This window comes from Hyphomicrobium sp. DY-1 (assembly GCF_047497105.1).
Lineage (GTDB): Bacteria > Pseudomonadota > Alphaproteobacteria > Rhizobiales > Hyphomicrobiaceae > Hyphomicrobium_B.
This window is the reverse complement of record NZ_CP134870.1, coordinates 112971-170007: the sequence shown is the minus strand read 5'-3', so window position 1 is coordinate 170007 and position 57037 is coordinate 112971. Positions and strand designations below refer to the sequence as shown.

Sequence of the window (57037 nt, the reverse complement as noted above, 5' to 3'; positions counted from 1 at the left end):
TCGATCACGGATCGCGCGAGAGGCAGTGTTGTGAACCCTCCCACGGATGTCGCCGAGGAAGACCTGCGGAATAAGGGCCATGCCATCGGTCCAACGCACGATAGTCCGGCCGCACAGATATTCCATATGATCGCTCATCGGTCGGGGTCGTGGGAAATTCGCAACGACGAAGGCAGCAAGGCAGGTCTATTTCGCTCGCGCCAAGCCGCAATCAAGTTTGCCCGCGACGAGAGCCCTGACGGACAGTTTATCATCATCGACGACACGACGTGGGCGTAGCCGCACCTTCCACAGGGCCACGCGGGAGGTAGCGCTGCCCCGCATCGTTATGCCGTGCTGACTTTAACCGCCGACGACGCGGTTTCTGCTGCCTAGGGCTATAAGCGGTCTACGGCGGCGACGTCGATCAACTCCCAAGCTTCGCACTCGGCTTCGGAGGGATGCTCCCAAGCGTCGGACGCGGCTTCAAACAGGGCCGGCGGGACAATCTGGGTGAAGGGCTGAGGATATTGATTGCGTCGCGCTACCCGCTCCCGCCGCTCGTTGCGCGGCGCATCCAACATGTGAACGCGAAGAGGCAAATCCTGTGCGCGCGCTTTATCATAAAAGGCGTAGCGCTCTTTCGCGCTTACCAAGCCGATCTCAAGGAGCACATCGATACCCACGGCCAGTATGCTGAGGGAAACATCCCAAAGTAGGCCACGACAACGCTCCCGGTGCTCAATGTACCAGTCGATAACTTCATTCGTCGGACGCGTGTCGGCGCCATACAACCGAACCATGGAGCTATCGAGATCCAAGAATACGCCGCCTGATCTTGCGACGCACTGGCAGGCGTAGGTGGTTTTGCCGGCTCCGACCGGGCCGATGAGCAGATGAAGCGTTCCGCGCGGGTTCATTTGAATCCTCCCACCTGAAACTTGGCGGTAGTGCGACGTTCGATGTCATCCGACCTAGTCCGACGAGGTCACAACGAGACCTCGTTCCCGTAGGCGCGCCTCTATCCGCCCCCATTCGAAGACCGCCTCTCTCAACGAGAGCCACGATGTGACTTCGCGGGAGGCTCATACCTAGCCGATTGGATGTTTTTACCGTTAGGCCAGCCAACCAAAACTCGGCTGAACATACTTCCGGCTTGACATCGGTGCTCAGCGCCAGAGAGGCGTGATCCTGGATTCAGATAAGACGTTGAAAAATGTGATTTTTTGGCTCCGCGGGTAGGGCTCGAACCTACGACCATCCGATTAACAGTCGGACGCTCTACCACTGAGCTACCGCGGAATACCGGGGCTGTGCCCGGAAAGCGCCCCGCATAGCAGAACGAGTCTGCGCTGGCGAGAGGCTAGCTCGATTTTCTTTAGCGCATCCAACGACGCCGGACGGCGACAAGTCGAAGCACGCTTGGAGGCCACGGCCGGAATTGAACCGGCGTTCACGGATTTGCAATCCGCTGCGTCACCACTCCGCCACGTGGCCCCACTCGTATTCGTCCAACCGCCTCTCCGGATCGCAATGTGGTCGTGCAAATCCGGGCGCCAATCGATCGAACGGGCCGTCTAACACAGACGCCGCGCTTCTTACAAGCCGTTACGAAGATCGATTGAAATTGTTTCGGATGAGGCTGCCTCGCCAGGGTTCGAGACGCAACCGGAGCAAGGCCCACGAGGCCGGCACGCGGATGTTTCCTCCCCCAGGGGCAAATTAGTCAGTGAGTACCGTAGATAAGCGTTGCAAACCGCCCACATGCGACCGCTTTCCAGTCGCGCTAGGCTCATGGACTGCGTATAGAAAGACTTAACACAGGCAAGAACTCGGGCGCGGAGACAAGCGTGACGAACACTGCTTTGCAACGCAAGAATATGGTCGAAAGCCAAATCCGCCCGAGTGACGTGACGGACAGGCGCATCACGGCGGCCATGACGGTCATTCCGCGCGAAGCCTTTCTGCCCGCGAAGCTCGCAGACTTGGCCTATAGCGACGAAAGTTTGATGATCGCGCCCGGACGCGAGGTGCTGGCGCCGCGCGTTCTCGCCAAGCTCATTCAATTGGCCGAGATCGAAGAGGCCGACAATATCCTCGTCATCGGTGAAGCCGGTTATGGCGCGGCACTCGTCTCGCAGTTCGCGGCCAAGGTCGTCGCACTGTTGCCTGATGAGGAAAGCGCCAAGACCGCTCGGGCGGCGTTTGCGGCGAACGGCATCACGAACGCTATCGCCGTATCTGGCCCGGCAGCCGCTGGCTGGTCGGCCAAGGCACCATATGATGTCGTCCTTGTCGAAGGCGGGATCGAGCAAGTGCCTGAGACGCTGAAACCGCAGGTTCGCGAGAACGGCCGTTTAGTCGCCATCGCAACGAATGACCGGATCGGCAAGGCCGTCGAGTTTCATAAGCGGGGAGGAATCTTCGCTCTGCGTGAAGGGTTCCAGGCGTCGGCTTTGCCGCTCGCTGGCTTCTCGGTCGAGCGGCCTGCTTTTGTATTCTAAATGGGGATTTCTGGTGCAAAGGGGGCACAGTCGGAGGTCTTTTGACCGAGCTGATGCAGAGTTGCGCTGGAAAACGGATCGCCGAAGCTTTTGAAGAAAGACAGGGAAGTGCATTTCCTGCAACGCTTACAAACAAAAGCGCAGGCGAACACTGGCGTGACGTAAATACCGCCATAGATTACGCAGTGCGTTTATGAAGGGGAAACCCTTTAGTCGGTCGGGATCGAATCGGCTAGACGGGTTACAAACGGGGGTCCGCTCGCTTGTTCGGGGCAGCGAGTGGAATGCAGGTGCACACAATTGGCTAAGACAAAATCAAATCAATTGTCCCGTCGCGACGTGACTTCGGTCCAACGTCGCGCGTTGACTACAATCATCGCTTTAGCGGCCTATGCCGCTTTTTCGACTGACGTCAGCGCCGAGACGCTGATCGATACGCTCTCAGCGACGTACCAGTACAGCCCGACGCTCGATGCGGCCCGCGCCCAGCAGCGTGCGCGAGACGAAGACATTGCTCGTGCGAACTCCGGCTATCGGCCCGACATCAACGCCTCGGCGAATGTCGGCCGTGAGCGCACGAGAACGGTCTCTCCGGTGCCAGGAGCGACGGGGACGAACGTCGGCTCGCCGCGTGGATATGCAATTGATCTCGTGCAGCCGCTGTTCACTGGGTTTCAGGTCACCAACGCCGTCAACGCGGCCGAAGCGAATGACCGCGCCGGCCGTGAAACGTTGCGGAGCACCGAACAGCAAGTTCTGCTCGATGCGGTGACAGCCTACGGCGACGTCACCCGTGATCAGGCGATCGTCAAGCTGAATGAAAACAACCTCAAGTTTCTCGACGCCGAACTGAAAGCTCAAAGAGATCGTTTCGCCGTCGGTGAAGTGACGAAGACGGACGTTGCGCAGTCGGAAGCTCGCCGCGCTCTCGGTCAGTCGGACCTCGATCAGGCGCGCGCCAATTTGAAGTCGAGCCGTGCGATCTTTGAGCAGGTCGTTGGCCATCCGCCTTACAACTTGATTGAGGCCAATCCGAACACCAAGCTTGTGCCGCGAACGCTGCAGGACGCTATCGCGATCGGTACGAAAGAAAATCCGATCGTCGTGCAGGCGCTCTATTCGGAACAGGCCGCCCGCTACACAGTCGATCAGGTTCGTGGCCAGTTGCTGCCCCAGGCGCAACTCGAAGCCAACTACACCGATCAGTACGACGGGTCGGAAGGCATTGATCAAGGAACGTCCGCATCCGTTGTCGCCAGCGTTACTGTTCCGCTTTATGCGCAGGGCGGCGAAGTCTTCGCTCAGGTTCGCCAAGCCAAGCACAACCATATTGCTGCGCTTCAGCAGATTGAGGTGCAGCGTGCTTCGGCCCAATCGCAGGTGGTTCAGGCTTGGTCGCAGCTCGTCGGCTTCAAGGCCCAGGCTGAATCGGACAAGGCGTCGATTGTTGCCAACACCACCGCTTTGAACGGCGTCCGCGAAGAAGAGCGGGTCGGTCAGCGTACGGTTCTCGACGTCTTGAACGCACAGCAGGAATTGCTGCAGTCCCAGGTCAACCTCGAGACTACGAAGCGCAACATTCTCGTCGCGTCGTATACGCTGGTTTCGGCAATCGGACGCCTCAGCGTCTCGGAAGTCGGCGCCGCAACGGCCGTCTACAATCCCGAAGTCCACTACCAGCAGGTTCGTAGCAAGTGGTGGGGTATCGATATCACCCACGGCGACGGCCGCCGGGAACACGTGGATGTCGCACCGGCCAAGTAGCCGGATAGAGTTCTCAAGGGTTTATCGAGGCCGGATTTTTCCGGCCTTGATGCTTTTTTGCATTTCAGCGTCCCCACGCCGCCTTGAGAGTGCCGCTCTCCGGGGATAACTTCGGCGGAGATTGTTGCGGTTTTTCCGCAACCTGCCACCATTATGGCAATCGTTGATGGCGCGATGATTCTAGGCGAAACACCGGGCCTTTATGGTGCAGTCATCGCGTACGCTCGCGCATGCGGGCGGCTCAGTTGCGAAAAAGGTAGGGTATGTCGAGACTTGAATCCAACTCTGAGCCGAGCATGGAGGAGATCCTCGCCTCGATCCGCAAGATCATTGCGGAGGATTCATCCGGCCTAAGAGCGCCATCGGCGGCACCCAAACCAGGCACGCCCTATTCGCCAGCGCCGAAATCAGCCTCGCCTCAGCCGACTCAGGCTCCAGCGCCGACACCGCAGCGCGGGTTCATGTCGCGGGAGGCTTTTTTGAAATCGCCGCCGTCCTCGGAGCCCGAGACGCGGAAAGACACGGATGCGCCGTTTGGAGGTCCACGTTCTGCTGCGGCGGAGCGCGCTGACCTTTCGCCATCGTCGCGGCTTCGTCCGCGTGATGAACCGTCGCCCTTCGACAGAGTTTCGCCCTCTCTTCGCGATCGTGACGCGGCGCCGACGCGAGAGCCCTTCCGGGCGCGCGGTGACGAACGGTCGACTGAATCTGCGCCGACGAACGAATTCAAGGCCGAGCCGCAGTCGTCCGCATCATCGCAGCCGTCCATCTCGCGCAGCGACACGCTTTCGATCGACGCTCAGATTGCGGCCGCTCGGTCCGTGACGATCGAAACGGTCGAGGTTGTGCCCGTCGAGGAGGCGCTTCCGATCGTCAAGGAAGACTCGCCTGCAATTCTCAAGGTCGAGCCTGAGCCCGCAGCCGCCAAGTCCGTCAGCAAGACCGATACCGCAAGCATTATTGAAGCGCAGTTGACGGAACTCCTGAGCGAGGACCTTAACGCGCTCCGCCAGGGCCGCGCGAAGGCGCAAGCAGACGAAACGGCCGCAAAGCCCGACGAGCCGAAAATCGAGGCAGAAGAAACAGCCTCGGCGGAAGCGGCGAAAGACACGGCGTCGAAACCAGAGACCAGCGATCCATTCGCGTTCGATCTTGGCCCATCGCCGTTTGCGCCGAAGCCCGCTCCGCCGCAGCAGAAAACCGAAACGCAGGAAGCGTCAGCGCCTACGCCGAAGACCACATCGGCTCCTGCTGCGGAGGCGGAGCCAGCTCCCGTCGCAAAGGTCACGCCGTCACCGCAAGCATCCGCTCCCGTAGAGCCCGCGCCGCTGCCGAAATTCGAACCCGTCGCTCCGGCGCCGCAGCAGCTCCGCACTTCGGAACCTGCCTCCGAAGAGCCGCCGCACCCTGCGCCGCGCGTCACATCTCCTGAACCGAAACCGGTTGAGGCAAACAATCCGTTTGGGAGCGCTCCGTATTTCGGCCCGTTCGGGCCGCAAAGCGCCAGCCCGGCTGAAAAAGCCGTCTCGCCAGCGGCGATGACGGCATCGCCAATCGCAGCGCCTCCGCCGAAGTCCGAGCCGGAAGCGCCTGCGCCGCGCGGACGGCCTACCTTCGCGGTTCCAAGCGTATCGGCGACGCTGGGTCCGTCCCGCAAGCTGGAGCCGCTTGCAAACGCCTTCCAGCCTGCGCCGCCACCGCCGCCGAGCGTGATGGAAACGTTCGCCCCGGCCGCCGAAAGCGCGCTCGAGCGGCGTTCGTCCGCGGCACAGCAGTCTGCGCCGGAGCCGCCCTGGGCCGCGATTGCTGCCCGCACGGCCTCGCCCGAGCCGCCGTCGTCATCTGCGACGCCGACTGCTGACGACAAGCGCGACGAAACGGTTCTGCATTCGACGCTTCCCGCGACGACATCGGAAACAGCGCTTGACCGCCAGATGGAAGATGCCGTCGCCGATCTTCTCAGGCCGCTGCTCAAAACGTGGCTCGCCGAAAATATGCCGAAGATCGTCGAGCGCGCGCTTCGCCGTGAAATGTCTGAGCGTCTCTTGCCTGGGCAAAAGAACCCACGCGACTAGCCCATTGACCGAAGTGGAGAACGTCGTCTCGGAGACTGTGCTCTCCAGGACGCGATAACGCGCGGTTTGTCAGATCACGGGCCCTACAACAATTTTATTCTTGCCCGTGACTTTCGCCACACGGTTGCCTCGACCCCGTCCTAGCGTTGCCTCCAGCGGGGGGCCGCATCGACCGACAAGTGCGAAGTTCGGCTGCCCGTGACGTCACTGGGTTGGGCACGCGCGCTGCGGCGAACATCTCCAATCCAGCTACGACGAACCGGAGGGGCAACAACGGGGCTGCCGACGCGGTTCTGCGATTTGAAGTTTGTACGCAGAAGAGGATGCGTCATGACACAGATGAACGGAGCGAAACACGACGTTGAGGACATTCTGGCCTCGATCCGCACGAGTATTGCCGATCGCGCGCCCATGTTCGAAAGCGAGAAGCGGGAGGCGCGCATGACGGCATTGCGCGGTCGAAACGCTCTCGCGGAAGAAGCTGCGGATTTCGAGCTGCCGGCGATCTTCAAGTCTTCGGCGCAACCGACCTCCGTGCGGCCCAACTTACTCGGGAGGCTAAGTGAAGCTTTGGCATCAGCACCACCAGAGCGCGAGAGATCGCGCACGGTTATTCCATTCGAGCCGATCCACGGCCGCATGATCGAACCGCCGCCGGTCCGGCGCGAGCAGGCGGAGAAAGAGATTTCGTCGGTCGCAGCCGAGAAGATTGCGGCTGAAAACGACAGCCAGAGACGCAATATGCCGTCGTTCTTCGATACCCGCATGAACCGCATGAGCGCGATGTCGCAGCCGGCTGCCGAACCGCCGCCGGAGCCGGAGCCCGCGCCGCGCGCTCCAATGACCGATATGGCGCAGCCGCCGCGCCTGCCGGATTTCCCGTTTGGTGCTGAATCCGGCGGCGATGTCGAAGACGCCGCGGCCCAGCTTCTGCGGCCGATTCTGCGCCAGTGGCTGTCGGAAAACATGCCTAAAATTGTCGAGAAGGCGCTTATGACGGAAACCGGCCGGCCGACCCACGTCGGCCCCGTGCGCCGCTGAGCATGTCGCAAACGCGCGATGACAGGGTAGAAGGGAGCGAAGGTTGACAGCTGCCGAAGGTCGGCCTTACGACCGTGGTCCGAAAATCACGGCCTGACAGCTGAAAAGCGACGCTCCCTCCAATGCTTGAAAAGACATTCCGACCGGCCGACATCGAGCCGCGTATCAATTCCGAATGGGAGAAGGCCAACGCCTTCAAGGCCGGGCGCGCCGCGTCCGGCGGAAAGAACGCGGCGTACTCGATCGTCATCCCGCCGCCGAACGTGACGGGCTCGCTCCACATGGGGCACGCCCTCAACAACACCTTGCAAGACATCCTCGTCCGTTTCGAGCGCATGCGCGGCCGCGACACGCTCTGGCAGCCGGGCACCGATCACGCGGGCATCGCAACGCAAATGGTCGTTGAGCGCCAGCTCTCCGCCAACAAAGAGCCGTCGCGCCGCGAGCTTGGCCGCGAGGAGTTCTTGAAGCGCGTCTGGACGTGGAAGGAAGAATCCGGCGGCACCATCATCACGCAGTTGAAGCGTCTCGGCGCCTCCTGCGATTGGAGCCGCGAGCGTTTCACAATGGACGAGGGCCTGTCGAAGGCCGTCGTGAAGGTCTTCGTGCAGCTCTACAACGAAGGGCTGATCTACAAGGATAAGCGCCTCGTCAACTGGGACCCGAAGTTCCAAACCGCGATTTCCGATCTCGAAGTCGTGCAGGTCGAAGCGCGCGGAAAATTCACGTGGTCGAAAGACAGCGGCGAGCCGTTTGATCCGGCGGCGCTCGCAAAGGTGCTCGCCAAAGACCCGAGCGGGCACATGTACCACTTCCGCTATCCGCTCACGAAGAAAGTGCCGGGCTACGACAAGGATTACATCGTCGTCGCCACCACGCGTCCCGAGACGATGCTGGGCGATACCGGCGTCGCGGTGCATCCGGATGATGAGCGCTACGCTGCGCTGATCAAGGCGGGCGCAAAGGTAAAGCTGCCGCTGGTCGGCCGTGAAATTCCGATCGTCGCCGACGAATACTCGGACCCTGAAAAGGGCACCGGCGCGGTGAAAATCACGCCCGCGCACGACTTCAACGACTTTGAGGTCGGCAAGCGTCACGACCTTGCGCAGATCAACATTCTCGACGCCTTCGGCAAGATCAACGACGAAGCGCCCGAAGCCTATCGCGGTCTCGATCGTTTCGATGCGCGCAAGAAAGTCGTCTCTGATATCGACGCGCTGGGCCTGCTCGAAAAGATTGAGCCGACCGGCCACACTGTTCCGCACGGCGATCGTTCCGGCGTCGTCATCGAGCCGTGGCTGACGGACCAGTGGTACGTCAACGCGGGCGAGCTTGCAAAAAATGCCGTCTCTGCCGTCGAAAACGGCAAGACCGTGTTCGTGCCGAAGAACTGGGAAAAGACCTACTTCGAGTGGATGCGCAACATCCAACCCTGGTGCATCTCGCGCCAGCTGTGGTGGGGGCATCAGATCCCGGCGTGGTATGGGCCTGACGGTAAGTTCTTCGTCGCCGCGACCGAAGAAGAAGCGCAAGCTCTTGCGAACAAGCACTACGGCAGCGACGTTGCGCTCACCCGCGACGAAGACGTGCTCGACACGTGGTTCTCGTCCGCACTCTGGCCGTTCTCGACGCTCGGCTGGCCCGACGACACGCCGGAGCTTGACCGTTATTACCCGACGTCCGTCCTCGTCACCGGCTTCGACATCATCTTCTTCTGGGTCGCCCGCATGATGATGATGGGCCTCCACTTCATGAAGGAGGTGCCCTTCAAAGACGTCTACATCCATGCCCTCGTCCGCGACGAGAAGGGGCAGAAGATGTCGAAGTCGAAGGGTAACGTCATGGACCCGCTCGTCCTGATCGACGAGTTCGGCGCCGACGCGCTGCGCTTCACGCTCGCCGCGATGGCAGCGCAAGGCCGCGACATCAAGCTCGCGAAATCGCGCGTCGAAGGCTACCGCAACTTCGCGACCAAGCTCTGGAATGCCTCGCGCTTCGCCGAAATGAACGAGTGCGTGCGCCAGCGCGACTTCGATCCGAAGACGGCTGTGCAGACGTTCAACAAATGGATCATCGGCGAAACCGAGCTGACGTCGAAGGCCGTCACCGCCGCGCTTGAAGCCTACAAGTTCAATGAAGCAGCTGGCGCGATCTACGATTTCGTCTGGGGCCAGTTCTGCGACTGGTATCTGGAACTCATCAAGCCGGTGCTCGCGGGCGATGAAGAAGACGCGAAGTCCGAGACGCGCGCCGTCACGGCCTGGACGCTCGACCAGATCTTAAAGATGCTGCACCCGTTCATGCCCTTCATCACCGAAGAGCTGTGGGCGCACATGGTCGAGCACGGCGTGAAGCGCGATGTGCTTCTCTGCCTCAGCCAATGGCCGAATCTCGATGGTCTCGTCGAAGTCGATGCCGTCAACGAGGTGAACTGGCTCGTCAACCTCATCTCGGAAATCCGCTCGGTCCGCACCGAGATGAGTGTGCCCGCTGGCGCAAAAATTCCGCTCGTCATCGTCGGCGCCGATGAGGTCACGCGTCAGCGCGTTCGCCGCAACGACGAGACGCTGCGGCGCATCGCACGCGTCGATGAAATCGACTTCGAAGACGCCGCGCCGAAAGGTGCAGCCCTCGTTGTCGCCGGCGAGACGACGGCGGCCCTGCCGCTCGCCGGCATCATCGACATGGATGCCGAAAAACGCCGCCTCGCGAAAGCGATCGAGGGCGCAGAAGGCGATCTGAAGAAGATGGACGCGAAACTCTCCAACCCGCAGTTCATCGAACGCGCGAAGGAAGAGGCGATCGAGGAAGCGAAAGAGCGCAAGGCCGAGCTTGAAGCCGAGATCAAGCGCTTCTCCGCTGCCCTCAAACGCTTGAGCGACGCGGCTTAGGTTTGCTCAATCGGTCATCCCGGCGAAGGCCGGGATCTCGAATGCGTCAGTTGGAATGCTGGCTGTTGCCGCAGGTGGCTCAGAGGTAGCCATCCGCGCAAATCTCAATTGAGATCGGTGAATTTCTGCGCCGCGCTCTTCTCTGGCGTCAGGAACTTCACGCGCAACGACGTCAGCTTCCAGCCGGTGAGGCGTAATTCCAGCTTCCCGAGATAGAGACGCGACGCATCGTGCTTGTCTTCCATGTCGATCTCGAAGCTTGTCAGGCTCGTGAACTCGGCGCGCTTTACACGCGCCCACGCTCGCGAAACGCGCTCAAAGATCGGCAGCTTGCTCGCGTCATCATCGCTCTCGACATAGCTGCGATAGGTCTGGCGAAGTTTGAAAAGTTTAGGCAGCCCTTCGGGCGTCACATACTTATCGACAAGACCATCGACGACGCCCTGGCCCCAATAAGCCTTGAAGCGTGTCCAGTACCCTTGCTTCTCTGACGCGTCTTTCTCGCTATCGGGAAGGCTCAAGGCGATCTGCGCAATGGCTGGCTTCAGCGTTTCGCGCACGCCTGGCCACTCGATGGCGTGCGCCAGATAATCGGAATCGCCATCGCGCACCGCCTCGCGAATGCTCCACGCAGTCACGAACGGCGAGCCGACGTATGCGACCGCGATGAAGGCGAGCAGAGCGGCAATGACGGCAAATGGCTTCATCGTAATTCAATACCAACCAACGCGCGGTTATCGCAAAAGTCGCAAGCAATTCCGGCCAACATCGGGCTGAAATCAGCTCTTGTCAGCATCCTCTTTTGGATCGCGCGTCACCCGGCATATGGATTTCAGGTCCTCCCATTGCGTGGCGTCGAGTGCGGGCGTCGCCGGATAGGCAGCCTGTGTCCGAACGAGCCGCGCGCGTTCTGCAGGGAGCGGATGCGTGCGCAGCCACGATACCGCGCCCGTCGGGCTGCCGCCCTCCGTTTCCTTCTTCGTGACGCGCGTGAAAAAATCTCCGAGCCCTCTCTGAGAGATGCCCGCCGCCTTCAGAAGCTCCAGCGCGTGAATGTCGGCTTTGTGCTCGGCGCCGCGTGAATAGCCAAGCTGAGCCAGCATCAGCCCGACATTAGCGAGGCCGCCGCCCGCCGTTCCGCCGAGCATGATCTGCAGCGCCGCGCCGAGGCCGACACCGCGAATGAGGGCTGCCTCTGGGTCCGTCTCGATGCCGTGTCCCATCTCGTGCGCCAGAACGCCCGCGACTTCGTCCGCGCTTCCCGCTTTGTCGATCAGGCCTTTCGTCAGAACGATTTGCTCGCCCGGCACCGCAAACGCATTCATCAGCGGCCAGTCGTAAACGTGAATGTCGAACGTCGTTCCCGCAGGCACGCCTTTGGAGAGGCGCTCACTGAGCGTCTTCAGCGCTGCGACGCCCGCCGGATCGACGCATTCCTTGTAGCCTTCAGTCATCGAGTCGCGTGCCGCATTGCCGAGCCGCTCGCGCCAGCTGAGCGGCAAGGTCTTTGCGATCCATTTGGCTGGGCTCCAGCTCAGCACGAAGCCGGCCGCTACGAGCCCGGTGAAAAGCGCAAGCAGCGTTATCCAGATCCGCCTCCGCCGCAGTTGCCGCGCACGTTGGGACAGATGCGGCGCGCGCTCGCGCAAACCCGCTGCGAACGCCGAGCCCTGCACGAACAGCGATGCATTCGGTTCATCGCGCGACGTCAACAAGACGTCGATGGCGTTGGGCCTGATCGGCTCGTCGACCTTCAGCCCGGCATAGTGCCAAATGCGCCGTGGATTTCGGTCGGCGAGATCGACCTCGACGCCCCTCAGTCCAAGATAGGCGGTGCCGTCCATCGGTGCCTGTCCACGTCCCGGCGTGAACCGGCAATAGCTTGAGGCGGGGAGGGGCACTGCGGAACGGCCAGATGACGACATAGGGCTTGGCGCTGTTTCTCGATGCGGTGATCCGCCATGTAAGCACGGTCATCGGTGAAGGAAATGTCTTGCCGGTGACAAAGTCGAGCCTTTGTGCGGACTCAGTCCTAGGCGAAATGCGCAGGAGCCCGACCAAAAATTCGCAGGCCGTCAGGCTGCCGGGCAACGCAACATTAAGCATGAAGTGCCGGTCCGATGACCGATGTTGCCGTTAAGCAACTTCCCGAAAGGGCTACGCCACTTTCGAGCCACAATGACCGCGCACGTGCTGGACGTTAGTCCCGGCGACGCGGCAGCGTTTTTTTTGTTCGCTGTGCCTGTACAGCGGCTCCGCGACTGGCATCCTGGCGTCGTTTCGATCGCCGGATGAGAAACGGACATCGGCAGATGTCCGAAGAGGAATGAATGGACGCAAAGACGTTCGACAAATCGAAACTGCCGAGCCGCCACGTGACGGAAGGGCCGTCGCGCGCGCCGCACCGTTCCTATTACTATGCGATGGGCCTCAAGGAAGAGGACATCCACCGACCGTTCGTCGGCGTTGCCTCGTGCTGGAACGAAGCCGCGCCCTGCAACATCTCGTTGATGCGCCAAGCCCAGTCGGTGAAAACCGGGGTGACAGAAGGCGGCGGCACGCCGCGTGAATTCTGCACCATCACCGTTACCGACGGCATCGCGATGGGCCACCAGGGTATGAAGTCGAGCCTCGTTTCGCGCGAGGTCATCGCCGATTCGATCGAACTCACGATGCGCGGCCATTGCTACGACGCACTCGTCGGCGTCGCAGGCTGCGACAAGAGCCTGCCGGGCATGATGATGGCGATGCTACGCCTCAATGTGCCGAGCGTTTTCATTTATGGCGGCTCGATTCTGCCGGGCCGCTTCAAGGGCCGCGACGTGACCGTTGTCGATGTTTTCGAAGGCGTCGGCATGCACTCCGCGGGCAAGATGTCGGATGCCGAGCTTCATGAGCTTGAGTGCGTCGCCTGCCCATCGGCAGGTTCGTGCGGCGGCCAGTTCACCGCGAATACGATGGCCTGCGTTTCAGAAGCGATCGGCTTGGCGCTTCCCGGTTCGGCCGGAGCGCCCGCGCCGTACGAAAGCCGCGACGCGCTTGCCATAGAAAGCGGCAAGGCTGTCATGCGCCTCGTCGCCGATGGCCTCCGGCCGCGCGATATCTGCACGCGCAAAGCTTTCGAGAATGCGGCAATTGTCGTAGCCGCGACCGGCGGCTCGACCAACGGCGCGCTGCATTTGCCCGCCATGGCGAACGAAGTCGGCATCGACTTCGATCTGTTTGACGTCGCCGAGATTTTCCGGAAAACGCCGTACATTGCCGACCTGAAGCCCGGTGGCAAATACGTCGCGAAAGACGTTTACGACATCGGCGGCGTGCCGCAGATTTTGAAGGCTTTACTCGAAGGCGGTGTATTGCACGGTGATTGCCTCACCGTGACCGGGAAGACACTCGCGCAAAATCTCGAAAGCGTGAAATTCAATCGCGACCAAAAAGTCGTTTTTCCGGTTTCAAATCCGATCTCGAAAACGGGCGGTGTCGTGGGCCTCAAAGGCTCGCTCGCGCCTGACGGCGCAATCGTGAAGGTCGCCGGCCTCAAGACGCTGAAGTTTCGCGGCACGGCGCTGTGCTTTGACTGCGAAGAAGATGCGTTCCAGGCCGTCGATGACCGCAAGTACAAGGACGGCGACGTGATCATCATCCGCTATGAAGGTCCCAAGGGCGGACCCGGCATGCGCGAGATGCTCTCGACAACCGCGGCGCTCTATGGCCAGGGCGCTGGCGACAAGGTTGCGCTCATCACTGACGGACGCTTCTCCGGCGCAACACGCGGACTTTGCATTGGCCATGTCGGTCCCGAAGCTGCTGTCGGCGGACCGATTGCACTCATTCGCAACGGCGACGTCATCGTGATCGATGCCGAAGCAGGAACGCTCGATCTTGAGGTGGGAGAGGAAGAGCTGAAGAAACGGCGCGAGGCATGGAAGGCGCCGTCGAACATGTATCAGTCAGGGGCACTGAGAAAATTTGCGGACCAAGTGGGACCGGCCAGATTCGGCGCCGTAACCCATGCGGGAGGAAAGGCGGAAGTTCACTGCTATGCGGATATTTAAGCTTGCAGTTGCAGGAAGCGTTGCGTCCATTCTGATGTTGGGCACGGCGATGGCGGGAACGGTGGTATTCCGCTCGTCCGACGACGCGATGAAGCAAGGCATTTCGGCGTTCAACGGCGGCTATTACGAATTGGCGCTCCCGGCGCTGGAAGCCTTGGAAGCGACCAAGCCCCAGATCGCCCACTTTTACGAGGCGCGCATCTACGCCGATAACGAAGGCGCGTACACGGATCATGGCAAGGCCTTTCATCTCTACAAGGAGCTGGCAGACGAGCTGCAAGACGTCGACCCAGACGACGATGATCTGGCGCCAATCGCCGCCAAGTCTCTGACCGCGGTTTCGATGTATTTGCGCGATGGCATTCCCTCGGCGGGCATTCAGCCGGATGTCGAGGAAGCCAACCGCGATCTTCAGCGCGCCGCGCTGACCTTCAACGACGAGGACGCGCAATTCGAACTCGCCAAGGTTTATCTGCGCGGCGAGGGGCCGGACATGACGGTCACCGGTTACGACGATCCGGCCAGCAAGATCGAGAACGGCCGCCATTGGCTGTCGCGACTTTCGCAGGCCGGCCATCCCGGTGCTCAGGCGTTTCTTGCCGACTTGATGTGGCGCGGAAAGTTCGTCCAGAAAAACCAGGCGGCGGCGTTGAACCTGATCGACGTTGCGGTGGCCAATGCACCGCCGAGCGAGCGCGTCTGGATCGAGGACATCTACCAGAACATTTTCTGTAATGCCGGTGAAGGCGTTCGCCAGCAGGCCACAGGCCGCGTCGCCGAGTGGCACAATCGCTATGGCCGCAGCCCGGATCTGCAGGAAAGCCGCGATGGTTTGGACGATCTGACGGTCGAGCCGGTGCGGACTTGCGCGAATGGCGAACTCGTCCGCCCAATGAGCGTCCTAGCGACCGATCCGAAAAAGCCTATTCCGCAACCGCAGATGATCAGCACGCCGACGGCGCCGCAGCCCCGGCGCAGCTCGCTCATTCCGGCAGGCGCGGCCAGCATCCAGCCTGCTTCGGAGGCTGCCGCCGTGACTGCTCCGGTACCGGCACCCGTCGTCGGCCTGACACCGAATGGAGAGACTGCGCGCTAGTAGCCGGAGACGCACTCGCCCTGCGATTTTCCGAATGTCATCCTTGGGCTTGTCCCGAGAAACATCGACCATGCTCAAGCGGCGAGCTTTACCCACACCGGCACATGATCGGACGGCTTTTCCTGCGCACGCGTTTCCCGGTCGATGCCGGAGGAGCGCAACAGGTCGGCGGCCTGGCTCGAAAGCAGCATGTGATCGATGCGAATGCCGTCGTCCTTCTGGAATGCGCCCGCTTGATAATCCCAGAATGTGTAGATGCCCGGCCCCGGATGGCACGCGCGCGTCGCGTCCGTAAAACCAAGATTGACGAGCGCCCGCCATGCCGCCCGGCTCTCGGGCTGGAATAGTGCGTCGTTCGCCCACGCTTGCGGCCGCTTGGCGTCTTCGGGCTCCGGAATGACGTTGAAATCACCCGCAAGGATCAGTGGCATTTCCTCGGCAAGCAGCGCTTTGGCGCGTGCCTGCATGCGTTTCATCCAGGCGAGCTTGTAGGCAAACTTCTCTGTCCCGATGGGATTGCCGTTCGGAAGGTAGAGCGACACCACGCGGACCATTTTCGGCCCGAGCGCCACCGATGCCTCGATCCAGCGCGAATGCTGGTCGCTATCATCTCCCGGCAGTCCGCGCACCACATCTTCAAGCGGGGTCTTCGACAGGATCGCGACGCCGTTAAAACCCTTTTGTCCGTTCGTCGCAACGTTGTAGCCGATGTCCTGAAAGGCTTGCGCTGGGAAGCCGTCATCGACGGACTTGATCTCCTGCAGGCAGACGACGTCGGGCGCGTGGTTGCGCAAATAGGTCAGCGCCGCTTCGAGCCGCGCCTTGACGCCGTTGATGTTCCACGTTGCGATGATCATGCTCGCGCTACGTCCATAGAATTTCAATACACCATGGCGAGGCTTGCCCCGGCCATCCAGGAAAATAGCGCTAAATGAGAAGGGTCAGATCGAAAAGCTGGTGCCGCAGCCGCAAGAGGCCGTCGCCACCGGATTGTTGATCTTGAACGACGCGCCGATCAGGTCGTCGACGAAGTCGATCTCGGCGCCCTCCATATATTGCTGGGAAACCGGATCAATCACCACGGTTGCGCCGTTGTGCTGGATCACAAGATCGTCGTCGGCTTTGTGACCGACAAGATCGAACTTATATTGGAAGCCCGAGCAGCCGCCACCTTCAACCGAAACGCGCAACACCGGCGCGGCGGCCTCGTTGGCAACGATTTCCGCGATGCGGTTTGCGGCACGGTCTGTGACGGTGATTGTCATCGTACGATCAAATCTTGAGCGGTTAAAAAGCCCCAATCGCCGGCCGAGAAAGCTGGCATCCGGAACCCTCAAAAGATAGGAAGGCGGCAGTCGAAGTCAAATGCTTAAAGCTCGTGGATAATGGCAACCCAGGCTAAATCGCTGCCGGACCCTTTGGATTATGGGCAGAACCTCCGGCCGGGAGAGCGTAGGCCCGCGCCTTATGCCGCGAATGCTGTGCCGTCGCGGGGGCGCTACTTTCCCGAATCGGATTGCCCGACCCGCAGCCCCTTCCAGCGCGACCGCGACCGCATTTTGCACGCGACCGCCTTCCGGCGTTTGACCTACAAGACGCAAGTCTTCCTGCCGCATGAAGGCGACCATTTCCGAACCCGGCTGACCCACTCGCTGGAGGTCGCGCAGATCGCCCGCACCGTTGCCCGCCAGCTTCGTCTCGATGAAGACCTGGCCGAGACGATCGCGCTGGCGCATGACCTCGGTCATTCTCCATTCGGGCATGCGGGTGAACGCGCACTCGACGATGCTATGAAAGCCTACGGTGGTTTCGACCACAACGCCCAATCGCTGCGTATCGTGACGACGCTTGAACGCAAGTATCTGGCCTTCGACGGCCTGAACCTCACCTGGGAAACGCTCGAAGGTCTCGCCAAGCATAACGGACCGCTGTCGAAGGCCGATAGCGCGGTTGCCAAGGTCGTGCGCCACATCGAGGCTTGGAAATCGTTGCACCTCGATGCATGGCCGTCCGCCGAAGCGCAGGTTGCAAGTCTCGCCGACGACGTCGCTTATCTCTCGCATGACGTCGATGACGGTCTGCGCGCCGGATTGATTACGTTCGACATGCTGTTCGACGTGCCGGTGGCCGGGCCGATCGCGCGAGATGTTCAGGCCATCGCCCACGGTGCCGAACCGAGCCGGGCCATCTACGAGGTGACGCGCCGCATGATCACCGTCATGGTCGCCGACATCGTCACTGAAAGCCGCTGCCGTCTCGCGGCCATTGCTCCCAACAGCCCGGACGACATTCGCGCCGCAGGCCGAGCTGCGGTCGCGTTCTCCGCCGGCATGGCCGCCGATCTTGGCCGTCTCAAGAGCTTCCTGTTCCAGGCTGTCTACCACCACGGGCGCGTTTTGGGCGTCATGAAGCAGGCGGAGAAGGTCGTCCGTGACCTCTTCGAGAAATATCACGCTGACGCCGAAACGCTTCCCACAGGCTGGCGCGAAGCGCTTCCCGGCCTCGATGAGCGGCAGCGCGCGCGCCTGGCATGCGACTTCCTGGCCGGACAGACGGACCGATACGCGCTTGCCGAACACCGCCGCCTATTTGACGTCACCCCGGAACTGGGCTAGGCGCGAAGCCCCATTTCCGCGCTGGCGGCCGGCTCCCCGCAGGGGCGTTGCCAGCGCGCATCAAAAAGGCCTTTCATGAACGTTTTTGCCGAAGTCGCCGCCCGCGTAACGACCGCGCTCGAAGCTCTGAAATCAGAGGGCGTTCTGCCTGCGGATCTTCCGCTTCCATCCTTCGACGCCGAACCGCCCCGCGATGCGAGCCATGGCGACGTCGCCGTTAACGCCGCGATGATGCTGGCGAAGCCCGCTAAGATGAAGCCGCGCGATATCGCCGAGGCATTAAAGGCAAAGCTCGAAACCGCGCCGGACGTCGAGAAGGTCGAAGTCGCCGGTCCGGGCTTCCTCAACATCACGTTCAAGCCGGAAGTCTGGCAGCAGCTCGTCCGCACGATTTTGAAGTCCGGCCAGCGCTACGGTTCGGGCAGCGCCAGCCAAGGCGGCAAGCTCAATGTCGAATACGTGTCCGCCAATCCGACCGGACCGATGCACGTCGGTCATTGCCGCGGCGCCGTGTTTGGCGACGCGTTGGCCAACCTTCTCGTCTTTGCTGGTTTCGACGTTACGCGTGAATATTACATCAACGATGCGGGCGGGCAGGTGAACGTGCTCGCACGCTCGGCTTTCCTGCGCTACCGCGAAGCGCTGGGCGAAGACATCGGCGCCATTCCGGAAGGTCTCTACCCCGGCGAATACCTGAAGCCGGTCGGAGCTGCGCTCGCCGCCGAGCATGGTCCGTCGCTTCTCAATATGCCCGAAGAACGCTGGCTTCCGCTCGTGCGCTCCTTCGCGATCTCCAAAATGATGGAGATGATTAAGGATGATCTCGCCGCGCTCAACATCCGCCATGGAGTCTTCTTCTCCGAAGCCTCGCTCACGTCGAACGGCCGCGACCAGGTCAAGGCCGCCATCGAGGTCCTGCGGGCCAAGGGCCTCATCTACGAAGGCACGCTCGAAAAGCCGAAGGGCCACGACGACGATGAGTGGGAAGACCGCGTCCAGACGCTGTTCAAATCGACCGCCTATGGCGACGACGAAGACCGGGCGCTGCAAAAGTCCGACGGCAGCTACACCTACTTCGCGGGCGACGTCGCCTATCATTACGACAAGCTGCAGCGTGGCTTCCGCCATCTGATCAATGTTTTCGGCGCCGATCACGTCGGCTACATCCCGAGGATGAAAGCCGCGGTCGCCGCACTATCTGACGGCGAAGCCGACCTCGATATCAAGGTCGTCAATCTCGTTCGCCTGTTCAAAGGCGGCGAGCCCTACAAGATGTCGAAGCGGGCAGGCACCTTCGTGACCCTTCGCGATGTGGTGGACGAAGTGGGCCGCGATCCGGTCCGCTACATGATGCTTTACCGCAAGAACCAGGAAACGCTCGACTTCGACTTCGCCAAGGTCACCGAGCAGTCAAAGGACAACCCCGTCTTCTACGTGCAGTATGCTCACGCCCGGGCCGCCAGCGTCTTGCGGAACGCAGCCGAGCAGGTCGCCGGCATAGACGTGTCGACCCAAGCGCTTCAGAACGCTGATCTCTCGATCCTGACGGATGCGGGCGAAATTGATCTCGTCAAACGCCTTGCCGGTTTCCCACGCCTGATCGAGGGTGCCGCGGCCGCGCACGAGCCGCATCGGATCGCGTTCTACCTCTATGATCTCGCGAGCGCTCTCCACACCCAATGGACGCGAGGCAACGATTCGCCACATTTACGATTTATTCAGGCAAATGACGGGGTTGCGACTTCAGCCAGACTCGCGCTGATTTCCGCGACAAAGACGGTGATAAAATCGGGGCTTGGGATCCTAGGCGTCGAGGCGCCCGACGCAATGCGTTAAAGTCTCGACTCGACGATTAGGCGCAACCACTGCTTGCGCCCCACTCTAAGGGGGTTTCCGCGATGTCCTCGCAGAACGCATTTCCCGGGCAGAATTCCGGCAGGCCGCTTGCCCGCCCCACAACGCAGACGAGCAATTCCCAGCCATCCTGGGTCAATCCGCAGGCGCAGCCGGTCGGCCGTCCTCAGCAGCAGCCACAGCAGGCGAATGCGTGGCCACCGCAGCAGCAGCCGGCACAGAATTACCCTGATTACGGTCAGCAGGGGTTCGGTGGCCGCCAGCCCGCGCCTCAGCAGCCGGATTACGGCCAGTGGAGCGAGCCGCAGCGTGGTGGCACACAGTCGGGGTCACAGACCGGATACGGCGGCTATCCACAGGATAACGGCGGTCAGCACGACCCTTATGCGCCGCAGTTCGAGCCTTACGTTCCGCCGTCACGGCCCAATTACACCCAGCCGCCGCAACAGCGTCAGCCGCAGTCGGCGCCAAGCTTCACCCAGCCGCAGCAAACGTCGGATTACGGCACGCAGCCGCCGCAGACCCGCGCCCCGCAGTGGCCCGCACGCGAGCCGGAGCCGCGCGGCTTCGATCCGGGCGGTTTCGGCACGCCGCAGCAGCCGTCCTATCCGGCGCAACAGCCCGCCCATTCCGCGCCGACGTTCGGCCAGCAGCAGTATCACGAGAACGAGCTGAGCGCCGCCGACTGGGCCGGGCCGCATGATTCGTTCGGTCACGATCCCTATCAGCAGCAACAGCATGGTGACCCGCAGCTCGGTTTCGCCCAGGCCGAGGGCGGCGAGCTGGAGCCCGTCTATAGCGACGAAGAGTACGAATACGAGGACGAGGAGGTCGCGCCGCGCAGTCGCCGCCCCATGTTGATTCTCGCGGCTTTGGTCGGCGCCATCGTGATCGGCGGCGGCGTCGCCTACGGCTACAAAAAATTGACCGGCGGGAGCCATCCCGAAGGCGAGCCGCCGGTGATCAAGAGCGATGATTATGCCGCAAAGACCAAACCGGCGGACGCCGGCGGCAAGCAGTTCCCGTATTCCGATACCAAGATCATGGGCCGCCTCGGCGACGGCACCTCGTCGGCATCAGCCGAGGCCGCAAACGGTTCGTCCGATGGTGGCACGTCGCAAGACCAGGATGGCCCGCGGAAGGTTTCGACGCTGGTTGTAGGCCGCGACGGCAGCATCATGGCGCCCGCGACACCCACTCAAGATCTGGCAACGCCGCCGCAGCAAGGCGGAGCTAGCGTGCCCGGTACCGCGCTCGTGGATGTCTTCGGCCAGCAACAGCAGCAGGCAGCGGCCGCTCCGCCTCCGCCGCCCGCCGCAAATGACACGCCATCCGAACCAGACGATGCCGCTCCGCCGCCGAAATCAAAGCCGGTGAAGATTACGACGATCAATTCGCCGACCAGCGACAGTGCGCCGACGCCACCAAAGAAGAAATACAAGAAGGTCGCTCGTGCTGAGCCGACGGTCGAAACGGATGCGAACAGCGACGCGCCCCCCGTGACAACGCATAGCGGTACCGGCTTCGTCGCCGTTCTCGCCTCGATCCCGCACTCGTCGTCGAGCCGTATCGATGCTTTGAAGCGATTTGCGGATATGCAGCAGAAATATTCCACGGCGCTCGCCGGTAAAACACCCGACATTGCTTCTGCAAATTTGTCGAAGGGCGTTTATGATCGTCTCGTAGTCGGGCCGCCGGGCTCGCGCGAGCAGGCCAGCAACGTTTGCGTGCAGCTGAAAGCTGAAGGCTATCAAGGCTGCTGGGTAACGTCGTACTGATCTTCTGCCGCATCGTTATCTGCCCGGCTGGTGCCATCGCGCCGGCCGGTTGCGTTTCGTCGGCTGGCTTTGTTACGAACGGCCTTGGAGGGCCAACTTGCAATGACGGCAAGTCTGATCGCCGGTCTTTCCGGTGTCACGCTCACCGATGACGAGCGGCGCTTCTATCGCGATGTCCGGCCGGCCGGTGTGATCCTGTTCCGCCGCAACGTCTTCGACCGGGCGCAGATCGCGCGCTTGATCGATGAGACGAAGAACGCGGTCGGCAGCGATGATTTCCTCGTTTTGATCGATCAGGAAGGTGGTCGCGTTCAACGCCTCAGGCCGCCGATCGCACGCGCACTGCCGCCCGCTGCGGCCTTCGCAGATTTTTTTGCAGAAGACCCAGAGGAGGGGAAAGAAGCCGCCTTCGCGGTTGCACGCTTGACCGCGGAAGAGCTTCGCGCCTTCGGCATCACGATGAACTGCGCACCGGTCGCCGACCTGCCCGTCGAAGGCGCCCACGAGATCATCAGCGACCGTGCGTATGGCCGAGGCGTCTCCCAGGTCGTGGCGCTGGCGCAGGCGGTTGCCGACGGTTATCTGGCGGGCGGTGTCGTGCCGGTCGTGAAACACATCCCAGGCCACGGCCGTGCGACTGCGGATAGCCATCTGGCGCTGCCCGTCGTCATGACCGCGCACAAGACGTTGTCGGCGACCGACTTTGCCCCCTTCAAGGCGCTGGCCGCGCTGCCGGCCGCGATGACCGCCCACGTCGTCTATGCCGATATCGACGCCGAAAATCCCGCCAGCACGTCGGCTATCGTCACGCGTGATGTCATCCGCGGCGAGATCGGGTTCGACAACCTGCTGATGAGTGACGATCTGAGCATGCAGGCGCTGAGCGGACCCATGCGCGCCCGGGCCGAAGCTGTGATCGCAGCGGGCTCAGATCTAGCCCTTCATTGCAATGGCGACATCGACGAAATGCGCGCCGCCGCCGAGGGCGTGCCGAAGCTTTCGGGCCGCGCCGCCGAAAGATTTACCGCAGCCTGCGCTTGCGTCACGCCTCCGGAGCCATACGATAAAGAGCGGGCTCTGCAACTCTTGGCCGCACTCCTGGACGAGCAGACTCCGACCGTTTGAATCAGTGTAGTGTCCGGCGATGCGCCAGCAATTGGGCGCAGGCGCTTTACTGCGACAACGAAACCGAGATCCGATGGACGAGATGGCAGCCGAGGGCGAAGGAGAGGCTCCCGAATGGGAGGCTTCCAGCCTGGATGACATGCCGGCTGCAGGCGAAGCCTTCGTCGTCGATATCGACGGTTTTGAAGGCCCGCTCGATCTGTTGCTCGCCCTGGCACGGACGCAAAAGGTCGACCTCGCGAAGGTTTCGATCCTGGCGCTGGTCGAGCAATATCTTGCCTTCATCGCCGAGGCGCAGCGCCTGAGGCTCGAAATTGCGGCCGATTATCTCGTCATGGCGGCATGGCTCGCCTACCTCAAATCGCGTCTGCTGCTGCCCAAGGAAAAAGACAGCGCCGATACGGCGACCGCTGAAGAGCTGGCGCAGAAGCTGTCTTTCCGTCTCATGCGCCTCAACGCTATGCGCGACAAGGCCGCCGTGCTGATGACGCGCCGCCGGCTCGATCGTGATGTCTTTGCGCGCGGGCTGCCTGAGCACATCAAGGTCACGCGCGATACGACCTACACGGCCGCCGTCTATGATTTACTGAAGGCGTATTCCGACCAGCGAAAGCGCACCATTCGCGTCGTTCACGTGGTGAAGGCGCGCCGCGTGTGGTCGATCAAGGAAGCGCGCCTAAGGCTCGAAAAGCTGGTCGGTGCAACCGAGGGCCACTGGGCGCAGCTCGATCTCTTCCTGGAGCAATACCTGCCGAAGAACGAGGAAGAGCGCTCCGCGCTTGCAAGTTCCTTCGGCGCGACGCTGGAAATGGCCCGAGAAGGGTTAATCGAGCTTCGCCAGGACGAGCCGTTCGCGCCGATTTACATGCGCAAGCGCGAGGAAGGCGCTCAGTGGGAAAAGATCGGCTAATTGCGCCGCAAAGATCGTTATAAGGGGGCTGATAAAGCCATGGTTCCGCCGAGACTGACATTGGTGTCGGACAATACCCGCGAGAAGAAAGAAACGCCCGCGAGCGGCGCATCGTCAGAGACGCGCGCTGACGCTCCGCCTACCGCTTTGAGCGATCCGGAGAAGGTGGACGCGCCGGAGGTGCAAAGCCGCAATCGCGAAAAGCTTCGCCGGCTCGAAGCCATGCTGTTTGCAGCTTCCGAACCTCTCGATGTCAAAGCACTCCTGCGTGGCCTCGATGGTGATGACGACGTCAACGCGCTGCTGACCGAATTACAGGCCGAATACTGCGATCGCGGCGTCAATCTTGTGCGCGTCGCCGGGCGCTGGCAGTTCCGCACGGCGGATGACCTTTCCTTTCTGCTCGAACGCCAGCAGAAGGATGAGCGCAAGCTTTCCAGGGCCGCCCTCGAAACGCTGGCGATCGTCGCCTACCACCAGCCGGTAACGCGCGCCGAGATCGAGGAAATTCGCGGCGTCTCAACGTCGCCCGGAACGCTGGACGTCCTAATGGAGACGGGCTGGATTCGCCCGCGTGGCCGCCGTCGCGCTCCTGGGCGTCCGCTGACCTATGGAACGACCGAGGAATTCCTGGTCCACTTCGGCATGGACAGCATCAAGGATCTACCGGGTCTTGCCGATCTCAAGGCATCGGGCCTGCTCGATGCCAACCTGCCGCCCGGCTTCACGGTGCCGTCGCCGACCGACGTTGCCGCCCTGATGCCGGACGAACTTCCACTGACCGACGATGGCGACGAGGAGGAGCAGGAAGAACTCGCGCTCGACGAGGCGGATGAGCCTGAGACCGATGGCCAGACCGAAGCTCAGGCGCCTGACGACAGCGAAAAGTAATCCGGCGAAAATTACTTTTCATTAATTTGCGCCGAGCGGCGCCGCAAATGGCCAAATCCACAGCAATTCGAGCGAACCTTGGCATTTCGCCTGAGCTCCCTGAGCCGCGGTGAGGCGATGCGAACCTTGCCGCGCCTTGGAGGTTCTGCGATAAAGCCTTAAATACGTTGAGCAGCAGCCTTCCATCAACTCCAGGCTGCCGCCGAAAGGTCTTACGATGGGTTTCAGCGCGCAACACATTCTTTTGCTCTTGATCATTGCCCTGCTGCTGTTCGGCCGCGGCAAGATTTCCGAGTTGATGGGCGACGTTGCCAAGGGCATCAAGAGCTTCAAGAAGGGGATGGCCGAGGACGATGAGCCTAAGCCCATGCCGCGGACGATCGAAAACGAAGCAACCAATCCGGACCGTTCGAAGGTCGGGTGACCGCTTCAGGCTCGCAGCGTTGCGGCTGATCTCGACAGGGTTGCTCGATGTTTGACATCAGCTGGAGCGAGCTTCTGATCCTCGGGATCGTGACGCTGGTTTTCGTTGGTCCCAAGGAATTGCCGGTCTTCTTGCGCACCCTCGGCCGCTACGCCGGGATGGTGCGTCGGCACGCGAACGACTTCAAAGCTCAGTTCGACGCCGCGATGCGTGAAGCTGAGCTTGATTCGATGCGCAAGGAAGTCGAGCAAATGCAAAGCTCGATCAATTCCGAAGTCATGAAGGTCAAGAGCACGATCAACGATGCGGCGTCCGCCGCGAAGATCGAAGCGCCAGCCGCGCCGATATCTGCCAGCGCCGCAGCTCCTGCCATTCAGCCCGACACCACTGCTCCGCAGATGACTCCCCTTCCATCGCCGCCGATGCCCGCATCGCCCTCTGAGATGGCGGCCGCAGAAGCACGGCAAGCCGCCGTAAAAGCGGAGTCCTGACGTCATGCAGGAACGGCTGCCGACATCCGGCTTCGAGACCGAAGCGCTGCGCGACGGTCAGGATGAAATCGACGCCAGCAAAGCGCCGCTGCTCGATCATCTGATCGAACTGCGCCAGCGTCTGATCTACGCGCTCGGCGCCTTTGTCGTGATGTTCTTCATCTGCTTCTCGGTTGCGGGCCACATCTACAACGTGCTCGTCTGGCCCTACATGTGGGCGTCCGGCAACGATCACGTAAAGCTCATCGCGACGCACTTCCTCGAACAGATCATGACGCAGGTGAAGCTCGCCATGTTCGGCGCGGCGTTCCTGTCGTTTCCCGTCATCGCCACGCAGGTCTACAAGTTCGTCGCGCCCGGCCTCTACAAGAACGAGCGCCGCGCCTTCCTACCGTATCTCATCGCAACCCCGGTACTGTTTCTGCTTGGCGCGATGATGGTCTACTTCGTCGCGATGCCGGTCATCATCAAGTTCTCGATCGGCCTGACGCACACATCCGGGCCGGGCACGCCCGAGATCGAATTGCTTCCGAAAGTCTCCGAATATCTGTCGCTCATCATGACGCTGATTTTCGGCTTCGGGTTGGTGTTCCAGCTGCCGGTTGTCTTAACCCTGTTGGCGCGCACCGGCATCGTCACGTCTCAGGCTCTTGCTGCCGGACGGCGCTACGCAATCGTCGGGATATTCGCAGCGGCCGCGCTTCTGACACCGCCCGACGCACTCAGCATGTGCATCATGGCTTTCCCGACGATCGGGCTTTACGAAGCTTCAATCCTCGCCGTGCGCTTCGTCGAGAGGCAGCAGGCCAAGGCCAAATCCGACGCATAGCTCCTATTCGCTCATGACGGTTTATGCGCCGTCATGGCTGCGATGCGCGCTCGCTGCGCAATCTCGAAGCGTGCGCATCCCGCGATGAAACGGGGGATGCTGAGCGCCTTGTTCTGGATCAACAGAACAAGGCATATCTCCTATTCAAGTCAGCACCAAAACCTGTCGTGCGATCTCGAAATCCGAGCCTAACGGATCGAGATGACAATGCGTACATGTCTGCAAGAGCGGTCGCCAAGATGACGTCGCTAAGACAACGAACAGAATATCGAGGAGCAATCCGATGTCCGCATTTCTCAAGGTTTTTGTTGCAGTCGCTGGACTGACTGCAGCTTCGAGCAACCTCGCTTTCGCGAGCTATGAATCAAACCAGGTCTGTCAGGATCACGCCTACACGCACTGCCGTTAAGCTTTGCGTTTGATGGCGACCGCCGCCGTCACCGCGATACGAAACTCTCCGCCCGACAACAGAAACATTGCAGCAGCAGGAAACGAAATCCTGCTGCGGCACGAAGTTTGACTTGTCGCTGAGCGTGGCAAGTTACGAGGATCGGCCGCGAGATGTTCGGCGATTGAAGCTAATTCGAATGGCTAGAGCCAAAGGCCACTACTAAGGAACAATACCAATGACCAAAACATTCAAAGCAACATTTGCTGCGCTCGCGTTTCTCGTCAGCGCCACCCCGGCGACGATGGCGTTCGCCGCTACGGGCGGAAACGGTACGTATCAGGCGTGCGAGAACCACGAATATACGCCTCACGGCATCTGGGACTGCCGTTAATCGTCCCGCGGAATGATGGTGCGTGGACACCATAAGTTCGAAGACATTGCAGTGATCCAATCGCGCGACAAAGACGCGAGGGACGCTCCCAAAAAGTAAAAATGATGCTGTACGCCGATCTTTTGAGATTGGCCGTCGGCGGGGAGCGTGACTTGCGAGTGTGAAAGGACTGCGAGGCGTTCGAACGTTTGAGACTAACGTCAACTCAAAGGACCACGCACATGTCTAAAGCTTTGAAAATCGCCGTTGCAGTCTTTGCACTGTCCATCAGCGCCGCGCCAGCCACCGTCGCATTTGCGGCTTCGGCTGGCGATCAGGCCTCATGCACTTCGAGCCAGCCCACGCCGCACGGCGTCTGGGACTGCCGATAAATTGTTGAAATTGGATGGCGCCCGAAAAACGGACGCCATCCGATTGTCCCGGACTGGACCGGGTGCAGCGCATCGTATAGGACGGCCCCACAGTTACGACCGTGAAGGGGCCGCCCGTGTTCGACATCAAGTGGATCAGAGATAACGCCGAGACTTTCGATGAGGGTCTGCGTCGCCGTGGGCTCGAACCGCAAGCCGGGCGCATCATTGCGCTCGACGATAAGCGCCGCGCACTGCTGACATCGCTCCAGGAAGCCCAGTCGCAGCGCAACGCCGCCTCCAAGGAAATCGGTAAGGCGAAAGCCGCCAAGGACGATGCCACAGCCTCGCGGTTGATGGCAGAGGTCGCCGCACTCAAGGATACGATCGCCAGCGGTGAAGAAGAAGAACGCGTTCTCGATGCTGAGATCCGCGATGTCCTCTCCGTTATTCCCAATACACCGCGCGCTGACGTTCCCTACGGCACGGACGAAACGGGCAATGTCGAAGTTCGCAAGGTCGGCACGCCCGGCACATTCGATTTCGCGCCGAAGCAGCACTTCGAAATCGGCGAGGCGCTGGGCCTCATGGACTTCGAAGCCGCGCAGAAAATTTCCGGCGCGCGTTTCGTCGTACTGAAGGGCGCACTCGCGCGATTGGAGCGCGCCATCGCGAGCTTCATGCTCGATCTGCACACGGGCCAATTCGGCTACACTGAAGTCAACCCGCCGCTGCTCGTGAAAGATCAGGCCGCCTACGGTACCGGCAACCTGCCGAAGTTCGCAGACGACCTGTTTTTTGCCACGGGTGGCTCAAACGAACTCAAACAGCAGCTAGTCCAGCTTTCCAGAGAGGCAAAAGCCCAATCGGATGCGGGTCGTCAACCGCTGTCGTACCGCATCGAACTGATCGCGGACATGATTGAAAAGCAACGCTACTGGCTCATCCCGACAGCAGAAATTTCTCTGACGAACCTCGTCCGCGAGCAGATCCTCGACGAAGCCCAATTGCCGATGCGCATGACGGCATGGACGCCGTGCTTCCGCTCGGAAGCAGGCGCAGCCGGACGCGATACGCGCGGCATGATCCGCCAGCATCAGTTCTCCAAGGTCGAGCTTGTTTCCGTCGTCACGCCGGAGACGGCGCTCGAAGAACACGAGCGCATGACGTCCTGCGCTGAGGAAGTTTTGAAGCGCCTCGGCCTTCCGTTTCGCACCATGCTTCTGTGCACGGGCGACATGGGCTTTGCTTCGCAGAAGACGTACGATATCGAAGTATGGCTGCCGGGCCAGAACGCGTACCGCGAAATTTCATCGTGCTCTGTTTGCGGTGACTTCCAGGCCCGGCGCATGGACGCGCGCTATCGACCGAAAGACGGTGGCAAGCCGGTGTACCCCAACACGCTCAACGGCTCGGGTCTCGCGGTCGGGCGCACGCTGATCGCCGTGCTCGAAAACTACCAGCAGGCCGACGGCACCGTTGTCATTCCCGATGCACTTCTCCCCTATATGGGCGGATTGGCGCAGATCCAGAAAGCGTAGTTCTCTGAGGACCGACGAGTGCTTCGCCCTTACGACATTGTTGTCGTCAATCAGGATGTTGATGACGAAGACATTCGCGGCCTTGAGGGCTATGTCATCGGCGAAGTGTCGCCTGAGCAAATTGGCGTCTTCGTGTATGAACGAGAGCGGGTCTGGTGTCTCCATCCATCCAGCGTCCGTGCTACAGGCGCAAGCGAGGAAGGTGCACGGCATGAACGTGGAACTCCGCTTCGCGTGAATTCAAAGGGCGAGATCATCGGCTGAACAATGCGTATCCTCATCACCAACGACGACGGCATCAACGCTCACGGGCTTGAAATTCTAAAAGCGATCGCGCTGGGAATTTCGCCCGATGTTTGGACGGTTGCGCCGGAGACAAATCAATCCGGCACGGCGCACTCGATGACGCTGCACACGCCGCTGCGTCTGCGCAAACTCGACGAGCGCACGCACGCAATCACCGGTACGCCGACCGACTGCGTGATCATGGCCGTTCGTCATATCTTGCTCGATCAGCCGCCGGATCTCATTCTGTCCGGCGTCAATCACGGCTCGAATCTCGCCGAGGATGTGACCTATTCGGGCACTGTCGCTGCTGCGATGGAAGGTGCCATTCTTGGCATCCCCTCGATCGCGCTGTCGCTGATGATGGGCTTCGAAGAAGGCGCCCGCCGCGCGCTATGGGATACGCCGCTTGCTCACGCGCCGTCGCTGATCCGGAAGCTTCTTGATGAAAAGTGGGATCCAAAGACGCTCATCAACATCAACTTTCCGGACGCCGCCCCCGATGAAATCAAGGGCGTGGCCGTCACTTCGCAGGGCGTACGCGATCAGGGGCTGCTCGATATCGACAGCCGGATAGACCCCTGGGGCACACCGTACTTCTGGTTCGGTTTCGAGCGCCGCATGTCGACGCTCGTTCCCGGAACTGATATTGCCGCGATTGCCGAAGGCAAAATTTCCGTCACACCGCTGAGCATTGATCTCACCGAATATCGTGCGTTGGACGCGCTGAAGGGCAAGCTGGCCTAAGGCGCTCGTCGCCCGCGGCGATACCACTTCAAGCGCAAAAGCCGCGGGTTTGACGAAATCCTTCCGCGAAGTGAGCGCAATTGTCATCTAAGCAGAGAAAACTCGGAAGCGGTGTGCAACGCATCGGTTCCGACGTCTTCGACTTCTCCAAATGGACCGTTCACTCTGTGGGGCAGGGGCGGATGGTTCTCAGCACGACACGACAACTCGGGGCATCGATTTAAAATCGCGCGGCGGTGTTTACCGCCTGTTAACCGGTTAAAGGTTAATAGATGGTGCGAGTAGAGGTGCGTACCATGATGAGTTGTTTTGGCGTTGGCCAGTGCGGTCGCTTGTGCCTCAAGTCCGCGACGGCTTTTTCTCTAATATTCGCAAGCATTTCCATGGCCGGTTGCAGCGCGGATATCACGCGCTTCGACAGTACGTCATTTGCCCTTAACGATCCTCCGGAAACCGGCAGCAATCCGGCGCCGAGAGAATCCGTGTACAGTAATTCACTTAGCGATAACCAACCCGTCGAAGGTTCGACGCCGCGCGGCCCTTATGGCGCAGGCGCTTCGTCCGTGCAGGTTGCTGCTCTTCCTGATGCGAACAACGACCGCTCTTACGCGCCGCCGCCAGCGTATCGTCAACCGACGTATCAGCAGCCGGCATATCAACAGCCTGCCTATCGCCAGCCGACCTACAACGCGAAGCCGTCTATCCAGCCGCGCAGCGCCAACGTGCCGTCGCACGGCGCTCCGATTGCCAAGGGCGAAGCTATTGAGGTGCAACCCGGCGACACGCTTTACGGTCTGTCACGTCGCCATCACGTCTCTCTGGCGGAGCTGACGACACTCAACAATCTGAACAATCCGAACATTCATCCGGGCCAGAAGCTCTATCTTCCGGCTGCCGATGGCGGCGGTTACACACCGCGCTCGAGCGCTGCTGCCGCGAGCGCGGCGGTCGAAGCTGCGCGTCCGGCACCCGTTCCGCTTGCCCAGGCGACGCCCGACGTCGCCGTCCGCTACAATGCGAGCTACACGGTGCAGCCGGGTGACTCTCTCTATGGGATCTCCCGTGCGCACGGCGTGAAATTTTCCGAGCTGCAGCAGGTCAACGGCATCAGCGACCCGCGTCGCGTAAAGCCCGGCACTGTCTTGCGCATTCCGGGGCGCGGCGGCAACGAAGCACCGGCACGCATAGCCGCCAACACGCCGCCGGCGCCGCCTCTGCCGCCTGCCGCGCCGAGGCAACCTGAGGCGACTGCGCCACTTCCGCCGATTGCCGATGCGCAACCATCCGAACCGCAGCGCTATGGCGAGGCGACGACGACGCAGCCGACGATCATCAATGGCGAGAAGCGCGTCGCGTCGCTCTCGAACCAGACGAACGACGCATCTCCAGTCGTACCGCCCGTGCAGCCGTCGCCGCCTGAGCGCAAGCCCGAAGCAGCTGCGCAACCCGTTGCGCCCGAGCAGAAGGTCGCCATCGCAGCTCCGCCGCCGTCATCCGGCCCGGCGACCGTCGATAGCGTCAAACTGCGGTGGCCCGCGAGCGGCAAGATCATTGCTGGTTTCGGCAGCCGGCCGGACGGCACGCATAACGACGGCATCAATCTCCAAGTGCCGCTCGGAACGGATGTTCATGCTGCAGAGTCTGGCGTCGTCGCCTACGCCGGCAGCGAGCTCAAGGGCTACGGCAATCTCGTTCTGCTTCGTCACGACAACGGCTGGGTGACGGCCTATGCCCATAACGATGAGCTTCTCGTGAAGCGCGGCGACAAGGTCAGGCGCGGACAGGTCATCGCGAAAGCCGGCAAGACCGGTTCGGTTGATCGGCCGCAGCTGCATTTTGAATTGCGTCAAGGTTCGAGGCCGGTTGATCCGATACCGTATCTTGAAAAGCTTTGACGCCACGATCTAGCGCGGGGGCAACGCGCTGGCACAGAGGGAAGCATGGGGGCCGGGTCGCAAGATCCGGCTCTCTTTATTGATTGGCGCTGGCGACTCCGCTGCTGCATAGTCTGCGCTCGGCGGCCGGCGCGCGGAACGCGTGTCGCCGAGCGCCAACTAACGAGCGCCAACTAAATAGAAGTCTTATTCCGGCCTGCCAAATCCTGCACGTATTGCCAGGCGACACGGCCCGAGCGTGCACCGCGCGTCGTCGCCCATTCGAGCGCATCGCGTTCGAGTTCTGCGTCGCTCACTTTGATGCCGAAATGCTCGACATAGGCGCGCACCATCGCGAGGTAATCGTCCTGGCTCGCGTTGTGGAATCCGAGCCAAAGCCCGAAACGATCAGACAGCGAGACTTTCTCTTCCGTCGCCTCGCCTGGATTGATCGCCGTCGCCCGCTCGTTGTCGATCATATCGCGCGGCATCAGGTGCCGCCGGTTCGACGTCGCATAGAACAGCACGTTTTTCGGACGGCCCTCGATACCGCCATCGAGCACGGCCTTAAGCGACTTGTAGCTCGTGTCGTCGTGATCGAACGACAGGTCATCGCAGAACACGATGAACCGGAGAGGGGCCGCCGCCTTGAGCAGAGACAGGCACCTCGGCAGCGAGGCGATATCTTCGCGGTGAATCTCAACAAGCTTCAAACCGCCGCTGATGGCGAGAGCATCCGCATGGGCGGCCTTGACGAGGCTCGATTTGCCCATGCCACGCGCCCCCCAGAGCAGCGCGTTGTTGGCAGGAAATCCGGCCGCGAACCGACGGGTGTTGTCGAGCAGGATGCCTGCCGTCCGGTCGATGCCTTTCAACAGCTTAAGCGGCACGCCGCTAACCTCCGGCACCGGCTCGAAACTGTTGCTCTCGGCCTGCCAGATGAACGCGTCGGCGGCATCGAAGCTGACGGCGCGCAGCGGTGGCGGGCTCAATCGTTCCAGGGCATCTGCAATTCGCTCCAGAAGCGGGCGGTAGGCGTCGGCATCAGACATCAGGAAATCCAGAAAGGCGAAAACCCGGCTCGCTAGTGGCCGGAAAAACCGTGTTTAATCACTATGAAAGGCCGTGCCAACGCCATTTTGCCGGGGTTTGTGTGGTTGCAAATGGGCCTCGGACCACTATAGTCCGCCCGAATTTGAGGGGCTCTTTCCCCCGGCCCATTGGGTTTCGGGGCGGCAGTGCTTATTTCAATCGCATCAAGAGGACGTTCCTTCGCAATGTTTACGACTCCCGCGTTCGCACAAGCCGCAGGCGCTTCAAGTGCCATGGATCCGCTTGGCGGACTTCTGATCCCCATGCTCCTGATGCTGGCGATCTTCTACTTCCTGTTGATCCGCCCTCAGTCGCAGCGTGCCAAGCAGCTCCGCGAACGCCTGAATGCCGTCCGTCGCGGCGACACCGTCGTTACGTCCGGCGGTATGGTGGGCAAGGTGATCAAGGTCTCCGACACCAGCGACGAGATCGAAGTCGAGCTCGCAGACAACCTAAAAGTCCGCATCGTGAAGAGCACATTGATGGAAGTGCGCTCCAAAGGCGAACCCGTCAAAGAAGGCTAAATCTGTCAAAGTCGCAACGTGATCGCGATCGGTCCGTGTGCGAAAAGTAGGATGCGCCCGGTGTGCGGCTGTTGATCCGCACATCGCCTAATGCACGAGATCCGTTTCCGATGCTGCACTTTACCCGCACCAAAGTTTTTCTCATCCTGCTGACCTGTCTCGCCGGGATCTTGGTCGCGATGCCGAACCTCTTCTCGAAAGAGACGGTTGCGTCGTGGCCCTGGTATATCCCGCATAAGCAGATGCCTCTCGGCCTTGACCTGCAAGGCGGCGCGCACTTGCTGCTTGAGATGGATCAGAACGAAATTAAGAAAGATTGGCTGAACAATCTCCGGGATGAATCGCGCAAAGTGCTGCGTGACGCGCGTATCGGGTTCACCGGCATTGGCGCTCAGGGTTCACAGCTCGTCGTGAAGCTTGCAAAGCCTGACGAGCGCGACAAGGCGATCAAGGAACTCTACAAGGTCCGCCAGACGATCGGCAGCGCCGTGCTCGGAACCGGCGGCTACGATGTTGATGTCAGCGAAGGCAGCGATCCCGGCACGATCATTATCAAGCCGACCGAAGCCGGTTTGCGCGCCCGCCTTTCGAATGCTGCCGCTGCGTCGATCGAAACGATCAACCGTCGCGTCAACAATCTCGGCACCTCGGAATCGACCATCGTCCGCCAGGGTACCGATCGTATTTTGATCCAGTTCCCCGGTCTGAAAGACACCAAAGAACTGAAAGCGCTCATCGGTGAAACTGCGAAGCTGACGTTCCACGAAGTCAATCCGTCGATGTCCGCTGACGAAGCCCAGCAGACCAGCATTCCGACGGGCTACAAGATTTATCCCGCCGACAAGGACGACGGCGGTCCGCGTTCCTATTTGTTGCGCGAAACGCCGGTGGTGCAGGGTGAAGACCTCGCCGACGCCCAGCCGGGCTTCGACAGCCGCACCGGCGAACCCGTCATCAACTTCCGCTTCAATCAGGTTGGCGCGCGTAAGTTTGCGAACTTCACGAAAGACAATGTCGGCCGTCCGTTCGCCATCGTGCTCGACGACAAGGTTCTCTCTGCGCCTGTCATCCGCGAGCCGATTCTCGGTGGTTCCGGCCAGATTTCCGGTAACTTCACCGTCGAAAGTTCGACCCGTCTCGCCGTTCAGCTCCGCTCGGGTTCGCTGCCCACGAAGTTGACCATCGTCGAAGAACGTACGGTCGGCCCGTCGCTCGGCGCTGACTCCATCGCCGACGGTAAGCTGGCCGGCACGATTGGCGGCATCGCTGTCGTCGTCCTGACCATTCTTGCGTATGGGACGTTCGGCATTTTTGCCTGTGTCGGCCTCATCGTGCATTTGATCATGACGGTGGCTTTGATGACGCTCATCGGTTCGACGCTGACGTTGCCCGGCATCGCTGGTCTCGTTCTTGGCGTCGCGATGGCTGTCGACGCTAACGTTCTGATCTATGAGCGTATCCGCGAAGAACTGCGCACCGGCAAGACGCCGGTTGCAGGCATCGACGCCGGCTTCCAGCGCGCCTTCGTGACGATCGCCGATAGTCAGCTGACGACGCTGGCTTGCGCCATCATCATGTTCTGGCTCGGCTCCGGTCCGATCCGCGGCTTCGCCGTCACGCTCACAATCGGCATTCTGACTTCGATCTTCGCGTCTGTGACGGTCGTGCGAATGCTCATCTGGTTCTGGCTCAGGGCCCAGCCCAAGGGCCGCATTCAGACCGTTCCGGTCTAGGAGACGCCTTCCGTGTTGATGAAACTCATTCCCGTCTTCAAGGGCGTCGACTTCTTCCCGCACGACCTTCGCTTGCCCTTCATGAAGTTCAAGGGCCCGGCGCTCGCGGCGTCGATCATCGCCATGCTGATCTCCCTGGCGCTCTGCATGACGCTTGGCTTGAACTATGGCGTGGACTTCAAGGGCGGCTCTCTTGTCGAGCTCAAAACGAAGTCGGGTAAAGCCGATATCAGCGCACTGCGCGAAAAGCTTAATGGCCTCGGCCTCGGCAACGTGCAGATTCAGGAATTCGGTACACCTGACGACGTTCTCGTCCGCCTCGAAGAGCAGCCCGGCGGCGAAGCCGCTCAGCAGGAAGCCCTGAAAAAGGTGACTGCGGCGACGGATGCCGACTACGTGCAGAGGCGTGTCGAAGTCGTCGGTCCCGCCGTTTCGAGCGAACTGCGGATGACCGGCTTCATCGCCGTTGCGGCAGGCATTCTCGCTATCGTCGCTTATGTCTGGTTCCGGTTCGAATGGCAGTTCGCACTCGGCGCCGTGGTCGCGTTGACTCACGACGTGCTGGTCACGGCGGGCATATTTTCGCTGTTCCGGTTCGAATTCGATCTGTCGACGGTGGCCGCGCTTCTGACCATTCTCGGCTATTCGGTGAATGACACCGTCGTCGTCTCGGACCGCATCCGCGAAAACCTGCGCAAGTATAAGAAGATGGATCTCAACGAGCTTCTGAATCTCTCGATCAACGAGACGCTGTCGCGCACGATCCTGACGGGTGCCACTGCGGTCGCAGTGTTGCTTTCTCTCTATATTTTCGGCGGCGAGGTGATACGCAGCTTCAACCTTGCTATGCTCTTGGGCGTCGTGATTGGCACCTATTCGTCGATCTTCATCGCCGCGCCGCTATTGGGCTACCTTGGCGTCAAGCGTGACTGGAGCGATGCTGCCGCAAAGGCGATGGCTACGACGAAATCGAAGGCAAAGGCCTAAGCTCGAATGTAGGGCGGCGCCGTCATGACTCGCGACGTCGCCCGCTATCCCTACGAGACGCCGATAACCGCGTATGGCAACGGCGGCTTCCGGTTCGCCGACATGAGCCATCGCGGCTCAGTCCTGTGTCTGCCGTCGGGTGTCTGGGCATGGCCTGCGACAAGCGTCGATGCGCTGACCGACGGCGATATTGCATTCCTTCTGAATCTTGTCGAACCGCCGATCACCGTGCTGTTCGGCACGGGCGAAAAGCAGCTCTGGCCCAAACCGGAAATCTACGAAGCGTTCGCCAAAGCGGGCATCGGTCTGGAGCCGATGTCGACAGGGGCAGCGGCCCGCACCTACAACATTCTGATCGCCGAAAAACGCCCAATTGCAGCAGCCCTGATCGCCGTTCCCTGAGACGTCTCCATCATCCGGCCGCGCAGAGATTGAGTCAGGATGCTATTTACGCCCCGTAGTCTCCATCGAGCGGAAGCAACCGCGTGACCGACGCCGTAGCAACGACAGCATCCTTCGACACGGTGCGCACGAGCGCCCGCACCCACGCGCCCGACCGCTTCTATGCGGCGCTTTTTGCGCCTGCTGCCGCCCGCGATGACTTGATCGCGCTCGCAGCCTTCACCGGCGAAATCGAGCGCATCTCGCGTCAGGTGAGCGAAGCTATGCTCGGCGAAATCCGTGTTGCGTGGTGGCGCGACGCCTTTCTTAGCCGCGGCGAGAGCGGCCGTTCCGGCAATCCCGTTCTCGACGCCTTCGCCGAGGTCATCCGCCACCGCTCCCTGTCGCTAGGGCGGATTGAGAGCTATCTGGAGGCCCATGCAGATGCGCTCTACGCGGAGCAACCGGCGTCCGACCAGGATCTCATCGCCCGCCTACGCATCATCGACGGCACGCCGTTTTTACTCGCGGGCGCGATCCTTGGCGTTGACCTTGATGAGGCGCTCGTTGATGCCGCCGCCCGCGCGTCGGGCTTTGCCCGGCTCGGGATCGAACTGCCCTATGCACTGATGCACGGCCGCGCGCCCCTGCCGATGCCCAGATCGCCGAACCCTTATGATCAAAAAGAGGTGACCGACTGGCGTCCGCAAATCGCCTGGATGGCGGCAGAAGGCAGGCGCGGACTTGCCGACGTGCGGCGTCATCTCACGGGCAAACCAAGGCTATTTACGACCGCGCTTTTGCCGCTTGCCCTCGTCGAGCCCTATTTTCGCGCTTTGCAAAGGCCTCGGCATGAGCCGGCGCGCGAAATCGTGGACGTCGCGCCGATGGCTCGATTGTGGCGTATCGCACGCGCGCAGTGGTCCGGCGGCATTTGACGGCCGACGAAGAGGGCTGATGGCATCGATGTTGAAACGGGGGCTGCGAGCGATCGCAGCGGGGCTGTTCCTTCCGCTGGCTTGCTTCATTGCAGGACTTGCAATGCCGGGCCGCGCCGAGGCTGCACCTACGATTACGTGGCGTATCGAAAACCCGTTCCGCTTCTTCATCGACCCAAACGACACCAACGCCCATCGCGAGACCTACCGTTCATTGGGACCGCGCGAAAAAACGACGCCGATCCTCTCAGAAGAGCATTCCCTTCAGCGAGACGATCGCGACGGCTGGGCCGCGTCGATGTTCGACAAGACCTGCTGGAGCAACAACCGCTTCAAGTGCAAAGCCTACGACGATTACATCAATCCGACGCATCATGCCGTCATCGCCAAAATTTCCGGCATCGACAGCCCGTCGATGCTGTCGTGCACATGGCTGTCGGCGCCTCGCGGCGACACCAAGAATCCGCGCGGGGATGCCATCACGCAGCCGTGCAGCGAGCCCGCGCGCTTCGTTGTGCCGTATCCGGGCGGCGCAATGGTGACTGTCGAAATCGGTGGCCGTCAGATCGCGCAGATCGACATCAAGGTGCGCGACATTCTAATCGCCGGGATGGGCGACAGCTTTGCATCGGGCGAGGGCAATCCCGATATGCCGGTGCGTTTCTCACGCGAGCGAACTGCCGACTACAGCACGCTGGGTATGTACGCCAGCTTGACGGGCTATCCTGCTCGTATCGGGCCGTGGAAAGAGTTGGGCGACGCCGCCTTCATCAAGGAAAATGCCCGCTGGCTCGACCAGGCCTGTCACCGCTCGCTCTATTCCGAGCAGCTTCGCACGTCGCTTCAGCTCGCCATCGAAGACCCGCATCGCGCCGTCACCTTTGTCGGCGTCGCTTGTGCCGGCGCCGAGATCACGGACGGCCTTTTCTTGCGTTACAAGGGCAACGAATGGGTGCCCAACCCGCCACGCTATTCGCAGCTTTCAGCCGTCGCCGAAGCGCAATGCGGAAAGAGCAAAACCCAGTTGGTCAAGCTCACCGAAGCCTACGACCAGAACGGCGCGGTGCCGGAGCTACAGGATCTGATCATGCATCAGTGTCCACAGGATTCCGCGCGCAAGATCGACCTCGTATTGCTCTCCATAGGCGGCAACGACATCGGCTTCTCTCGCATTCTTGCGAACACGGTGCTCTCCAACGAGTCCCTGCTGCGCGAGCTTGGTGGCTGGCTCGGTGAAATTCATAGCGACGCCGAAATCTCGACCGCGCTTCAAAATCTCGGGCCACGCTATAAGGCGCTCAATCGAGCCATCCACGCGCTGCTCTACGTGCCGTGGGAGGAAAGCGATCGCATTTTGCTCGTCGCATATCCGGGCCTCGCGCTGCAAGGTGACGGCAGTCAGATCTGCGCCAGCGGCAATGCCGGCATGGACGTCGTGCCTGATTTTCAGCTCGATCGGACGAGGCTGAAGCTCGCGATGTGGTTCGCCGACAAGCTCAATCGTCAGATGCGGGATAGCGCACAAGAGTTCGGCTGGACCTACGTCGAAACGCATCGCCGCGACTTCATCGGCCGCAGCATCTGCGCGGGCCTTAGCGTCGAAGGCGTCAGCGAAGTCGACGATCTACGCCTTCCGCGCAAGCTAGATGGCATGTGGACGCCCTACAACCCGGCTGACTATCGGCCCTATGCCGCCCGCCAGCGCTGGTTCCGCACGCCGAACGATGCCTTCATGACCGGCAACTTCCACGCCGCCGCCGGCTTCCTGACGAACTATCTGAAGATCGAACCGTTCGCGCCCTTCCAGGCGATCCTCGCCTCGACCTATTCGGGCGCCTTCCATCCGACCGCGGAAGGACAGGCTGCCATCGCCGACGCTGTAGCGGACAAGGCGAGGGCCATTCTCGCGAAATACGGCGACGGTCCTGACGCTGCGACGGCAACGGGCTATACCGTGCCGCCGCCAGTTGTCGCCGCACCGCCCGTTGCCGAGCCGAACGTCGAGATCCCCGACGTGAAATCGGTCCTGTCGAAAAGCCCTGCGGGCAGCGGAGGCGCGGTCACCGGTGCAATTCCACCGGCCGCGACGGCACCCGCGCCGTTCGACGATAACGACATCGGCGCACCCGATCCCGAGGATACGCCGAAACCGATGGAAACGATTGGCGTGACATCCGGGCCGCCGGGCAGCGAGCCCCCTCCCGCGACCACTCCGAGCATCGGCACGCCAAGCATCACGGTACCGAGCACCGCCGCCGCGACGCCGGCCGAAGTGCCTGGCCAGACCATCGAACTGAGGCGCTCGGCCATTCCGGCCCCGGCGGCACCAACGGCGGCACCGCCGAATGCACCCGCTCCCGTCGCGACGACTGTGACGCCCGCAGAGAGCACGCTGCCACCTGTTGCCGCGCCCGCCGCGGGCCAAGCTCCCGCTGTCTCGCAATCGCCTCCGGCTGCTGTCGAAAGCAAGCCGCTTGCGCCGCCCACTCCGTCTGCGCCCGCCGCCGATGATGAGTTCGCGCCGAAGCCGTTCGCGCCGGCGGGCCAATAGTGGCTCTGCCAATTCCCCCTTGCGGGGAGGGGTCAGGGGCAGGTTCGCTTCGGTAAGGAAGACGATTTTACGCCGACTTCTTCACGGCCGCATCGTCGCTAAGCCACAGAGCGAGATCGGCAAGCGCTCGTCGCGACATGAGCCGCTTCTTCTCGCGTCCGCGCTCCGGTCCCTTGAGCTTCTGTCCGCTCTTATCGTGTGTCGGATTGGCGTCGAGATCCGGCAGCAGGCCGTAGTTGATGTTCATCGGCTGGAATGATCGCGCCGCGCCACGCTCGCCGTCATCAACGCTAAGATGGCCGCCCGTGATGTGATCGAGGAGCGCCCCAAGCGCCGTCGTCGGTGGTGGTGCAGCGGCGGCGACGCCGACTGCATCGGCTGCCGCGAACCGCCCCGCGAGCAAGCCGATGGCGGCGCTCTCTATGTATCCCTCGACGCCGGTCACCTGTCCCGCAAAGCGCAGCCTCGGCATCGCTTTGAGACGCAGCGAGCGGTCGAGAAGCTTCGGCGAATTGAGATACGTATTGCGATGCAGGCCGCCAAGTCGTGCAAACTCGGCATTCTCCAGGCCGGGGATCATCCGGAAGATGCGCACCTGTTCGGCGTGCTTCAGCTTGGTCTGGAAGCCAACCATGTTCCACAGCGTGCCGAGCGCATTGTCTTGCCGAAGCTGTACGACGGCATACGGCCAACGCCCCGTGCGCGGATCATCGAGCCCGACCGGCTTCATCGGCCCATAGCGCAGCGTATCGCGTCCGCGCTCGGCCATCACTTCGACGGGCAGGCAGCCGTCGAAGTAGGGGGTCGAAGCCTCCCACTCTTTAAAGACCGTTTTTTCGCCCGCCAGCAGGGCATCGACGAAGGCGTTGTATTCGTCCTTCGACATCGGACAGTTGAGATAGTCGGCGCCCGTGCCCGCCGGTCCCGCCTTGTCGTAGCGTGACTGGAACCACGCAATCGACGTGTCGATGGAATCGCGATGAATGACCGGCGCGATGGCATCGAAGAAGGCAAGCGAGTCTTCGCCGGTCAGCTTGCCGAGTGCTGCGCTGAGTGACGGCGACGTCAGCGGCCCCGTGGCGATGACGACGTTTTCCCAATCCTCCGGCGGCAACCCTTCGATCTCGCCGCGTTCGATGGTGACGAGCGGATTAGCCGAAAGCCTTGCCGTGACTTCCGCGGAAAATGCATCGCGATCGACAGCCAGCGCGCCACCAGCAGGCAGCTTGTGTATGTCCGCTGCCGCCATGATGAGCGAGCCTGCGCGGCGAAGCTCTTCATGTAAAAGTCCGACGGCATTGTTTTCCCAATCGTCCGACCGGAACGAGTTCGAGCAGACGAGTTCGGCGAAGCCGTCCGTCTTATGGGCTTCGGTCGAGCGCACGGGCCGCATCTCGTGCAGCACGACGGGCGTGCCCGTCGCTGCGATCTGATGGGCGGCTTCCGATCCGGCAAGTCCGGCGCCAATAACGTGAACAACAGATGAGCGAACGGTCTGCACGGCGGTCCTTCGGACGTGGAATGAGGATGGGTTCGTCGGCCGAAGGGGGGCAGGGGTAGCCCGGCATCGTCAGCCTGACGCGCCTTCTTACGCGTGGGCGCGGCGCAAGGCAAATCACGCGCAACTAGCCGATGAAATAGTCGTAAACCAGCTTCGCGTTGAGAATGACGATGGTGGCCGCAATCACGACGGCAACGGCCGTCAGCCAGCGCGGCGCAACGAGGTTGCCGAGCTTGCCGCGGCTCGCCGTGAATTGCACGAGCGGGATCACGGCAAACGGCAGCTGCAGGCTTAGGACGACCTGTGTCAGGATCAGAAGTTTACCCGTCTCCGCTTCCCCGTAGAGCAGCGTCACGCCTGCGGCCGGAAGCAGCGCGACGGATCGTGTAATCAACCGGCGCACCCAGGGCGCCAGCCTGATGTGCAGAAAACCTTCCATTACCGTCTGTCCGGCAAGCGTTGCCGTGACGGTCGAATTCAAACCGCAACAGAGCAGCGCGATGCCAAACAGCGTCGGCGCGATGGCCGAGCCGAGGAGGGGATGCAGCAGCGATTGCGCTTCGCTGAGTTCGACCACGTTTGTCTTGCCGGCCGTATAGAACGCCGCCGCCGCGAGGATCAAGATCGAAGCATTGATGAGCAGCGCGAGACACAGTGCCAGCGTCGAGTCGATCGTCGCAAACTTGAGGGCTTCATGCTTCTGCTCCGACGTCGTGCCGTAGTCGCGTGTCTGCACGATCGCGGAATGCAGATAGAGATTATGCGGCATTACTGTCGCGCCGATGATGCCGAGCGCGAGATAGAGCATCTCGGGGTTTTTCAAAATTTCCGTCGTCGGCGCAAAGCCGCGAATCACGGCGCCCCATTCCGGATCGGCCATGGCGATCTGTACCGCAAAGCAGATGGCGATGACGCCCAGCATCGTAATGATGAAAGCTTCGAGATAGCGAAAGCCGAGCCGCTGCAACAACAGTACGACGAAAACGTCGAGCGCCGTCAGCAGCACGCCGATTTCGAGCGGTATGCCGAACAGCAGGTTGAGGCCGATGGCCGTACCAATGACTTCCGCTACGTCGGTCGCGATGATGGCGATTTCTGCGAACAGCCATAGCGGATAAGCCGCCCACTGCGGATAGCCATCGCGGCAGGCCTGCGCGAGATCGCGCCCCGAGCCGATTGCAAGGCGCGCGCACAACGACTGCAAAACAATCGCCATGATGTTCGAAAGCAGCGCAACGAAAAGCAGGGCATAGCCGAATTTCGAGCCGCCTGCGATCGAAGTCGCCCAATTGCCCGGATCCATGTACCCGACGGCGACCATGTAGCCGGGGCCGAAAAACGCCGCGAGGCGCCGCCAGCTGGTGTTGTGGTCTGAGACACGGACAGTGCGAAAAACATCCGATAAGGATGGATCTTTAGCCGGACTGCGCCATGTTCCCTGATTGGGACGTTCAGATACTGTCGATGTCGGTTCTGCGCGGGCGTCCACGATCCATCCTGCTGCTGTCGCAAATGACAATCATTTGCAACTAGAGTGGTCGAGAAGCGTGGCCCCGTCAAGGCCTGCACAACTCTCTATCCTGTGACAAATTTGAAAATAAGAGCGAAATTGCGGATAATTGCAGCGAGCGCCACGCAACGACCGGCAACCACGAGACCGCTGCACTCTGGTCAACGGATTGTCGGCGTGCTCTTCAATCTCATAGCTAAAACGTATGTCGCTCCGGTGAAGAGACGAAATGTGGTCCCCTTACAAAAGACGCCTTCTCCGCGATCTTGATCGTTGGCAGTCGAACGGCTGGCTGAGCACCGAAGGGCGTGCGGCGATCGCTGCGGACGTTGAGAACGGTGCGTACGCCTTCAATTTGGCGTCGGCGCTTGGAATTCTGGCGAGCGTCCTGTTCGGCTTTGCGGCGCTGTCGTTCGTTGCGGCTCACTGGGAGGACGTTCCGCGCCTAGCGCGCCTCGCGCTGCTGCTGGCGTCGATCTGGGCAGGCTATGGCCTCGCCGGTTGGTTCGCCACGCGCGGACAACCCTACCTGGCAGACGCGGCCGTTCTGTTTTCCGGGGGTATGTTCGGCGCCAGCATCATGCTCGTCAGCCAGATGTACCACATCGCAGGCGACCCGTTAGATGGCCTTCTGCTGTGGTGGATCGGAACGCTCGTATCGGGCGTCGCGCTGCGCTCCAATCCGGCGCTGGCCCTGACGATGATCCTCGTCTGTGTCTGGTCGTCGATGCATGTCTCGGCAAGCGGCGACGTGCACTGGCCGTTTTTGATCGGCTGGGGCTTGGTGACGATGGCGTTCGTTTGGCAGCGCTGGTGGCCAGGGCTGCATCTGTCTGCTCTGACGCTGACGGTCTTCATCGTGTCGCTCGGCTACCTGATGGGACACGGGCATTCGCACGATCTCGTCGCCATCATCGGCGTACTGGCAGCGCTGGGTTTCGTCGGCCTTGAAAAAAGCAGGCCCGATCTCGGACACATCGTAGCGCCCTTATTCGTCTATGCAATTGCCATCACCTTCGCCGGGCTGTTCGCACTGCAATTTTTTGAAAGTCCATCGGTCGGGCGGCTCATCGTGCTCGCGATTATCACGCTCGTACTGCTGATCGCCGCCATTTCGCATGCGCTATCGACGGGCAATCGCGGCGCGCTTTGGCTCGGATACATCGCGTTCTCAATTGAAATTCTGGCGCTCTACGGCCAGACCGTGGGCTCGATTCTCGGCACCTCGCTCTTCTTCTTGATTGCCGCCCTGATCGTTGCGGCGCTCGCGTATGCAGCACTCCGCTTGGCCCGCAGAAGCACGACCGGAGGCCTGCCCGCATGATCGCCACCGGCAAATGGATGTGGCCGCTTCTTGGCGGCGTCGCGCTTCTTCAATCGGCGGCGCTCTTCAACATGATCCACGAGCGCGACCGGCTTTTGAAGTCGGGCCGCGAGGTGACCTTGGCGGTTCAGCCGCTCGACCCCCGCGATATCTTCCGCGGTGATTACGTGACGCTCGGCTACGACATCAGCCAGATCAAGACTTCGGCCACCGCAAGCGACCCTGTATTCACCGGCTTTGTGCCGGGCGGCGAAGTCTTCGTGACGCTGTCGGCAAAGCCTGAAGGTGGATGGCTGGTCAGCCACGTCAGCACCGTTTTTCCGCCGAAACTGGCGGCCGGAGATCTCGTGCTGAAGGGCAGGGTGCAATCGGCCTGGACAACCCAGAACCCGCCTGAAACCAACGCCAGCGTCCGTTACGGGATCGAGCAGTACTTCGTGCCCGAAGGTACGGGCATCGATCTGGAAAAGAAGGTCCGAGACCACAAAATCGAGGCGATCGTCGCAGTCGGCACCGACGGCACCGCGGCGCTCAAAGGTCTCGTCATCGACGGCGAGCGGCACGAAGACCCACCGCTGCTTTGAGGCTTCTGGCCGGAGCGGGCGCCTGCTATGAGGCGCCGGCAATCCATCCGCATACAGGAGACCTCAAGTGACCGTTACCCGCTACGAAACCTCCCCCGTCTATTCGAAGGTCACGGAGGCCAACGGCTTCGTCTTTACCGCCGGTGTCATCCCGACCGACCTGTCCAAGGATGTCGAAGGCCAGACCGCCGAAGTTCTGGCCGAAATTGACCGCCTGCTGGCGCTTGCCGGTACCGGCAAGGCGAAGATCGTGCAGGCGACTGTCTGGCTCAGCGACATCCGCAGCCGCGACGGCATGAACAAGGCCTGGAGCGCATGGCTCGGCGGCGAAGGCGCTCCGGCGCGCGCTTGCGTCGAGGCCAAGGTCATCGACCCGCGCATGCTCGTTGAAATCTCGGTCGTCGCCGTGAAGTAAAAGACAGCCAAACTCGGGCGCAGAAATAGAGCTTGTCCAAATTGCGAAACGCGTTGGCGACGTAGGACAAGAAAGCTGTGCCCGGATTGCCTCTCTCCTCCAATTTCTTTTCTCTCCCTTCGACAAAGCTTTCTGAACGGCTGTTGAATCTGCGAAATAGCCGGAATGGGGACTAGCCCCCATTAGTCTTCGGAGACGGGAACAGATGAATCGGTTCGGATGGGTGAAGCCGGCGCTCGCCGCCGCTGTAGTTGTGGCCTGCGCAGTTCCTGCGCTCGCGGATGAGACGGGATTAGCCGCAATTCACGCGCAGCAGCGCGAACGTGGCAACAAGACATGCTTCGTTGATCACTACCACTACGGTTCAAGCTCGGGCCGAGCCACGAAAAAGGCAGCAATCGCTTCCGCGATCAAGTCGTGGGCGGACTTCACCGACTTTGAATATGGTTCGACTTGGGCGCACTGGGGTCTGGCTTCGAGCAAGACTGTTACCTGCTCAGGCGGCGACGGCTCATGGGGCTGCGATATTAACGCTCGCCCGTGCCGCAAGGGCCGCTGACACTTCTGCATTTCGCCAATCTATCAAAGGGCCGGCCTTCGGGGCGGCCCTTTGCATGTAGGGGGGCTTTTCCCCGCGTTATCGCCGACTAAGTGCGCCCGCGAGAACCCGCCGGACCAGCGAGACGATCCAGCGGACGAGAAACAGCTTGATCATCGTCCCGACGACGCCGCTGTTCGACCCGAGTAGATTGCCCAGGATCGACCGGATGACGCTCTCCAGCGAGCCGCCGTCCGGGCCCGGCACGCGCTCGCCCCCGCGACGGACGATATCGGGCAATCGGCTATACGGATTATCGTCCTGACCCGGTTGGGGGTAGCGATTGCGACGTCCGACGCCCGGTATCGTGTCGCCAGGTACCGGCAGCGGATTGCCGGCATCGATCGGCCCGCGCGAGGCGCTGGATGCCGGTCCGCTTGGCAGATCGGACGAGGAATTGGAACTCGCCCCCCTGGGCGGGAAAACATCTCCAGGTAGCGGCAAGGGGCTACCGCCTGCACCGCCAAATCCCGGAAGACTTCCCGCGACCTTGGCGATCGCCGGACCCGATTGCCGCTGCAATTCGCCGACCAGCAAATTGGCGACCACCGGCAGCAACTTCTGGACCGTTATCGGATCGAGCCCTGTCATCCGCGCCGTGCGCAGGGCGATGCCCCGGCTCACATGTTTGCTGCCGATAAGCACTTGGAGGATGTCGTCGCCGTCCGCAGCGACCCCCGAGGTGGCAAGCGCATCAGGACGCGTAAGCGCTCGCTGCGCTGCCGGGGCTGTCACCAGCGACACGACATCGGCCACCCCCCCGCGGGACAGCATGGCGCGCTGGATCCGAGCGCTGAGCTCATCGGTAAGCAGCTGTACAGCCTCGGCCGCCTTTTGTTGGTCGACACCGAAAGCTGAGGCAACATTTGAGATGAGCTGCTGTCCCTCGGCACTTCGCAGACTGTTTTCGATCGTCACGCCCCGCCTCCGGTCGCTAAAGCGAATATCGAGCTTAACTATCACGCCTCGCGCTGGCTGACAGCAGGCGCGAAAAGACCGTGCGACGCACAACGAAAATGCGATCAGACATTCATCGGCTGTTCACAACAAACGGAACTTAATCCGCCTCAGGTCGAGACAATTTGCGATGTGTCTGTGAGGTTCGAGAAACGTGCGCGAACTCACGAGCGTTTGAAGTTCGCCGGCCCTGGGTCGATCCCATAGCCGTCCGAGGGCGACTGTCCCTTATGGAGAGACCAATGCGAAAACTTGTCATGAGTTTATCCGTTCTCGCCGGACTCTTTTTTGCGGGAACACTCCCGGCTTCTGCCAACGCTGCAGCCGGCTTGACGGCCATGCATGTCGACAAGGCCTCAAGCGTTGTCACCAAGACGGGTTGGCGTCGTGGCGGTTGGGGCCACCGAGGCTGGGGGTGGCATCGCGGCTGGCGCCGAGGCTGGGGCTGGCGTCGTCGCTGGTGGGGACCCGGCTACTACGGATACGGCTGGCCCTATTTTTACGGTGGCTACTACCCGAGCTATTATTACGGCGGCTACTACGGCGGCCCGTATTATGGCTATCGCCGTTGGTATGGGCCCGGCTGGCGCTATCGCCATTGGCGCGGTGGCTACTGGGGACACCGCGGCTACTGGCGCGGCGGGCGCTGGGGCCATCGCGGATGGCGCGGCGGCTGGGGCCACCGTGGTCATTGGCGCCGCTGATTCGCTAGCGTCTGCTGCTAGCTCCTGTCAGGCGAACGTTCGAATGCGGCTCGCGCGGGTCTCCCGTCCGGGCCGCTTCTTTTTGGGACGGGAGTACGTCTCGCACGAGTTGCAACCCTGCGACACTTTTGGCATGGTCCGCCGACCAAAACCGATACTGCAACAATCACAGAATAAAGAGTCGGGGCGGAAAAGCTGTTTCGGCAGCACCTGGAAGCACCGGCGATAGGGGTCCGATCAAAACGGGCCTCATAGGAAGCGTGCCAAAAGGGACCACTCATGACCAACATACTTTGGGCGATCATCGCCTGCGGGGCGTTGTCGATCCTCTACGCTGTCATCACTGCGAATGCGGTGTTAAGTGCCGACCAGGGCACCGCCCGCATGCAGGAGATCGCAGCCGCCGTTCGTGAAGGCGCGCAGGCCTATCTCAGCCGGCAATATCGCACGATCGCTATCGTCGGCGTCGTCATCTTCATTCTCGCTTGGCTGCTGCTCGGACCTCTGCAGGCCATCGGCTTTCTGATTGGTGCGGTTCTTTCCGGCGCCGCCGGATTCATCGGCATGAACGTTTCCGTTCGCGCCAATGTCCGCACGGCTCAGGCGGCGACGATCTCGCTGGGCAAGGGCCTCGACATCGCGTTCAAGGCCGGTGCCATCACCGGCCTTTTGGTTGCGGGCTTGGCGCTACTCGGCGTCGCCGTCTACTACACGGTGCTAACGGTCGGCCTCGGCAAGGAAGCGGGCAGCCGTGAGGTCGTCGATGCGCTGGTGTCGCTCGGCTTCGGTGCATCTCTCATCTCGATCTTCGCGCGTCTCGGCGGCGGTATTTTCACGAAGGGCGCTGACGTCGGTGGCGATCTTGTCGGCAAGGTCGAAGCCGGCATTCCCGAAGACGATCCCCGCAACCCTGCAACGATTGCCGATAACGTCGGCGACAACGTCGGCGACTGCGCCGGTATGGCGGCCGACCTGTTCGAAACCTACGCCGTGACGGTCGTCGCAACGATGGTGCTCGCCGCGATCTTTTTCGCAGGCCAGCCGAACCTTGCGGCGCTCATCACGTATCCGCTCGCGATCTGCGCCGCCTGCATCGTCACGTCGATCGTTGGCACGTATTTCGTAAAGCTCGGCAGCAACGGCTCGATCATGGGCGCACTCTATCGCGGCGTGATCGCTTCCGCTGTGCTGTCGATCCTCGGTCTGTACGTCGCGACGCAATACGTTCTCGGCGGTTTCGGGGAAGTCGGCACCGCAGCCGGCCAGACCATCACCGGCGGCAACTTGTTCCTGTGCGGTATCGTCGGACTGGTGCTGACGGGCCTGATCGTCTGGATCACCGAATACTATACCGGCATCGGCTATCGTCCGGTGCGCTCGATTAGCCAGGCGTCGGTGACAGGCCACGGCACGAACGTCATCCAGGGGCTGGCTGTTTCGCTTGAAGCCTGCGCCCTGCCTACGCTTGCGATCGTTGCCGCGATCATTGCCACCTACCAGCTCGGCGGCCTGTTCGGCACCGCCATCGCCACGACGACGATGCTCGGTCTCGCCGGCATGATCGTCGCGCTCGACGCCTTCGGCCCGGTGACGGACAACGCGGGCGGCATCGCTGAAATGGCCGGACTGCCGAAGGAAGTCCGCCGCTCCACCGATGCGCTCGACGCGGTCGGCAACACCACGAAAGCCGTGACCAAGGGTTATGCCATCGGTTCGGCTGGTCTCGGCGCTCTCGTGCTGTTCGCGGCCTATAACTACGATCTGCATCACTTCATTGATGAAGCGAACAAGGCAGGCGCCACGGGCTATCAGTTCTTCAAGGGTGTCGAAGTCAATTTCGGTCTTGAAAATCCCTACGTCGTTGCCGGTCTTCTGCTCGGTGGTCTCATTCCGTATCTCTTCGGCGGTCTCGCCATGACGGCCGTCGGCCGCGCCGCGGGATCGATCGTTGAAGAGGTGCGTCGCCAGTTCAAGTCCGATCCAGGCATCATGAAAGGTACGTCGAAGCCCGACTATGCGCGAGCGGTCGATCTACTGACGCGTGCCGCGATCAAGGAAATGATCGTGCCGTCGTTGCTGCCGGTGCTGTCGCCGATCGTGCTGTTCTTCGTCGTCAATGCCATCGCAGGCAAGGGTGCCGCCTTCTCCGCGGTCGGCGCGATGCTGCTCGGTGTGATCGTCACGGGCATCTTCGTCGCAATCTCGATGACATCGGGCGGCGGCGCATGGGACAACGCCAAGAAGAGCTTCGAAGACGGCTTTGTCGATAAGGACGGCGTCAAGCATATGAAGGGCTCGGAGGCCCATAAAGCGTCCGTTACCGGCGACACCGTCGGCGATCCTTACAAGGACACGGCAGGTCCCGCCGTGAACCCGGCGATCAAGATCACGAACATCGTTGCGCTGCTGCTGCTTGCCGTGCTCGCACACATGGCGTGACGATCACGAACCTACAGACAGAAAAGGCCCCGCGGTCGTTCGCGGGGCCTTTTTGCGTTCAGCACACTGTACAGATGTTTATCCGACGAGCTTGGGATCTTCGCTGTCGTGGACATGACCGATCGCGGCCAAAATGCGCTTGTCGAGAAGCTCAGGCTTCAAGAGCACCTTTTGCGAGTGCACGTCTTTCACCGCCGATAGCGGCACGACGAATTCACCTGCGTTCTCGACATAAAGCACGAGTGAGGTCGGCGTCACTTCGCGGATCGCGCCGATACCGTCTTTGCCGTCCACGAGAAAGGCCATGAAGCCCGCTTGGATTTTTTCGGTCATGGAATACCTGGATTTGTTGCGTTGGCCGACGTCTGGCCCTGCGCGCCGGCCATCCGTTTCATTTGCTGCCGACTCACGTTTTTTCAAGCGTGACCCGGCGGCACCCATCGCGATATAGCAGGTGCTGCCGCGCGAAACGAGCCCCCGGCACGGAGCGAAGTAAACGTCAGCCGCCGCCGAAGAGCTGTTGCTTGCCGAGATTGCGGAAGAGTCCTTTCAGAATGCCTTCGTCCTTGCCGCCCGGCGCCGGGGTCGTCCGGCTGATGAAGTCGAAGACCTTGCCGTCTTTCAAACCATAGTTCGCGATGTGGTCGACAGTCGCGCCCTGGTTGAAATAGACTGCAACTACCTGCCGGTTCTCTTCCGTCGGCAAGAAGAACGACTTTTCAGAGTCGGTACTGGAAATATAATAGAACGCGCTGCCATCACCCAGGACCGCCGTCGTGCTTGGCGTTCCGAGCGCGCTCCGCACTTGGTCCTTGCTCATGCCGGACTGGATGGCCTGCAGATCTGTCGGCCGAAATTCAATGCCGTGCTTGGTGATCGTCGGCGCGCCGCAGCCTGAAAGAACAGCAGCCGAAGCCAGCAGGCTCAGCAGAAGCGCTCCTGCACGGTACTGGCGCCTGGTCCCGTTCTGTTTCATTTGTACTTTCATTAGCGGGAATCACCTCGCCCTTTCGGCCACGCGTGTTTAGATTGAGTGCCGAAAAGCAGCAACTGCGCGCCCCCGTGGCCGCACGGCATGTTCCCCAGAATTCACTGGGTCACGCCGCAACCCTCTAGCTTATTAACAGTTGCCCCCAACATGTTGCGATGGCTGAACAAGCGGACGGAAACCGGGCGCAGAGCAAAAGAGCTTTATGGCAGCGTCGTGACCGCTGCGAGACAGCCGGACTTTTATGGTGCGATTGGCGTTCCGGACACACCTGAAGGCCGGTTCGAACTGGTCGCACTGCACCTTTATCTCGCCCTGGAGGGATTGCGCGGCACCGTGCCCGATGCCGCGGGCCTCAGCCAGCGCATGATCGAAATTTTCGTCGAGGACATGGACGATTGCATGCGCGAAATGGGTATCGGCGATCTTGCGGTGCCAAAGAAGGTTAAGCGCGCCGCCGCGGCATTTTATGAACGCGCCACGATTTACCAGAGCAGCGTCGCCGACATAGAAGATGGCCGCTTGGCTGCAAACCTTGAGCATTATGCATTGCCCGGCGCCGCAAAACGGCAGGATGCAGAGCGCGCGCTGGCAAACTATGTTCGCGCTGCGTCATCGGCGCTAGCTGTGGTGCCTTTTGACGTCTGGGTGCAAAGCGGTGCAGCTGCGCAACTCTTGGACGCGAGCACTTCAATGATCGGGCAGCACTCAATGATCGGAAAGACTGAGACTTGACGGACGCTTTGGATTGGACCGAAAAAACCACCGAAATTCCAGCGGGTGGTTTGAACCGCACGCGAGAGGCGACGGCTGAGGAATTGCAGGACGTTGCGAAGGGGCTAGATATCCTCAGTGTCGCGAGCCTGTCGTCGCGCTATCGCATCGTCTCGATTGCAGGCGGCGCGTACCGCCTTTCGGGGACACTCTCTGCGCGCGTAGAACAGGCGTGTGTCGTCTCGCTCGAACCCGTCGCTGGCAAGGTCGAAGCGGCGTTTGACGTCGAGTTCTGGCCCGACCTCAAGTCCGAGGAAAGTGATGAGGATTCCAGCGTTCTAAGCGGCAGCGATGTCGAATTGCTGGAGCATGGGTTGATTCCCGTCGGGCGCATCGTCTTCGAAACGCTGTCGGCATCCCTCGATCCCTATCCACGGCGCGAAGGCGCGGAATTCTCATGGGAAGATCCAAAATCGGGTCAGGAGAGCCCCAGCAACCCGTTCGCCGCTTTATCGAAGCTTAAGGATAAGCGCTAAACCGCGCGTTTGGTTGCCCCGGTCAGCACCCGGTCAGGCCAAGCTTACGAAGCCGTAAAACGGCTTCATGGCGCTATATGCGAATGAAAAGTCAAGGTAAAGTACTCAGATGTGAGTGGTTCTGTCACGAGGTGCGATTTCGCCTTGTGGGCGGGCTCCAAAAGGATATGGTCTCGCCGAATTTCGGGGACTGATAGGGCCGTAAAGCTGAGTCTGGTGCAGGTGCGCCGAACGCGGCGTTCGCGGCAATCGACAAAGAATGGCAAGCCCAAAGACGATCGCACTCGATGCCATGGGCGGTGATCACGGTCCTGAGGTCGTGGTCCCCGGCGCCGCGCTCTCACTTGAGCGCCAGCCCGCATTGAGCTTTATCCTTTACGGCCAGCAGCCGCGCATCGAAGCAGCGCTTGCGCAGCATCCGGCGTTGCGCGCAAAGAGCCGTGTCGTCCACACCGATCTTGTTATCTCGATGGATGAAAAGCCGAGCCAGGCCCTGAGGCGCGGCAAGGGTTCCAGCATGTGGCTGCCGCTCGAAGCGGTGAAAGCCGGCGAGGCAGACGCTGCCGTGTCGGCGGGCAACACCGGCGCGCTGATGGCGATTGCGAAGCTGGTGCTGCGCCCAATCGCAGGCATCGAGCGTCCGGCGATCGCGGCTCTGTGGCCAACAGTGAAATCCGAATGCATCGTGCTCGATGTCGGCGCCAACATCGGCGCGACGGCCAGTCAGCTCGCTGACTTTTCCTTGATGGGCGCTGCGATGGCGCGCGCCGTCTTCCACATCGAGCGGCCGTCCGTCGGCCTGCTGAACGTCGGCACCGAAGAGATGAAGGGCAACGAGGACGTCAAGTCCGCGAACGCGCTTTTGAAGTCGGTCGATGTTCTCCCGCTCGAATACAAGGGCTTTGTCGAAGGCGATCAGATCGGGCAGGGCGCCGTTGACGTTGTCGTTGTCGAGGGCTTCGCCGGCAATATTGCGCTGAAGACGGCGGAGGGAACAGCCAAGCAGATCAGCACCTATATTCGATCTGCAATGATGAGTTCTATCGTCAGCAAGATCGGCGCCTTCTTGGCGCAAGGCGGCTTCCGCGTTCTGAAAGAAAAAATGGACCCTCGCCGCGTCAATGGCGGCACGTTCCTGGGCTTGAACGGTATTGCGGTGAAGAGCCACGGCGGCACCGATGCCTTTGGATTTGCGAGCGCCGTCGATCTTGCGTACGAGATGGCCGATTCCGGCCTGATCGCGCGCCTCACGGCCGACATTGACGGTTTTCACCATAGGCTTTCGGCGGCGGCTGTCAGCAGCGCGGCACCTGTGCCACGCGACACGACCGGAAGTTTGCTTGGAAAGGCATAGATTTGGCAATTCTCCGCTCTGTCATTCGCGGCGTCGGCGCACACCTTCCTAAGCGCGTAGTGACGAATGATGATCTCGCGAAAATCGTCGATACAAGCGACGCGTGGATCCGCGAGCGCTCTGGAATTGTCGAACGCCACATCGCCGACGAAAAAGAGCTGACATCCGAACTCGGCGCAGCTGCTGCGAAGCAGGCGTTGATCCGTGCAGGGATCGACCCTGTCGAAATTGATCTCATCGTCTGCGCGACGTCGACGCCCGACCGCACGTTCCCCGCCACGGCGGTGAAAATCCAGACGATGCTCGGCGTCACGAAGGGCGCCGCATTCGACGTGCAGGCCGTCTGCTCCGGCTTTGTCTATGCGCTTACCATCGCCGACAATTTCCTGAAAGCCGGGCAATCCAAGCGCGCTCTCGTCATCGGCGCCGAGACGTTCTCGCGTATTCTCGATTGGTCCGATCGCTCCACCTGCGTTCTATTCGGCGATGGCGCCGGTGCGGTCGTGCTCGAAGCGCAGCCGCAGCGTGGCATGCGCGACGACCGCGGCATCATCTCGACGCTCATTCGCTCCGATGGCCGTTTTGAAGAACTGCTGTATGTCGACGGCGGCCCCGGCTCGACCAAGACCGTCGGTCATCTGCGCATGAACGGCCGCGAGGTCTTCCGCCACGCCGTTCAGAAGATCTCGGGCGTCATCGAGGAGACGCTCGTTCAAACCGGCTATACGCCCGATGAAATTGATCTCTTCATCCCACATCAGGCGAATAAGCGCATCCTGGATGGCATCGCCAAAAAGCTGAACGTCGCGCCCGAAAAAATCGTCATGACGCTCGATAAGCACGGCAACACATCGGCCGCCTCCATTCCGCTCGCTCTGAACGATGCTTTTGAGGCTCATCGCATCAAGGAAGGCAGCCTGATCCTGATGGAAGCGATGGGCGGAGGATTTACTTGGGGCGCCGTCCTGGCCCGCTGGTAGCGCCCGTTTTGGTGCGCTGCAGCGTAGAATATCGTTCTTTATCAGACGCTTGTTGCAGCGTACCCAGTTGACCCCGCGGCGAACCGCCGCTACCATCCCCGGCCGAAATGATGTTTCGAGATCATTTTCAAAGTGATGTTCGGCTGGGAGGAATTGGGATGGTGGGCAAGACATTGACGCGGGCTGATCTCGCGGAAGCCGTCGTGGAAAAAGTCGGTTTGCCGCGCAACGAGAGCCAGGATCTCGTCGAGCGGGTGCTCGAGGAAATTTCCGGCAGCTTGGCGGGTGGCGACGCAGTAAAACTGTCGTCGTTCGGCTCGTTCGGCATTCGTCAGAAAGGCGAGCGTGTCGGCCGCAATCCCAAGACGGGCGAGGAAGTACCGATTACGCCGCGCCGTGTGCTCGTGTTCCGTCCGTCCAATATTATGAAGGATAGGATCAACAAAGGCCACGCGAGTCGCTAACACCGCTGTTGCAAGTGCGCGAAACTAAGCGTTCAATTGCAAGGGGTTGTTGGGAACGCGAGGGGGCGAGCCATGAACAAGTCGGCGGAAGCATTTCGCACGATCGGAGAAGTGGCCGACGAGCTCCAGATACCAAAGCACGTGCTGCGCTTCTGGGAAGGACGCTTTCCGCAGATTCGCCCGATGAAGCGTGGCGGCGGTCGTCGTTATTACCGGCCGGAGGATATGGAGCTGCTGCGCGGCATCCGTGCGCTCCTCCATGCGGAAGGTTATACAATTCGCGGCGTGCAGAAAATTCTGCGCGAGCATGGCGTCGATCAGGTAAAGGCTGCAGCCCATCGAGTCGCTGCACCTCAGCCAGCACCTACGACCGTTGCGACAGGCCGCAAGCGCGGCCGCAAGCCGATCGCGAAGCCTGCGCCGTCCGTCGTGGCGATCGAGCCGCAGACGAAAGCGCCGGTTGATCTTGCTGCCATTACGAAAAGCCAGATTCAAAGCGCAATCCGCGAGCTTGAAATCGCCTGTGCTATTCTTCGCGGACAGCCTATCAATCCTGTCGCCGCACCCGACGATGTGAAGAAATCGCGTGCAGGGCGAACCTAAATCTCCTGCCAAACTCGCTCCGATCTCAGGAGTGCGCGAAGCACCCCCCGATATCCGGATATTCTTCGTCGATCTCGACAGCGCGGCTGCTGGCCTCGAAGTCGAGGAGGAACGGACGCCCCGGTTGTCGGCCGCCGATGTCGAGCGCGCGGAAGCGATGAAGAATATCGAGGCACGTCGTCTTTGGCGTGCCTCGCGCATCGCAACGCGTATCGCGCTCGAACGCATCGTCGGCCCTGGGCTGCGGCAAATTCCGTTTGAAATCGAGCCGGGCGGCCGACCGGTTCTACCTGGAAGAGTGGCGCACTTCAGCATCTCTCACACCGGCAGCGCCGCGCTTATCGCGGTGTCGACAAGCATGCCCCTCGGAGTCGATCTCGAAAGACGCGCCCGGCCGCTAAAGATGTCGCCCGATCGCCGTCACCGCATCGTCGCGGCCGCCGGACGTCTCGCAGCTCAGCCGTTGCTTTCAGCGGATAACGATGCGGATGTTATTGCTGCATGGGTCCGGCTCGAAGCTGTGGCTAAGGCGTTGGGCATCGGCATCGGCCGTTTGCTGACGCAGGAAGGAGTCGTTGGCGGCGAAGAAGGGAAGAAAACGGACACCGCGCGGCGCGTGGCGGTTCGACATCTCACGATTGATCCAGAGCATGTCGCCGTCGTTGCAGCCGAATGCCTTCCCGAAACGCTCGCCGTCGAAATTTTTCCCCATACGACGCTTGACGCATTCGTGCGCGGCTAAACGCGATCAGCCGCGGTCTCAGCTCGCTGGGTTTATGGAATGCAGCCGCGTTTACGGCCCGAAGAGCATCGGAAAGAAGGAGTTGTCGACCGATTTCTGCTTCCGGTAGCGATAGCGGCGCTTCGCAGGTTTGTCGGCCGCCGTTTCCGCCTTCCACTTCGAATTTCCCGACGCGCTAGTCTTGACGACCGGCGGCGTCGTCTCATTGAACGCCACCGCAGTCTCATCCTTGACGGCGAGCAGGACATTCGACTCCGAGGGCCGCCAACGATACCCAAGGCTGAAGTCGATCGGAGTTGTCTTGTCCTTCGCGAAAACCTCATTCAGCCGCGCCTGATACTTTCCGGCGAAGAGGCTGATCGGCCCTGCGTACCGCCCATAGGGGTGAAGCTGCCAGCCCTTGGCGAAGTAGCGGATCGGAATGCCGGAATCGTCTTCCAGCAGCGACACGCTATGATCCAGCAAGTACGTGCGCACGGTGGAGAAGTTGTCCTCATGCATGAGATAGGACGCGCTC

The 57037-nt window shown here is 61.2% G+C and carries 54 protein-coding genes and 2 tRNA genes (1 of these 56 running past the window's edge); 42 read left to right on the top strand and 14 right to left on the bottom strand.

Translation table 11 applies throughout. The features are described from left to right. The first annotated feature begins 30 nt into the window (after nucleotides 1-30). A complete protein-coding gene (locus RLW41_RS00860; RefSeq protein WP_409560459.1) occupies nucleotides 31-279 on the top strand; it encodes a hypothetical protein in 249 nt (82 codons plus the stop codon). A gap of 98 nt (nucleotides 280-377) precedes the next feature. On the opposite strand, the gene RLW41_RS00855 is transcribed toward RLW41_RS00860, so the two are convergent. The 3 genes from RLW41_RS00855 to RLW41_RS00845 all read right to left on the bottom strand — a co-directional run bounded on the left by RLW41_RS00855 (nucleotide 378) and on the right by RLW41_RS00845 (nucleotide 1476). Beyond that, nucleotides 378-899: an AAA family ATPase gene (locus RLW41_RS00855; protein WP_414463118.1), complete on the bottom strand. Its 522-nt coding sequence runs from the start codon at nucleotides 897-899 to the stop codon at nucleotides 378-380. A gap of 307 nt (nucleotides 900-1206) precedes the next feature. Then, a tRNA-Asn gene (locus RLW41_RS00850) sits at nucleotides 1207-1281 on the bottom strand. Between the two features lie 121 nt (nucleotides 1282-1402). Beyond that, nucleotides 1403-1476: transfer RNA gene (locus tag RLW41_RS00845), tRNA-Cys, on the bottom strand. 353 nt (nucleotides 1477-1829) lie between these two features. On the opposite strand from RLW41_RS00845, the gene RLW41_RS00840 reads away from it, so the two are divergent. The 5 genes from RLW41_RS00840 (at nucleotide 1830) to RLW41_RS00820 (ending at nucleotide 10254) form a co-directional block, all read left to right on the top strand. Next, nucleotides 1830-2483: a protein-L-isoaspartate O-methyltransferase family protein gene (locus RLW41_RS00840; protein WP_414463117.1), complete on the top strand. Its 654-nt coding sequence runs from the start codon at nucleotides 1830-1832 to the stop codon at nucleotides 2481-2483. Nucleotides 2484-2846: 363 nt separating this feature from the next. Continuing rightward, on the top strand, nucleotides 2847-4247 hold the full coding sequence (locus tag RLW41_RS00835; protein WP_414463116.1) for a TolC family outer membrane protein: 1401 nt from the start codon (nucleotides 2847-2849) through the stop codon (nucleotides 4245-4247). Between the two features lie 263 nt (nucleotides 4248-4510). Beyond that, nucleotides 4511-6322 carry a DUF2497 domain-containing protein gene (locus tag RLW41_RS00830; RefSeq protein ID WP_414463115.1) on the top strand — a complete coding sequence of 604 codons (1812 nt, stop codon included), beginning with the start codon at nucleotides 4511-4513 and terminating at the stop codon, nucleotides 6320-6322. A 330-nt stretch (nucleotides 6323-6652) separates the two neighbouring features. After that, complete coding sequence (locus RLW41_RS00825; protein ID WP_414463114.1) at nucleotides 6653-7363, top strand: DUF2497 domain-containing protein; 711 nt, start codon at nucleotides 6653-6655, stop codon at nucleotides 7361-7363. A 122-nt stretch (nucleotides 7364-7485) separates the two neighbouring features. Continuing rightward, a complete protein-coding gene (locus RLW41_RS00820) occupies nucleotides 7486-10254 on the top strand; it encodes a valine--tRNA ligase (RefSeq protein WP_414463113.1) in 2769 nt (922 codons plus the stop codon). A gap of 104 nt (nucleotides 10255-10358) precedes the next feature. On the opposite strand, the gene RLW41_RS00815 is transcribed toward RLW41_RS00820, so the two are convergent. Continuing rightward, nucleotides 10359-10961: a DUF2939 domain-containing protein gene (locus RLW41_RS00815; protein ID WP_414463112.1), complete on the bottom strand. Its 603-nt coding sequence runs from the start codon at nucleotides 10959-10961 to the stop codon at nucleotides 10359-10361. Between the two features lie 72 nt (nucleotides 10962-11033). Then, nucleotides 11034-12098 carry a M48 family metallopeptidase gene (locus RLW41_RS00810; protein ID WP_414463111.1) on the bottom strand — a complete coding sequence of 355 codons (1065 nt, stop codon included), beginning with the start codon at nucleotides 12096-12098 and terminating at the stop codon, nucleotides 11034-11036. 486 nt (nucleotides 12099-12584) lie between these two features. Between RLW41_RS00810 and ilvD the strand changes: the two genes are divergently transcribed. Both ilvD and RLW41_RS00800 read left to right on the top strand, forming a co-directional pair. Beyond that, nucleotides 12585-14309, top strand: a complete 1725-nt coding sequence (ilvD, locus tag RLW41_RS00805) for a dihydroxy-acid dehydratase (RefSeq protein ID WP_409560450.1) — start codon at nucleotides 12585-12587, stop codon at nucleotides 14307-14309. Next, entirely contained in the window at nucleotides 14296-15405 is a 1110-nt protein-coding gene (locus RLW41_RS00800) for a tetratricopeptide repeat protein (RefSeq protein ID WP_414463110.1), read from the top strand. The genes ilvD and RLW41_RS00800 overlap by 14 nt, the downstream gene beginning before the upstream one ends. 74 nt (nucleotides 15406-15479) lie before the next feature. Here RLW41_RS00800 and xth read toward each other — a convergent pair whose 3' ends face one another. Next, entirely contained in the window at nucleotides 15480-16262 is a 783-nt protein-coding gene (xth, locus tag RLW41_RS00795) for an exodeoxyribonuclease III (protein WP_414463109.1), read from the bottom strand. 84 nt (nucleotides 16263-16346) lie between these two features. Next, nucleotides 16347-16670, bottom strand: a complete 324-nt coding sequence (gene erpA / locus RLW41_RS00790) for an iron-sulfur cluster insertion protein ErpA (RefSeq protein WP_013948311.1) — start codon at nucleotides 16668-16670, stop codon at nucleotides 16347-16349. A gap of 120 nt (nucleotides 16671-16790) precedes the next feature. Here erpA and RLW41_RS00785 point away from each other — a divergent pair, with 120 nt between their 5' ends. From RLW41_RS00785 to RLW41_RS00715, 15 genes are all read left to right on the top strand, one after another. Next, nucleotides 16791-18020 (top strand): deoxyguanosinetriphosphate triphosphohydrolase, encoded by a 1230-nt coding sequence (locus tag RLW41_RS00785; RefSeq protein WP_409560447.1) that lies wholly within the window; start codon nucleotides 16791-16793, stop codon nucleotides 18018-18020. Nucleotides 18021-18095: 75 nt separating this feature from the next. Continuing rightward, nucleotides 18096-19856: an arginine--tRNA ligase gene (argS, locus tag RLW41_RS00780; protein WP_414463108.1), complete on the top strand. Its 1761-nt coding sequence runs from the start codon at nucleotides 18096-18098 to the stop codon at nucleotides 19854-19856. Nucleotides 19857-19918: 62 nt separating this feature from the next. Next, a complete protein-coding gene (locus RLW41_RS00775; RefSeq protein ID WP_414463107.1) occupies nucleotides 19919-21652 on the top strand; it encodes an SPOR domain-containing protein in 1734 nt (577 codons plus the stop codon). A 102-nt stretch (nucleotides 21653-21754) separates the two neighbouring features. After that, a complete protein-coding gene (gene nagZ, locus RLW41_RS00770) occupies nucleotides 21755-22777 on the top strand; it encodes a beta-N-acetylhexosaminidase (protein WP_414463106.1) in 1023 nt (340 codons plus the stop codon). A gap of 73 nt (nucleotides 22778-22850) precedes the next feature. After that, complete coding sequence (locus RLW41_RS00765) at nucleotides 22851-23687, top strand: segregation and condensation protein A (protein ID WP_414463105.1); 837 nt, start codon at nucleotides 22851-22853, stop codon at nucleotides 23685-23687. A gap of 39 nt (nucleotides 23688-23726) precedes the next feature. Further along, complete coding sequence (gene scpB, locus RLW41_RS00760) at nucleotides 23727-24578, top strand: SMC-Scp complex subunit ScpB (protein ID WP_414463104.1); 852 nt, start codon at nucleotides 23727-23729, stop codon at nucleotides 24576-24578. A gap of 217 nt (nucleotides 24579-24795) precedes the next feature. After that, the gene (locus RLW41_RS00755) at nucleotides 24796-25002 is read left to right on the top strand and encodes a twin-arginine translocase TatA/TatE family subunit (protein ID WP_013948304.1); all 207 of its coding nucleotides are present in this window, start codon (nucleotides 24796-24798) and stop codon (nucleotides 25000-25002) included. A gap of 47 nt (nucleotides 25003-25049) precedes the next feature. After that, nucleotides 25050-25493 (top strand): Sec-independent protein translocase protein TatB, encoded by a 444-nt coding sequence (gene tatB / locus RLW41_RS00750; RefSeq protein ID WP_414463103.1) that lies wholly within the window; start codon nucleotides 25050-25052, stop codon nucleotides 25491-25493. 4 nt (nucleotides 25494-25497) lie between these two features. Then, nucleotides 25498-26322 carry a twin-arginine translocase subunit TatC gene (gene tatC, locus RLW41_RS00745; protein ID WP_414463102.1) on the top strand — a complete coding sequence of 275 codons (825 nt, stop codon included), beginning with the start codon at nucleotides 25498-25500 and terminating at the stop codon, nucleotides 26320-26322. A 283-nt stretch (nucleotides 26323-26605) separates the two neighbouring features. Then, nucleotides 26606-26731, top strand: a complete 126-nt coding sequence (locus RLW41_RS00740; RefSeq protein ID WP_414463101.1) for a hypothetical protein — start codon at nucleotides 26606-26608, stop codon at nucleotides 26729-26731. A 217-nt stretch (nucleotides 26732-26948) separates the two neighbouring features. Beyond that, complete coding sequence (locus tag RLW41_RS00735; RefSeq protein WP_414463100.1) at nucleotides 26949-27104, top strand: hypothetical protein; 156 nt, start codon at nucleotides 26949-26951, stop codon at nucleotides 27102-27104. Nucleotides 27105-27591: 487 nt separating this feature from the next. Further along, nucleotides 27592-28995 carry a serine--tRNA ligase gene (serS, locus tag RLW41_RS00730; protein WP_414463099.1) on the top strand — a complete coding sequence of 468 codons (1404 nt, stop codon included), beginning with the start codon at nucleotides 27592-27594 and terminating at the stop codon, nucleotides 28993-28995. An 18-nt stretch (nucleotides 28996-29013) separates the two neighbouring features. Then, nucleotides 29014-29259 carry a hypothetical protein gene (locus tag RLW41_RS00725; RefSeq protein WP_414463098.1) on the top strand — a complete coding sequence of 82 codons (246 nt, stop codon included), beginning with the start codon at nucleotides 29014-29016 and terminating at the stop codon, nucleotides 29257-29259. A gap of 3 nt (nucleotides 29260-29262) precedes the next feature. Further along, nucleotides 29263-30027, top strand: a complete 765-nt coding sequence (surE, locus tag RLW41_RS00720; protein ID WP_024276096.1) for a 5'/3'-nucleotidase SurE — start codon at nucleotides 29263-29265, stop codon at nucleotides 30025-30027. Between the two features lie 482 nt (nucleotides 30028-30509). Beyond that, on the top strand, nucleotides 30510-31922 hold the full coding sequence (locus tag RLW41_RS00715) for a LysM peptidoglycan-binding domain-containing protein (RefSeq protein WP_414463097.1): 1413 nt from the start codon (nucleotides 30510-30512) through the stop codon (nucleotides 31920-31922). Between the two features lie 173 nt (nucleotides 31923-32095). Here the strand turns inward: RLW41_RS00715 and RLW41_RS00710 are convergent, their stop codons facing one another. Then, complete coding sequence (locus tag RLW41_RS00710) at nucleotides 32096-32953, bottom strand: ATP-binding protein (RefSeq protein ID WP_409560437.1); 858 nt, start codon at nucleotides 32951-32953, stop codon at nucleotides 32096-32098. 225 nt (nucleotides 32954-33178) lie between these two features. Between RLW41_RS00710 and yajC the strand changes: the two genes are divergently transcribed. The 6 genes from yajC (at nucleotide 33179) to RLW41_RS00680 (ending at nucleotide 40107) form a co-directional block, all read left to right on the top strand. Beyond that, entirely contained in the window at nucleotides 33179-33517 is a 339-nt protein-coding gene (gene yajC, locus RLW41_RS00705; RefSeq protein ID WP_013948293.1) for a preprotein translocase subunit YajC, read from the top strand. A 110-nt stretch (nucleotides 33518-33627) separates the two neighbouring features. Continuing rightward, nucleotides 33628-35250 (top strand): protein translocase subunit SecD, encoded by a 1623-nt coding sequence (secD, locus tag RLW41_RS00700; RefSeq protein WP_414463096.1) that lies wholly within the window; start codon nucleotides 33628-33630, stop codon nucleotides 35248-35250. A gap of 12 nt (nucleotides 35251-35262) precedes the next feature. After that, nucleotides 35263-36237, top strand: coding sequence for a protein translocase subunit SecF (secF, locus tag RLW41_RS00695; protein ID WP_414463095.1), 975 nt, complete (start codon nucleotides 35263-35265; stop codon nucleotides 36235-36237). Between the two features lie 24 nt (nucleotides 36238-36261). After that, nucleotides 36262-36639: an Mth938-like domain-containing protein gene (locus tag RLW41_RS00690; protein WP_013948290.1), complete on the top strand. Its 378-nt coding sequence runs from the start codon at nucleotides 36262-36264 to the stop codon at nucleotides 36637-36639. An 83-nt stretch (nucleotides 36640-36722) separates the two neighbouring features. After that, nucleotides 36723-37556, top strand: coding sequence for a squalene/phytoene synthase family protein (locus RLW41_RS00685; protein WP_414463094.1), 834 nt, complete (start codon nucleotides 36723-36725; stop codon nucleotides 37554-37556). Between the two features lie 19 nt (nucleotides 37557-37575). Further along, complete coding sequence (locus tag RLW41_RS00680) at nucleotides 37576-40107, top strand: hypothetical protein (protein ID WP_414463093.1); 2532 nt, start codon at nucleotides 37576-37578, stop codon at nucleotides 40105-40107. 67 nt (nucleotides 40108-40174) lie between these two features. On the opposite strand, the gene trmFO is transcribed toward RLW41_RS00680, so the two are convergent. Together trmFO and RLW41_RS00670 are read right to left on the bottom strand one after the other, a co-directional pair. Further along, complete coding sequence (trmFO, locus tag RLW41_RS00675) at nucleotides 40175-41608, bottom strand: methylenetetrahydrofolate--tRNA-(uracil(54)-C(5))-methyltransferase (FADH(2)-oxidizing) TrmFO (protein ID WP_414463092.1); 1434 nt, start codon at nucleotides 41606-41608, stop codon at nucleotides 40175-40177. 124 nt (nucleotides 41609-41732) lie between these two features. After that, nucleotides 41733-43097, bottom strand: coding sequence for an Nramp family divalent metal transporter (locus RLW41_RS00670; RefSeq protein ID WP_414463091.1), 1365 nt, complete (start codon nucleotides 43095-43097; stop codon nucleotides 41733-41735). A gap of 250 nt (nucleotides 43098-43347) precedes the next feature. Here RLW41_RS00670 and RLW41_RS00665 point away from each other — a divergent pair, with 250 nt between their 5' ends. The 4 genes from RLW41_RS00665 (at nucleotide 43348) to RLW41_RS00650 (ending at nucleotide 46000) form a co-directional block, all read left to right on the top strand. Next, the gene (locus tag RLW41_RS00665) at nucleotides 43348-44442 is read left to right on the top strand and encodes a DUF2157 domain-containing protein (protein WP_414463090.1); all 1095 of its coding nucleotides are present in this window, start codon (nucleotides 43348-43350) and stop codon (nucleotides 44440-44442) included. After that, a complete protein-coding gene (locus RLW41_RS00660; protein ID WP_414463089.1) occupies nucleotides 44439-45026 on the top strand; it encodes a GDYXXLXY domain-containing protein in 588 nt (195 codons plus the stop codon). The genes RLW41_RS00665 and RLW41_RS00660 overlap by 4 nt, the downstream gene beginning before the upstream one ends. Nucleotides 45027-45093: 67 nt before the next feature. After that, complete coding sequence (locus RLW41_RS00655; protein WP_024276090.1) at nucleotides 45094-45441, top strand: RidA family protein; 348 nt, start codon at nucleotides 45094-45096, stop codon at nucleotides 45439-45441. A 205-nt stretch (nucleotides 45442-45646) separates the two neighbouring features. Continuing rightward, complete coding sequence (locus tag RLW41_RS00650; RefSeq protein WP_409560427.1) at nucleotides 45647-46000, top strand: hypothetical protein; 354 nt, start codon at nucleotides 45647-45649, stop codon at nucleotides 45998-46000. A 78-nt stretch (nucleotides 46001-46078) separates the two neighbouring features. Here the strand turns inward: RLW41_RS00650 and RLW41_RS00645 are convergent, their stop codons facing one another. Next, nucleotides 46079-46957, bottom strand: coding sequence for a DUF937 domain-containing protein (locus RLW41_RS00645; protein ID WP_414463088.1), 879 nt, complete (start codon nucleotides 46955-46957; stop codon nucleotides 46079-46081). 281 nt (nucleotides 46958-47238) lie between these two features. On the opposite strand from RLW41_RS00645, the gene RLW41_RS00640 reads away from it, so the two are divergent. Continuing rightward, on the top strand, nucleotides 47239-47700 hold the full coding sequence (locus RLW41_RS00640) for a VrrB protein (protein WP_414463087.1): 462 nt from the start codon (nucleotides 47239-47241) through the stop codon (nucleotides 47698-47700). A 279-nt stretch (nucleotides 47701-47979) separates the two neighbouring features. Continuing rightward, nucleotides 47980-50139 (top strand): sodium-translocating pyrophosphatase, encoded by a 2160-nt coding sequence (locus RLW41_RS00635; protein WP_414463086.1) that lies wholly within the window; start codon nucleotides 47980-47982, stop codon nucleotides 50137-50139. Between the two features lie 78 nt (nucleotides 50140-50217). On the opposite strand, the gene RLW41_RS00630 is transcribed toward RLW41_RS00635, so the two are convergent. Both RLW41_RS00630 and RLW41_RS00625 read right to left on the bottom strand, forming a co-directional pair. Beyond that, nucleotides 50218-50472: a hypothetical protein gene (locus RLW41_RS00630; RefSeq protein WP_013948278.1), complete on the bottom strand. Its 255-nt coding sequence runs from the start codon at nucleotides 50470-50472 to the stop codon at nucleotides 50218-50220. A gap of 166 nt (nucleotides 50473-50638) precedes the next feature. Further along, a complete protein-coding gene (locus RLW41_RS00625) occupies nucleotides 50639-51115 on the bottom strand; it encodes an outer membrane protein assembly factor BamE (RefSeq protein WP_409560423.1) in 477 nt (158 codons plus the stop codon). Nucleotides 51116-51214: 99 nt separating this feature from the next. On the opposite strand from RLW41_RS00625, the gene RLW41_RS00620 reads away from it, so the two are divergent. The 7 genes from RLW41_RS00620 to RLW41_RS00590 all read left to right on the top strand — a co-directional run bounded on the left by RLW41_RS00620 (nucleotide 51215) and on the right by RLW41_RS00590 (nucleotide 56520). After that, complete coding sequence (locus RLW41_RS00620; RefSeq protein WP_414463085.1) at nucleotides 51215-51862, top strand: ubiquinol-cytochrome C chaperone family protein; 648 nt, start codon at nucleotides 51215-51217, stop codon at nucleotides 51860-51862. Continuing rightward, a complete protein-coding gene (locus RLW41_RS00615; RefSeq protein WP_414463084.1) occupies nucleotides 51859-52377 on the top strand; it encodes a YceD family protein in 519 nt (172 codons plus the stop codon). Before RLW41_RS00620 ends, RLW41_RS00615 begins: the two co-directional genes overlap by 4 nt. 259 nt (nucleotides 52378-52636) lie before the next feature. Further along, nucleotides 52637-53731, top strand: coding sequence for a phosphate acyltransferase PlsX (plsX, locus tag RLW41_RS00610; RefSeq protein WP_409560420.1), 1095 nt, complete (start codon nucleotides 52637-52639; stop codon nucleotides 53729-53731). A gap of 2 nt (nucleotides 53732-53733) precedes the next feature. After that, nucleotides 53734-54711, top strand: coding sequence for a beta-ketoacyl-ACP synthase III (locus tag RLW41_RS00605; RefSeq protein WP_013948273.1), 978 nt, complete (start codon nucleotides 53734-53736; stop codon nucleotides 54709-54711). 158 nt (nucleotides 54712-54869) lie between these two features. Further along, on the top strand, nucleotides 54870-55175 hold the full coding sequence (locus tag RLW41_RS00600) for an integration host factor subunit alpha (protein WP_013948272.1): 306 nt from the start codon (nucleotides 54870-54872) through the stop codon (nucleotides 55173-55175). Nucleotides 55176-55247: 72 nt separating this feature from the next. Beyond that, nucleotides 55248-55778, top strand: a complete 531-nt coding sequence (locus RLW41_RS00595) for a MerR family transcriptional regulator (protein WP_409560419.1) — start codon at nucleotides 55248-55250, stop codon at nucleotides 55776-55778. Continuing rightward, nucleotides 55762-56520: a 4'-phosphopantetheinyl transferase family protein gene (locus tag RLW41_RS00590; protein ID WP_414463083.1), complete on the top strand. Its 759-nt coding sequence runs from the start codon at nucleotides 55762-55764 to the stop codon at nucleotides 56518-56520. Before RLW41_RS00595 ends, RLW41_RS00590 begins: the two co-directional genes overlap by 17 nt. Nucleotides 56521-56571: 51 nt before the next feature. Here RLW41_RS00590 and RLW41_RS00585 read toward each other — a convergent pair whose 3' ends face one another. After that, nucleotides 56572-57037: the final stretch of a hypothetical protein gene (locus RLW41_RS00585; RefSeq protein ID WP_414463082.1), read on the bottom strand. The gene runs 803 nt beyond the window's last position; 466 of the gene's 1269 nt are visible here — the last part of the coding sequence; its start codon lies beyond the right edge, outside the window; the stop codon is at nucleotides 56572-56574.

What these genes read in the sequence shown, in the direction of transcription:
- RLW41_RS00800 (WP_414463110.1), top strand. Translation starts at nt 14,296, where the DNA reads ATGCGGATATTTAAGCTTGCAGTTGCAGGAAGCGTTGCGTCCATTCTG.
- nagZ (WP_414463106.1), top strand. Translation starts at nt 21,755, where the DNA reads ATGACGGCAAGTCTGATCGCCGGTCTTTCCGGTGTCACGCTCACCGAT.
- RLW41_RS00630 (WP_013948278.1), bottom strand. Translation starts at nt 50,472, where the DNA reads ATGACCGAAAAAATCCAAGCGGGCTTCATGGCCTTTCTCGTGGACGGC.
- RLW41_RS00595 (WP_409560419.1), top strand. Translation starts at nt 55,248, where the DNA reads ATGAACAAGTCGGCGGAAGCATTTCGCACGATCGGAGAAGTGGCCGAC.
- RLW41_RS00650 (WP_409560427.1), top strand. Translation starts at nt 45,647, where the DNA reads ATGAATCGGTTCGGATGGGTGAAGCCGGCGCTCGCCGCCGCTGTAGTT.
- RLW41_RS00820 (WP_414463113.1), top strand. Translation starts at nt 7,486, where the DNA reads ATGCTTGAAAAGACATTCCGACCGGCCGACATCGAGCCGCGTATCAAT.
- scpB (WP_414463104.1), top strand. Translation starts at nt 23,727, where the DNA reads ATGGTTCCGCCGAGACTGACATTGGTGTCGGACAATACCCGCGAGAAG.
- xth (WP_414463109.1), bottom strand. Translation starts at nt 16,262, where the DNA reads ATGATCATCGCAACGTGGAACATCAACGGCGTCAAGGCGCGGCTCGAA.
- RLW41_RS00635 (WP_414463086.1), top strand. Translation starts at nt 47,980, where the DNA reads ATGACCAACATACTTTGGGCGATCATCGCCTGCGGGGCGTTGTCGATC.
- RLW41_RS00825 (WP_414463114.1), top strand. Translation starts at nt 6,653, where the DNA reads ATGACACAGATGAACGGAGCGAAACACGACGTTGAGGACATTCTGGCC.
- erpA (WP_013948311.1), bottom strand. Translation starts at nt 16,670, where the DNA reads ATGACAATCACCGTCACAGACCGTGCCGCAAACCGCATCGCGGAAATC.
- tatB (WP_414463103.1), top strand. Translation starts at nt 25,050, where the DNA reads ATGTTTGACATCAGCTGGAGCGAGCTTCTGATCCTCGGGATCGTGACG.
- RLW41_RS00690 (WP_013948290.1), top strand. Translation starts at nt 36,262, where the DNA reads ATGACTCGCGACGTCGCCCGCTATCCCTACGAGACGCCGATAACCGCG.
- RLW41_RS00710 (WP_409560437.1), bottom strand. Translation starts at nt 32,953, where the DNA reads ATGTCTGATGCCGACGCCTACCGCCCGCTTCTGGAGCGAATTGCAGAT.
- surE (WP_024276096.1), top strand. Translation starts at nt 29,263, where the DNA reads ATGCGTATCCTCATCACCAACGACGACGGCATCAACGCTCACGGGCTT.
- RLW41_RS00680 (WP_414463093.1), top strand. Translation starts at nt 37,576, where the DNA reads ATGGCATCGATGTTGAAACGGGGGCTGCGAGCGATCGCAGCGGGGCTG.
- RLW41_RS00660 (WP_414463089.1), top strand. Translation starts at nt 44,439, where the DNA reads ATGATCGCCACCGGCAAATGGATGTGGCCGCTTCTTGGCGGCGTCGCG.
- RLW41_RS00810 (WP_414463111.1), bottom strand. Translation starts at nt 12,098, where the DNA reads ATGGACGGCACCGCCTATCTTGGACTGAGGGGCGTCGAGGTCGATCTC.
- RLW41_RS00855 (WP_414463118.1), bottom strand. Translation starts at nt 899, where the DNA reads ATGAACCCGCGCGGAACGCTTCATCTGCTCATCGGCCCGGTCGGAGCC.
- RLW41_RS00830 (WP_414463115.1), top strand. Translation starts at nt 4,511, where the DNA reads ATGTCGAGACTTGAATCCAACTCTGAGCCGAGCATGGAGGAGATCCTC.
- secD (WP_414463096.1), top strand. Translation starts at nt 33,628, where the DNA reads ATGCTGCACTTTACCCGCACCAAAGTTTTTCTCATCCTGCTGACCTGT.
- plsX (WP_409560420.1), top strand. Translation starts at nt 52,637, where the DNA reads ATGGCAAGCCCAAAGACGATCGCACTCGATGCCATGGGCGGTGATCAC.
- RLW41_RS00625 (WP_409560423.1), bottom strand. Translation starts at nt 51,115, where the DNA reads ATGAAACAGAACGGGACCAGGCGCCAGTACCGTGCAGGAGCGCTTCTG.
- yajC (WP_013948293.1), top strand. Translation starts at nt 33,179, where the DNA reads ATGTTTACGACTCCCGCGTTCGCACAAGCCGCAGGCGCTTCAAGTGCC.
- argS (WP_414463108.1), top strand. Translation starts at nt 18,096, where the DNA reads ATGAACGTTTTTGCCGAAGTCGCCGCCCGCGTAACGACCGCGCTCGAA.
- RLW41_RS00600 (WP_013948272.1), top strand. Translation starts at nt 54,870, where the DNA reads ATGGTGGGCAAGACATTGACGCGGGCTGATCTCGCGGAAGCCGTCGTG.
- RLW41_RS00755 (WP_013948304.1), top strand. Translation starts at nt 24,796, where the DNA reads ATGGGTTTCAGCGCGCAACACATTCTTTTGCTCTTGATCATTGCCCTG.
- ilvD (WP_409560450.1), top strand. Translation starts at nt 12,585, where the DNA reads ATGGACGCAAAGACGTTCGACAAATCGAAACTGCCGAGCCGCCACGTG.
- RLW41_RS00785 (WP_409560447.1), top strand. Translation starts at nt 16,791, where the DNA reads ATGGCAACCCAGGCTAAATCGCTGCCGGACCCTTTGGATTATGGGCAG.
- RLW41_RS00765 (WP_414463105.1), top strand. Translation starts at nt 22,851, where the DNA reads ATGGACGAGATGGCAGCCGAGGGCGAAGGAGAGGCTCCCGAATGGGAG.
- RLW41_RS00665 (WP_414463090.1), top strand. Translation starts at nt 43,348, where the DNA reads ATGTGGTCCCCTTACAAAAGACGCCTTCTCCGCGATCTTGATCGTTGG.
- RLW41_RS00775 (WP_414463107.1), top strand. Translation starts at nt 19,919, where the DNA reads ATGTCCTCGCAGAACGCATTTCCCGGGCAGAATTCCGGCAGGCCGCTT.
- RLW41_RS00640 (WP_414463087.1), top strand. Translation starts at nt 47,239, where the DNA reads ATGCGAAAACTTGTCATGAGTTTATCCGTTCTCGCCGGACTCTTTTTT.
- RLW41_RS00735 (WP_414463100.1), top strand. Translation starts at nt 26,949, where the DNA reads ATGACCAAAACATTCAAAGCAACATTTGCTGCGCTCGCGTTTCTCGTC.
- RLW41_RS00620 (WP_414463085.1), top strand. Translation starts at nt 51,215, where the DNA reads ATGTTCCCCAGAATTCACTGGGTCACGCCGCAACCCTCTAGCTTATTA.
- RLW41_RS00740 (WP_414463101.1), top strand. Translation starts at nt 26,606, where the DNA reads ATGTCCGCATTTCTCAAGGTTTTTGTTGCAGTCGCTGGACTGACTGCA.
- RLW41_RS00815 (WP_414463112.1), bottom strand. Translation starts at nt 10,961, where the DNA reads ATGAAGCCATTTGCCGTCATTGCCGCTCTGCTCGCCTTCATCGCGGTC.
- tatC (WP_414463102.1), top strand. Translation starts at nt 25,498, where the DNA reads ATGCAGGAACGGCTGCCGACATCCGGCTTCGAGACCGAAGCGCTGCGC.